The sequence below is a fragment of the Caldanaerobius polysaccharolyticus DSM 13641 genome, from assembly GCF_000427425.1.
Taxonomy (GTDB): Bacteria; Bacillota; Thermoanaerobacteria; order Thermoanaerobacterales; family Caldanaerobiaceae; genus Caldanaerobius; species Caldanaerobius polysaccharolyticus.
Genome location: NZ_KE386494.1, coordinates 120200 through 177870 on the forward strand (window position 1 = coordinate 120200; position 57671 = coordinate 177870).

Annotated in this window: 47 protein-coding genes, 1 other RNA gene and 1 pseudogene (2 of these 49 running past the window's edge); 11 read left to right on the forward strand and 38 right to left on the reverse strand. The window is 41.2% G+C overall.

Annotated features, from left to right (window positions below; translation table 11 throughout):
* From CALPO_RS0101580 to galU, 17 genes are all read right to left on the reverse strand, one after another.
* Window positions 1–426, reverse strand: partial view of an efflux RND transporter periplasmic adaptor subunit gene (locus CALPO_RS0101580; RefSeq protein ID WP_026485759.1) — the 5' portion only. Its footprint begins 804 nt before the window's first position; only the first 426 of its 1230 coding nucleotides appear in the window; its start codon is at window positions 424–426; the stop codon falls past the left edge of the window.
* Window positions 423–3500: an efflux RND transporter permease subunit gene (locus tag CALPO_RS0101585; RefSeq protein ID WP_026485760.1), complete on the reverse strand. Its 3078-nt coding sequence runs from the start codon at window positions 3498–3500 to the stop codon at window positions 423–425. The genes CALPO_RS0101580 and CALPO_RS0101585 overlap by 4 nt, the downstream gene beginning before the upstream one ends.
* Window positions 3501–3611: 111 nt before the next feature.
* Window positions 3612–4634, reverse strand: a complete 1023-nt coding sequence (locus tag CALPO_RS0101590; protein ID WP_026485761.1) for a DUF1646 family protein — start codon at window positions 4632–4634, stop codon at window positions 3612–3614.
* Window positions 4635–4788: 154 nt separating this feature from the next.
* A complete protein-coding gene (locus tag CALPO_RS0101595) occupies window positions 4789–5619 on the reverse strand; it encodes a carbohydrate ABC transporter permease (RefSeq protein ID WP_026485762.1) in 831 nt (276 codons plus the stop codon).
* Entirely contained in the window at window positions 5616–6473 is an 858-nt protein-coding gene (locus CALPO_RS0101600; protein ID WP_035172240.1) for a carbohydrate ABC transporter permease, read from the reverse strand. Before CALPO_RS0101600 ends, CALPO_RS0101595 begins: the two co-directional genes overlap by 4 nt.
* A 72-nt stretch (window positions 6474–6545) precedes the next feature.
* Window positions 6546–7880: an ABC transporter substrate-binding protein gene (locus CALPO_RS0101605; protein ID WP_026485764.1), complete on the reverse strand. Its 1335-nt coding sequence runs from the start codon at window positions 7878–7880 to the stop codon at window positions 6546–6548.
* Window positions 7881–8000: 120 nt separating this feature from the next.
* Window positions 8001–9530 carry a response regulator transcription factor gene (locus CALPO_RS0101610; protein WP_026485765.1) on the reverse strand — a complete coding sequence of 510 codons (1530 nt, stop codon included), beginning with the start codon at window positions 9528–9530 and terminating at the stop codon, window positions 8001–8003.
* The gene (locus CALPO_RS0101615; protein ID WP_026485766.1) at window positions 9523–11343 is read right to left on the reverse strand and encodes a sensor histidine kinase; all 1821 of its coding nucleotides are present in this window, start codon (window positions 11341–11343) and stop codon (window positions 9523–9525) included. Before CALPO_RS0101615 ends, CALPO_RS0101610 begins: the two co-directional genes overlap by 8 nt.
* Window positions 11344–11427: 84 nt before the next feature.
* Window positions 11428–14088, reverse strand: coding sequence for a family 78 glycoside hydrolase catalytic domain (locus CALPO_RS0101620; RefSeq protein ID WP_026485767.1), 2661 nt, complete (start codon window positions 14086–14088; stop codon window positions 11428–11430).
* Window positions 14089–14297: 209 nt separating this feature from the next.
* Window positions 14298–16544, reverse strand: coding sequence for a glycoside hydrolase family 3 C-terminal domain-containing protein (locus tag CALPO_RS0101625; RefSeq protein WP_026485768.1), 2247 nt, complete (start codon window positions 16542–16544; stop codon window positions 14298–14300).
* 183 nt (window positions 16545–16727) lie between these two features.
* Window positions 16728–17600, reverse strand: coding sequence for a type 2 periplasmic-binding domain-containing protein (locus CALPO_RS0101630; RefSeq protein WP_026485769.1), 873 nt, complete (start codon window positions 17598–17600; stop codon window positions 16728–16730).
* Between the two features lie 284 nt (window positions 17601–17884).
* Window positions 17885–20116 carry an ABC transporter permease gene (locus tag CALPO_RS0101635; protein ID WP_026485770.1) on the reverse strand — a complete coding sequence of 744 codons (2232 nt, stop codon included), beginning with the start codon at window positions 20114–20116 and terminating at the stop codon, window positions 17885–17887.
* Complete coding sequence (locus CALPO_RS0101640; protein ID WP_026485771.1) at window positions 20116–20814, reverse strand: ABC transporter ATP-binding protein; 699 nt, start codon at window positions 20812–20814, stop codon at window positions 20116–20118. Before CALPO_RS0101640 ends, CALPO_RS0101635 begins: the two co-directional genes overlap by 1 nt.
* Window positions 20815–20844: 30 nt before the next feature.
* Entirely contained in the window at window positions 20845–21969 is a 1125-nt protein-coding gene (locus CALPO_RS14565) for an ABC transporter permease (RefSeq protein ID WP_026485772.1), read from the reverse strand.
* Window positions 21970–21975: 6 nt separating this feature from the next.
* Window positions 21976–22698, reverse strand: a complete 723-nt coding sequence (locus tag CALPO_RS14570) for an ABC transporter ATP-binding protein (protein ID WP_026485773.1) — start codon at window positions 22696–22698, stop codon at window positions 21976–21978.
* A 13-nt stretch (window positions 22699–22711) separates the two neighbouring features.
* Window positions 22712–23452 (reverse strand): efflux RND transporter periplasmic adaptor subunit, encoded by a 741-nt coding sequence (locus tag CALPO_RS0101655; RefSeq protein ID WP_026485774.1) that lies wholly within the window; start codon window positions 23450–23452, stop codon window positions 22712–22714.
* A gap of 3 nt (window positions 23453–23455) precedes the next feature.
* Entirely contained in the window at window positions 23456–24346 is an 891-nt protein-coding gene (gene galU / locus CALPO_RS0101660; protein WP_026485775.1) for a UTP--glucose-1-phosphate uridylyltransferase GalU, read from the reverse strand.
* Window positions 24347–24525: 179 nt separating this feature from the next.
* On the opposite strand from galU, the gene cysK reads away from it, so the two are divergent.
* Window positions 24526–25455, forward strand: coding sequence for a cysteine synthase A (gene cysK / locus CALPO_RS0101665; RefSeq protein WP_035171965.1), 930 nt, complete (start codon window positions 24526–24528; stop codon window positions 25453–25455).
* A gap of 75 nt (window positions 25456–25530) precedes the next feature.
* Window positions 25531–26118 carry an HDIG domain-containing metalloprotein gene (locus CALPO_RS0101670; protein WP_026485777.1) on the forward strand — a complete coding sequence of 196 codons (588 nt, stop codon included), beginning with the start codon at window positions 25531–25533 and terminating at the stop codon, window positions 26116–26118.
* A 5-nt stretch (window positions 26119–26123) separates the two neighbouring features.
* Here CALPO_RS0101670 and CALPO_RS0101675 read toward each other — a convergent pair whose 3' ends face one another.
* The 3 genes from CALPO_RS0101675 to CALPO_RS0101685 are packed head-to-tail and all read right to left on the reverse strand — an operon-like array spanning window position 26124 to window position 29831.
* Window positions 26124–26852, reverse strand: a complete 729-nt coding sequence (locus CALPO_RS0101675; RefSeq protein ID WP_026485778.1) for a carbon-nitrogen hydrolase family protein — start codon at window positions 26850–26852, stop codon at window positions 26124–26126.
* A 28-nt stretch (window positions 26853–26880) separates the two neighbouring features.
* A complete protein-coding gene (locus CALPO_RS0101680) occupies window positions 26881–28563 on the reverse strand; it encodes an acyl-CoA dehydratase activase (protein WP_026485779.1) in 1683 nt (560 codons plus the stop codon).
* Window positions 28560–29831: a 2-hydroxyacyl-CoA dehydratase subunit D gene (locus tag CALPO_RS0101685; RefSeq protein ID WP_026485780.1), complete on the reverse strand. Its 1272-nt coding sequence runs from the start codon at window positions 29829–29831 to the stop codon at window positions 28560–28562. Before CALPO_RS0101685 ends, CALPO_RS0101680 begins: the two co-directional genes overlap by 4 nt.
* Before the next feature lie 99 nt (window positions 29832–29930).
* Here CALPO_RS0101685 and CALPO_RS0101690 point away from each other — a divergent pair, with 99 nt between their 5' ends.
* Window positions 29931–31196: an MFS transporter gene (locus CALPO_RS0101690; RefSeq protein WP_026485781.1), complete on the forward strand. Its 1266-nt coding sequence runs from the start codon at window positions 29931–29933 to the stop codon at window positions 31194–31196.
* Window positions 31197–31228: 32 nt separating this feature from the next.
* Here CALPO_RS0101690 and CALPO_RS0101695 read toward each other — a convergent pair whose 3' ends face one another.
* The 4 genes and pseudogenes from CALPO_RS0101695 to CALPO_RS13015 all read right to left on the reverse strand — a co-directional run bounded on the left by CALPO_RS0101695 (window position 31229) and on the right by CALPO_RS13015 (window position 36581).
* Window positions 31229–31681 (reverse strand): VOC family protein, encoded by a 453-nt coding sequence (locus CALPO_RS0101695; protein ID WP_026485782.1) that lies wholly within the window; start codon window positions 31679–31681, stop codon window positions 31229–31231.
* Between the two features lie 73 nt (window positions 31682–31754).
* On the reverse strand, window positions 31755–33035 hold the full coding sequence (locus CALPO_RS14090; RefSeq protein WP_051585773.1) for a stalk domain-containing protein: 1281 nt from the start codon (window positions 33033–33035) through the stop codon (window positions 31755–31757).
* 960 nt (window positions 33036–33995) lie between these two features.
* A complete protein-coding gene (locus tag CALPO_RS15195; protein WP_084295123.1) occupies window positions 33996–34118 on the reverse strand; it encodes a transposase in 123 nt (40 codons plus the stop codon).
* 1186 nt (window positions 34119–35304) lie between these two features.
* Window positions 35305–36581, reverse strand: a pseudogene (locus CALPO_RS13015) (IS110 family RNA-guided transposase).
* Between the two features lie 115 nt (window positions 36582–36696).
* Here CALPO_RS13015 and CALPO_RS0101720 point away from each other — a divergent pair.
* Both CALPO_RS0101720 and CALPO_RS0101725 read left to right on the forward strand, forming a co-directional pair.
* Complete coding sequence (locus tag CALPO_RS0101720; protein ID WP_026485785.1) at window positions 36697–37740, forward strand: IS30 family transposase; 1044 nt, start codon at window positions 36697–36699, stop codon at window positions 37738–37740.
* Between the two features lie 139 nt (window positions 37741–37879).
* Entirely contained in the window at window positions 37880–38212 is a 333-nt protein-coding gene (locus CALPO_RS0101725) for a hypothetical protein (protein WP_051585774.1), read from the forward strand.
* Window positions 38213–38223: 11 nt separating this feature from the next.
* On the opposite strand, the gene CALPO_RS0101730 is transcribed toward CALPO_RS0101725, so the two are convergent.
* Window positions 38224–38715 carry a GNAT family N-acetyltransferase gene (locus CALPO_RS0101730; protein ID WP_026485787.1) on the reverse strand — a complete coding sequence of 164 codons (492 nt, stop codon included), beginning with the start codon at window positions 38713–38715 and terminating at the stop codon, window positions 38224–38226.
* A gap of 97 nt (window positions 38716–38812) precedes the next feature.
* Between CALPO_RS0101730 and CALPO_RS0101735 the strand changes: the two genes are divergently transcribed.
* Complete coding sequence (locus CALPO_RS0101735; RefSeq protein WP_026485788.1) at window positions 38813–39742, forward strand: glycosyl hydrolase family 18 protein; 930 nt, start codon at window positions 38813–38815, stop codon at window positions 39740–39742.
* Here the strand turns inward: CALPO_RS0101735 and CALPO_RS0101740 are convergent.
* From CALPO_RS0101740 to CALPO_RS0101760, 6 genes are all read right to left on the reverse strand, one after another.
* Window positions 39722–40495 (reverse strand): prolipoprotein diacylglyceryl transferase, encoded by a 774-nt coding sequence (locus tag CALPO_RS0101740; RefSeq protein WP_026485789.1) that lies wholly within the window; start codon window positions 40493–40495, stop codon window positions 39722–39724. The two genes, CALPO_RS0101735 and CALPO_RS0101740, sit on opposite strands and share 21 nt — an antisense overlap.
* A gap of 22 nt (window positions 40496–40517) precedes the next feature.
* Window positions 40518–40870, reverse strand: a transfer-messenger RNA (tmRNA) gene (ssrA, locus tag CALPO_RS14365).
* Between the two features lie 11 nt (window positions 40871–40881).
* On the reverse strand, window positions 40882–41352 hold the full coding sequence (smpB, locus tag CALPO_RS0101745; RefSeq protein WP_026485790.1) for an SsrA-binding protein SmpB: 471 nt from the start codon (window positions 41350–41352) through the stop codon (window positions 40882–40884).
* Window positions 41353–41427: 75 nt separating this feature from the next.
* Complete coding sequence (locus tag CALPO_RS0101750; protein ID WP_026485791.1) at window positions 41428–43032, reverse strand: hydantoinase/oxoprolinase family protein; 1605 nt, start codon at window positions 43030–43032, stop codon at window positions 41428–41430.
* Window positions 43029–44339 carry a histone deacetylase family protein gene (locus CALPO_RS0101755; protein ID WP_035171969.1) on the reverse strand — a complete coding sequence of 437 codons (1311 nt, stop codon included), beginning with the start codon at window positions 44337–44339 and terminating at the stop codon, window positions 43029–43031. Before CALPO_RS0101755 ends, CALPO_RS0101750 begins: the two co-directional genes overlap by 4 nt.
* The gene (locus tag CALPO_RS0101760) at window positions 44339–44824 is read right to left on the reverse strand and encodes a methylated-DNA--[protein]-cysteine S-methyltransferase (protein ID WP_026485793.1); all 486 of its coding nucleotides are present in this window, start codon (window positions 44822–44824) and stop codon (window positions 44339–44341) included. The genes CALPO_RS0101755 and CALPO_RS0101760 overlap by 1 nt, the downstream gene beginning before the upstream one ends.
* Before the next feature lie 149 nt (window positions 44825–44973).
* Between CALPO_RS0101760 and CALPO_RS0101765 the strand changes: the two genes are divergently transcribed.
* Genes CALPO_RS0101765 through CALPO_RS0101780 form a run of 4 tightly spaced genes read left to right on the forward strand, consistent with a single transcriptional unit; the run spans window position 44974 to window position 47842 of the window.
* Window positions 44974–45408, forward strand: coding sequence for a Fur family transcriptional regulator (locus CALPO_RS0101765; RefSeq protein ID WP_026485794.1), 435 nt, complete (start codon window positions 44974–44976; stop codon window positions 45406–45408).
* On the forward strand, window positions 45405–46283 hold the full coding sequence (locus tag CALPO_RS0101770; protein ID WP_026485795.1) for a metal ABC transporter solute-binding protein, Zn/Mn family: 879 nt from the start codon (window positions 45405–45407) through the stop codon (window positions 46281–46283). The genes CALPO_RS0101765 and CALPO_RS0101770 overlap by 4 nt, the downstream gene beginning before the upstream one ends.
* A 6-nt stretch (window positions 46284–46289) precedes the next feature.
* On the forward strand, window positions 46290–47048 hold the full coding sequence (locus CALPO_RS0101775; protein ID WP_026485796.1) for a metal ABC transporter ATP-binding protein: 759 nt from the start codon (window positions 46290–46292) through the stop codon (window positions 47046–47048).
* On the forward strand, window positions 47045–47842 hold the full coding sequence (locus CALPO_RS0101780; protein ID WP_026485797.1) for a metal ABC transporter permease: 798 nt from the start codon (window positions 47045–47047) through the stop codon (window positions 47840–47842). Before CALPO_RS0101775 ends, CALPO_RS0101780 begins: the two co-directional genes overlap by 4 nt.
* Window positions 47843–47871: 29 nt before the next feature.
* Here the strand turns inward: CALPO_RS0101780 and CALPO_RS0101785 are convergent, their stop codons facing one another.
* From CALPO_RS0101785 to CALPO_RS0101805, 5 genes are all read right to left on the reverse strand, one after another.
* Window positions 47872–49026 carry an amidohydrolase gene (locus CALPO_RS0101785; RefSeq protein WP_026485798.1) on the reverse strand — a complete coding sequence of 385 codons (1155 nt, stop codon included), beginning with the start codon at window positions 49024–49026 and terminating at the stop codon, window positions 47872–47874.
* A gap of 20 nt (window positions 49027–49046) precedes the next feature.
* Window positions 49047–51194, reverse strand: coding sequence for a Tex family protein (locus CALPO_RS0101790; RefSeq protein ID WP_026485799.1), 2148 nt, complete (start codon window positions 51192–51194; stop codon window positions 49047–49049).
* Window positions 51195–51207: 13 nt separating this feature from the next.
* Entirely contained in the window at window positions 51208–52281 is a 1074-nt protein-coding gene (locus tag CALPO_RS0101795) for a tartrate dehydrogenase (protein WP_026485800.1), read from the reverse strand.
* Window positions 52282–52429: 148 nt separating this feature from the next.
* Window positions 52430–52636, reverse strand: a complete 207-nt coding sequence (sspI, locus tag CALPO_RS0101800) for a small acid-soluble spore protein SspI (protein WP_026485801.1) — start codon at window positions 52634–52636, stop codon at window positions 52430–52432.
* A 75-nt stretch (window positions 52637–52711) separates the two neighbouring features.
* Entirely contained in the window at window positions 52712–53215 is a 504-nt protein-coding gene (locus tag CALPO_RS0101805) for a hypothetical protein (RefSeq protein WP_026485802.1), read from the reverse strand.
* Between the two features lie 603 nt (window positions 53216–53818).
* Here CALPO_RS0101805 and CALPO_RS0101815 point away from each other — a divergent pair.
* Complete coding sequence (locus CALPO_RS0101815) at window positions 53819–55054, forward strand: IS110 family RNA-guided transposase (protein ID WP_026485803.1); 1236 nt, start codon at window positions 53819–53821, stop codon at window positions 55052–55054.
* 253 nt (window positions 55055–55307) lie between these two features.
* Here the strand turns inward: CALPO_RS0101815 and CALPO_RS0101820 are convergent, their stop codons facing one another.
* Both CALPO_RS0101820 and CALPO_RS0101825 read right to left on the reverse strand, forming a co-directional pair.
* Complete coding sequence (locus CALPO_RS0101820) at window positions 55308–55592, reverse strand: ArsR/SmtB family transcription factor (RefSeq protein ID WP_026485804.1); 285 nt, start codon at window positions 55590–55592, stop codon at window positions 55308–55310.
* 13 nt (window positions 55593–55605) lie between these two features.
* Window positions 55606–57671, reverse strand: partial view of a CoA-disulfide reductase gene (locus CALPO_RS0101825; RefSeq protein WP_026485805.1) — the 3' portion only. 436 nt of this gene lie beyond the right edge of the window; 2066 of the gene's 2502 nt are visible here — the last part of the coding sequence; its start codon lies beyond the right edge, outside the window; the stop codon is at window positions 55606–55608.

Here is a 57671-nt window from a genome sequence, read left to right on the forward strand (position 1 = left end):
GTACTGAAGCTGTGCCGCCTTTTTGCCATACTGAGCCTGGGATAGCTGCTGGGCAAAAAGGGAATTCTTTGTCCTCTTAAGATTGGATTCGCTAAGGTCCACGTTGACCTTGGCCTGATTTAATTGGGCATCTATGTCCTTTGTATCAAGGGCAAAAAGTACGTCGCCCGCATTGACTTTATCGCCCACATCGGCATTAACCCGTGCTACCTTGCCGGGAGTTTTGGCAAACACCATAACCTGCCTGTATGGCGTCAGTACGGCGGGATAATCCGCCGTCAGCTCCAGGGAACCTTTTTTAGCAACAGCCGTTTTTACTGTCTTTATCTCATTTTTCACCGTCGCCTTTTTGGCACTGCAGCCAGAGACAATTAGCGTTAACACCGTCAAAGATGTGATTACAAACAAAAGTGCGCCTCTTTTCATTGCTCCACCCCCTGATTCAATGACCTATGGCCTCTTACCTTTTTCTTTAGGTCATCAAGCATGGCGTAAACAACAGGTATAAGCACTGGTGTCAAAACGGTGGACGTTATAAGCCCTCCTATCAAAACCACCGCCATACCCGACTTCACCTCGCTGCCCTCATTTAAAGCCAGCGCAGCTGGCAACATGCCCGCTATCATGGTTATAGACGTCATAAGTATAGGCCTCAGTCTCGTTGTACCAGCCTCTATTAATGCGTCCTTAAATGCCAGTCCTCTTTTCATAAGGGTGTTGGTGTAATCAATCAGTAATGTACCGTTTTTTGATGCCAGTCCGTCCAGCATGATAATACCTATAAGCGACACGATATTCAACGACTTGCCTGTTATCGCAAGGGCGACCAAAGCACCTATGGCGCCGCAGGGCAGAGACAACATCCTGAGAAAAGGCGTAAGGAAAGATTCATACAATACCACAAGAATCATGTATACCAAGATCACTGAGATAATAAGGGCTTTTATAAGAGAATCAAAAGAAGTAGCCATATTCTGCTGGTCACCACCCAACGTTATCTCATACCCCGGAGGAATTTGAAGCTTATCTATTTTCTCCTTTATGTCCTGCGTAATGCTTCCCAAAGGCCTGCCCGATACATTGGCCGACACGGTTACCAGTTCCCTTTTATTTAACCTTAACTTCTGAGGAGGCGAATCCGACGTATAAATCCTGGCCACCTGGTTAAGCCTTACCTGCTGACCTGTAGAATTTGAAATCTTTATTGTCCCGATGTCGTAAGGCGTCATGCTGCCGCTATACTTTACAGTTATTTCGTACTCATCGCCGTTTGCCCTGTAGATACCCGCACTGGCCCCTTCATTCGATGCCGCCTTAACAGAAGTGTAAATATCCCCAGGCCTTATGTTGTAAAATGCTGATGCAGCGGGGTCAATCTTGATATTTACTTCACTTTGATTGAGCATGGCGGTGCTATCCACATCTCGGGTTCCAGGCGTGGTTCTGACAATGTCCTCCACCTTTTTTGCAATCTGCCGTACCACATCAATATTGTCACCAGTGACATTCACCGCAACGGGTTTATCGCTGTCCTCAGAAGTGCGTCCTACCAAGCTGTTTTCTGTCACCGATGCGTCAATACCTGGTATAGATGCAAGATACTCCCTGACTTTTTCTGCTACCTCACTTTGAGATAGCTTTCTGTTCCTTTTATCTACAAGGTTCACCGTTATAGAAGCAGTTGATGGATCACCCTGAATTCCCACCTGGGATATAAAATCCTTCACCTCGGGCAAGCTCTTCAAGTAGCGTTCTACCGCTTTTACTTTTGTATCTGTCCTATTTATACTAGAATTCGGATCTGTCCTCAAATTTATTGTAAAGGCGCTTTGATCGGTATTAGGCAGAAATTCCGCGGTTATATAATTTAGGGGTATAAGAAGTATGCTCGCGATAAAAGCAATCAATACCAAGCTGACTATTTTCCATCTGTTATCTATCGACCAGATTAAAAATCTTCTATATCTTTCTGTTAGCGCTTTGAGTTTGTTTTGAAAATAGCCTTCTCTATCCGGCGCTTTTCTATTAGGTACTGATTTTAATACCCTTGATGCTAGCATGGGTGTTAGAGTAAAGGATACAGCAAGCGAAAAACTAGTAGCAAAAACCACTGTGAGGCCAAACTCCCTAAAAAATTTTCCTACCATGTCCGACATAAAGGCCACAGGTCCAAACACGACGATGTCACATAAAGTTATAGCTATAGCAGCCATTGCTATTTCCCTTCTGCCGTTTATTGCCGCGTGTATAGGATCTTCTCCCCGCTTTATGTGCCTTTCTATATTCTCTATGATCACAATAGAATCGTCTACCAGTATACCTATTGACACTGACAAAGCCAACAAAGACAAAAGGTTCAGCGTAAAATGAAACACGTACATCATAAAAAACGTAGCGATAAGCGAAGTGGGAATTGCTACCAATACTATAAATGACGACCTTAACTGCCCTAAAAAAAGCAACATGACTACAGCAGTAGTTATTACCCCTTCAATGAGGTTTCTCTTTATCTCCTTTAGAGTGGCATTTATAAATTTTGAGGAGTCGCTCGCTATGTTTACCTTTACTCCTTTTGGCAGTTCTTTTTGTATTGCTTCTAGGTCTTTTTTTACCCTATCTGTTGTTTCAACTATATTGGCATCGCTTTGCTTTTTAATAAATATGCCTATAGCTGTTTTGCCATTATCTCGAACATAACTTTGAGCAGGAGGATATTTTAGCGATACGTCTGCAATCTCGGATAAAGGTATAGAGTCTCCTGTAAGAAGGGGAATTCTTAAGTTTTTTACATCGTTTATGTCTTTAAATTCTCCCGCTATTTTAATTGTTTCGCTCCTATCGCCGTTATCTAATTTGCCTGTTGGAATGTCTACATTACTGGATTGTATAACGTTTGCTACCATAGATGGAGTAATACCGTAATAATCCATTTTTGTCCTGTCAAGAGCTATTAGGAGCTGTTTTTTGTATGCCCCTTCAATGGATACTTCTCCTACACCATCGACCTTTTCGATTTTCTGTTTTACTTCATTAGCCGCGTTGTAAAGTTCATCGTACGGTACTGAACCCGATATAGTAAGTATAAGTACAGGCATAGCATCTTTATTGTATTTCATGACCACAGGCCTTGAAGCATCCTTGGGCAAATCACCGGATATACTCGCTATAGCCTGTTGAACATCGTTAAAGGCGTTGTTTAAATTGGTACTCATGGAGAATTTGAGTATGTTGTAGCAATAGCCGTCATTTGAGACCGATCTTACCGTTTCAATGCCGCTTACACCTGATACGGCGTCTTCAATAGGCTTTGCCACTTCCTTTTCTATTTCATCTGCGCTGGCCCCAGGATATGTAGTGAATATGGTTATGTACGGAGTGTCTATCGACGGCAATAAATCGGCACCTAGATGGTTATAACCGTAAACCCCTAATCCCATTACGAATAAAACAACCATCAATACCCCAAGAGGTTTTTTAACAGATAATTCTGTGACCCCCATTTAATCTCTCCTTTAATTTTAATTATGTTCTATAACAGTTATATTATATAACCATTAAGTGCAGAAGTCAATTTGATAACTAAAGAATGCCTGGCTGTACACCAGGCATTCTTAAATTATAAACAGTACAGCAAAATACACTAATAAAAGTGTTATACCTATAGGAACGCCGATTTGCGCCCATTCCGTACTTTTTATTTTTAATTTGCCTGCACAAATAATGTTCGGAATGTTGCCGGGAATTAACATACCACCGCTAATTATTAGGCCCATTAATATAGCCCTTACCTGTTCCTGGGTCATTAGAGGAGAAAACTCCGCTGCTGCCAGCGTAGCATTATCAACAATCGCTGAAATTGTATTTACCCAATATAATAGTTCGCTTTTCATCTTAACAATGTACACGTCAACGATGGGTTTAAACCCTGTTCCCAAAAGTTCTAACGCAACTACAAATACAAACACTTTGAACGCTCTGATAAGCACATCTCTTACATTTTCACTATCTTCGATCTCTCCTGTAAGATCCACGTCATTATTATTCTTTCTCGCAAAAAACATACCAATCAGTCCCATGGCCAATATGGCGAGTATAACATCTATCCCTATTAGTCTAATCAAATAAAAGAAGTCGGTATTTAATTTTGAAACGACGATTGTAGACAGTGGCTCTCCAATAGGCGTCAAAACAGCACCAAGGCCGATGGAAAAACATGCAGCAACAATTATATTTATCTTTGCTTTCCTTGCAAGAGGCAAACAACTGACGATCTCCACAAGTATCAATGAGGCGATTATCGCTGTAATAACGCTTGATATAAGGCCAAGAAAAACCACTATAATAAAAACAAAAAATCTTAACGATATTCTATTCACAAGTTTTTCAATACCGGCCTTTAATTTCTCTCTAAATAGCGTAAAAATTAGCCCCGCGATTAAAACTGCTAAAGTAATGTAATACATCAAGGGGTTTTTAAAGACGCGTAAAAACAAATCTGTACTGACCTGTTTTGACACAACAACCGACACAATACCCATGGCAAAGAGAAAATACTCCAAGTTGTGTTCAATTACTTTTACCATAAATGGGAGCACAAAGATAAGAATGAGAATAACAGCCAATGCTATAAGCACTTAGAAGCCTCCTTCGCTTTTTCTTATATCATTTACCATCACATATAATATATTATATTATAACATAAAATCCGGTTTTGTAGAAAAAAAGAAGAAATACTGCATAAATAATGCCTGGCTGCATACCAGGCATTACTTAAATAAATCAAAAATATTAACCTTTTACAGCTCCCGCCACCATTCCAGCTACAATTTTTTTGTTAAAGAAAATAAATAGTATTAGCGGTGGAATTGATATCAATACGACGTCAGCAAAAAGCAAGTTCCAAGACGTAATATATCGACCCATAAAATAGTAAAGAGAAAGTTGCACTGTTACATTATCTGCTCCCGGAAGAAAGTATAGCGGGTTAACGAAATCATTGAAAATAGTTAAACCTGAAAGAACAATTATTGTGGATGTAACCGGTTTTAGGAGCGGAAATATGATCTGGAAAAACAACCTTAGACCTCCACATCCATCAATAACAGCGGCTTCATCGATTTCACGGGGTATAGTGGCTATAAAACTCCTATACAGTATAGCTGCAAAGGGGAATGACAACGCTACTTCCACAAGGATCATTCCCGATAGTGTTTTAAACAAGCCAATCGCCCGTAAAACCCATATAGTTGGCACTATTGAAGGTGGTATCATAAGCCCTGAAAGGACAAGGAAATTTATATACGGAGACGCTTTGCCGTTCCTGCGCTGCATTACAAATCCTGCCATTGAGCCCACAATTATTAAAACGATAATTGAAAAAACGGTAATAACCGTGCTGTTAAAGAACGCCCGAATAACCATTCCGTCTTCAGCGGTCAGAACGGCCCTGTAGTTTTCAATAATCTGAAATGTTTTCGGCCAAGCTATACTCATATCTGCTGCCTCTGTTGGGGTTTTAAATGAGTTTATAGTTACAAAGTAAAGGGGAACTCCAAAAATTAATAATGCCAAAAAGACAGCAAAAGATTCTACCGCAAAATTTTTAATCCTATTAGTCATAACTCCACCTCGCTTTTTGTAAGAAATCTGTACAATGGGAAAGCCAAAACCGCTATAAATATAAAAAGAATAACGTTACCCGCTGTAGAAAGTCCATAGAAACCAGCAGCATACTGTTTATAAATTATCGAGGAAATAAGATCTGTACTAAAGCCCGGCCCGCCTTTTGTCATAACCCATATAAGGTCAAAAGTACGTAGACCGCCTATAAATGAAAGGATTATTACGGTGTTCATAGCAGGACGACAAAGCGGCAGGGTGATATTCCAGAACTTATCAAAGGAGTTTCCGCCGTCAACTACGACGGCCTCGTAATACTCCTTGGGAATTGACATGATACCCGCAATGTAAATAACTGTAGCTATGCCAACACCTTTCCACACATCTACAAATATGACCGACAAAAGTGCAATTTTGGTATTGCCCAACCAATCAGGTCCTGTAATGCCAATTGTAGCAAGTGCCTTATTGATAACACCTAGAGTGGGATGCATCATACTGGTGAAAGCAACGCCAACCGCCACTGTGCTTAAAATAGCCGGGAAAAAAACCATTGCACGCAGGAAATCTTTAGTCTTGATATTCGTACAAAGAAATGTAGCAAGTAAAAGGCCAAATACGACCTTCAGCCCACTTGTCAATACAGCGTAAATGATGGTGTTTTTAAAACCTATATTTAACGAGGGTTCTGAGAAAAATTCAATAAAGTTCTCCAAACCATTAAACCGCCAATCTGTAAGGGTCCACCATGTCATGCTAAAAAAGAACGACATTGCCATCGGTAACAAGAACAATCCACCATAAACAATACCTGCAGGTAAAAGGAAGTTATAGGAATATAGCTTTTTTGACATTTTGCCCACTTTTATCTCTCCTCCTCAAAAGATTGGTCCTACCTGAAAACAGTAGGACCATTATATACATATTTACCATCCCTGGAGTCCAAGTTGCTTGGCTTGCTTTTCCACATCCTTATCATATTCTGCAGCAGCTTCTTTTGGCGACTTAGCGCCGCTACCGTTCTCCACGCAAATCTGCGGAAGATTTGGCCCTTTTAAAGGCGTAAGGAACTCAAGGGCAGGAGCAATCTTGCCTTCCTTAAAATACGGGAGCAGATCCTTGACAGCTGCAAACGTATCCTCTGGAAGATTTACACCCTTTATGGGGAAGGGACCCTGTGCTTTTTCCTTTGACAGAAAAGCATCAATACCCTCTTTTGAAACGAAAAATTCTACCCATTTCTTTGCAGCATCGATATTCTTACTGTTCTTGTATATATATATCCCAGCAGGCATCCACACGGTAAGACCGTTTTTGTCAGCGCTATCCCCAGGCTGCGCAAATGCACCTATATCGTCGATTTTGTCAGGAAAATTCCTGTAGATATTGGGAAGAGCGACGGTAAGCATAGGATAATGTGCTCCGGTACCTTCAGCAAGCATTTTTAAAGCTCTATCGTAAGTTGTAGCGAGAAAATCTTTATTCATATAGCCTTTTTTAAATATTTCCTGTTGCTTCTCAAAACTTCTAAGGGCTGCAGGAGTTGTGGCAAACTTTGCTTTATTAGCAGTAAAATCTGTCGCAAAATTAGGATCCTTAACTTGTACATTGTAATAATCTGCCAGTACAATAAGTTGAGAGGTCCAGTCATCTTTGTACGATCCAATCACAGGCGTTTTACCAGCTGCCTTAATCTTTTCAAGGTTAGCCAAAAGCTCATCCCAGGTTTTTGGAACTTTAAGTCCAAGTTCATTGTATACTTTTTTATTATAAAGCCAGACGCCTGCAGCCGTGGTACCCCCTGGTATTCCATATACCTTCCCTTTGTAGCTTACGGTAGCTTTAAAAGCATCGTCGAAATTGGCTACATAAGGTTCGTCTGTAAGGTCCACAAAGTTAGCTTCAGGGTTAAGGGCCTGAAATAGCGAACCTGAGTTATAATAGCACAGATCATCCATCTCTCCTGTAGCCAGACGGGTCTTTACAATGTTATCACCCTCTGAACCACCCGGGCGAAGGTCGATTTTGGTTTTGATCCCGGTCTTTTTCTCAAAAGCCTCTATTACAGCTTTAATACCATCGAGTGAGCTTTGATTGTCGACTAGGAGTGTAAGCGTAGTTCCTTTCTCCGACGTTTTACTTTGTTCGCCGGACTTTGATGTCTCCTTTGAGGTTGTCTTTGAACCACAGCCTGTAAGCAACGTAAAAAGAATTGCTACAGCAGTCATCAGTGAAATAATTTTCCTTGTGCTTATACTCATATTCTTTCCCCCTCGTTAATTATTTTAAAATCACGAGTTTATTTTATATTAACTATCAACTGCAATACATAGATTAAACAGAACATCTCTATGTAAAATCCAAAACTTATTTTTAGGCTTTTATCCTGTTGCTATTTTTGCTGCATATTCTGATGGGGGCATACCTGTTATGGATCGAAAAACGCGACTAAAATAGAATTGGTCGCTATAGCCTACGATTGAAGCTACATCCTTCAATGGCATATTTGGGTTTTCCTCAATAAGCCGCTTTGCCTTATCAATCCTTCTCATCGTCAGATATTCGTTAAAGGACATGTTTTCGTATTTGCGGAATAACCTGCTTAAATAAGTTTGAGATATTCCAAATACAGAGCATACAGATTGGAGAGAAAGTTGTTCCGATATATTTTGCTCCAAATACTCCTCTATAGATCTAAAAAAGGCTAGTGTATCCACTTTATAGTGTCTTTTTTCATCGTGTTGTACAATTTTTTTCACAATCTCCCATATATTAGCCATAAGTTCGCCAAAAGTAGTTGAATAGTATAGCGCCTCATCCAACATAAATTCAATATCGCAGTTCTGATCCTCACTAAACGTTGTAGAATATTTTTTGATATGATAAAGTATTTGCCGCAAATTGCTCTCAACCCACAATTGAGTGCGTTTTTCCCTCTCCCATGTATTAAAAAGCTTTATAAATTCTTGCTTTAGCTCATCGTACATTCTATTTGTAACAAGAAAGCCTATCTTGTTTACCAATACCCCGTCTAAAACCGGATGAATCTCCAGATTACAACGGGTTTGAGGTGAGTCAAAAATTACCTGGGAAAGGCCGATGACTATGTTGTTATCCAATGTGCGGTACAGGTTCGCAATGGTCTTTTTGCAGTCAGATAATTCAAATAATTTTGAAGTGAAAGCTATAGTGTAATAGCCGTCGGACAGTTTGGGGCCAATCTGACCAACCATCTCTTTAAAACGATTTTGCTGAGCATGGCTTTCTGGAGCATGGAAAAAAATCAATTCCCTTTCGTCTCTACCAGGTAAAATCCATGTGTTTTTAAAGCGCGTAACATTAGACAATATGCCAATTCCATCATCAATATTATATCCCGCCGCATGCTTTGAGGCGAATCGTGAGGGTAAACCGTTTTGGCGTAAAATCGCCGCCGAATAGTACTTATATGGAAGATATCTTTCTGCCTGCCAGCTCTCCACCGCCTTTCCGTTCAAAATTTGCTTGAGCAGCAGTACGCATCTTTCATAGCGCTCCTTTTCGATTCTTTCCTTGATGGTGTCCAGCAGACTTTTTAATTGTTTAGGATTTACCGGCTTTAGCAAATAATCAACGACGCCAGATTTTATCGCACCTTTAGCGTATTCAAAATCCTGATATCCGCTCACTATCACCGAATAGATAAACGGAAACTCTTCCCTAACTCTGGCCACAAGCTCTATCCCATCCATACCTGCCATCTTTATATCAGTTATGACTACATCAGGTTTTAATGATCGAATTTTTTCTAGCCCATCAATACCGTTTTCTGCTGTGCCAATAATCTCAAAACCATTGCACCGCAATTCTATAATAGCCTTAAGATAACGCATTGCTGAAGGCTCGTCTTCTACAATGACAACCTTAACCATTATTATCACACTCCTTTTTTAACCCTGTAGGTCCGCCTATTGTAACCTGTGCACCGCCTGTGGGGATATTTCCCAGATGGAATACAAATTTGTTGTTATAAAACAGTGCTAATCTTCCAAAGGTGTTAACAAGTCCCATACCACCAATTGCAAAACTGGTTTTTGTTTTCCCTTCGCCAAGTTCCGCTTTCATGTTTTTTATCTTTTTTTCCAGATCATTTAGCACATCCGGGTCAAAACCCTGCCCATTGTCAGTGATTTTAATATACCACCATCCATTTGATAGATAACCCTCAATTTTTATTTTCATAATTGTTCGTTCTTTTGTAAAACCGTGGTTTATCGAGTTTTCAACAATAGGTTGCAGTACTATTTTGGGTATTTCCTCCCGGCAAATAGCATCGTCAACATCAATGCTAAATTCAAGCATGTGCTCAAACCTTTTCTTCATAAGTAACAGGTAGTTGCGAACATGGTCCAATTCTTCACCTATTGTGGCTGAGCGCTTTTTTGTGGAAGTTGAGTAGCGCAGCATAGATGCAATGCTATCGCATATCTCACAAATTTCATCATCGCCATTCTCAATGCCCTTATTTGAAAGGACGTTGAGGATATTATAGATGAAATGCGGGTTAACCTGCGACTGAAGGGAATCAAAGCTCGCTTGCATTTGAAGCCAGTGGGATTTGATTTCCTGCTGCACCGCATCGTTAAGCCTTTCTCGTAAGCGTTGAAAGGCCTTGTTAAGAGCCGCGATTTCATCACTTGAGCTTTCAATATTTATCTGTTCTGGCAGGTTTTGCAGCTCGATATGCTCCATTTTTTCTTTTAACTCTTTTATGGGCCTGGTTAACTGCCTGGAAAAAATATACATATAGACAAATGAAATGATGATTATTACAATGCCGCTTGTTATAGTCATATTGCGTGTAAACAAAAAGGGTTTTAGCAGTGCAGCCCTGTCCTGTACAATGATAACTTTTATTCCCGTATAATCGGAGTTGGTGCCTATCACGACTTCGTTTTTACCAGTGATTGTATTTTTCTTTACAAATGGAAAATCTGTTACTTTGGTAGCTAGGTGCGAGTAGTAGTTCAGCAACGCGCTGTCAGTTATACCGCTGTCGTAAAATATTTCACCGCTACCTGTGACGGCAATTACTCTTGTACTGCTCTCGTCAGGTACGGCAAACAATTTTTTCAACTCAGAATACGGTTGTTGTACCTCGATATACCCCATACCGCTTCTGGGCCATTGAACCGCACGCACTAATCCGTATACTTTGATAGGATTGTATTTTGCCCACGGATCCACATAAGGTGTAAGGATTAACGCTTTGCCTTTCATTCTATCAACACGACTCTTCCATTTAAACCTATTGATTAGATCTAGCAAATTTTCACTAACATTGTTTGTTCTGAAATTACTGGTTAAAAAATCGCCCTTGTTGTTAAAAACGCTTACGCGGTAAAAATTCCTATCTATAGAATAAGTTGTTAAAAGGATGGAAATGGTCCGTCTAGCTTCATCAATATAGGCAGAATTTTTAGGATTATTCCTATCCACCGTAATAAGACAGGCCATAGAAGATATAAAATTTTGGTTAGAGAGAAGGTTAGTGGTTATAAACTCCATAGAGCGAATACGGTTGTCAAGCTGCTGCGACATTTTCTGGGAAATAACCGCAAGATTAGAATAAGCGTTTTTTTCAAATGACGTAATGCTGTGTTTATAGAAACTCGCTTCGAGGACGATAACAAGAAATACAGTAAATAGGTAATAAGTCAATAACAGCCTTTTCTGAAAGCTCATGCATTATCCCACCATTTTAAGCAAAATATAATCTTAAAAATGCAGAAACAGAGTAATAAACTCTGTTTCTGCTTCAGAACTATTTTATTTCTTATACGGGTAAACAAACCTGTAATTTCCCGATCCAATTTCAGCTTCAGCACCGCCTGGACAATTAATGAATGATATATCATCAGCGTTAACCGTTTCGGCCAGTGCCCTAGGGAGAGTAACATGGGCTGTTGTATTAGGAGGCACAGTAACGTCAACTATCATGTTATCCCCTTCAATACTCCATTTGACGGCTATCTTACCGTAGACGCTTGTAAATTGGGCTTCTGCGTATGTCAATCCACCACCGGGTTGTGGTCTTATGAGAATGCGCTTGTAGCCAGGCATATCGGGGTCTGTATCCAGTCCGGCAACCACACGGTAAAGCCAGTCGCCAATAGCGCCGTACGCGTAGTGGTTGAAGGAATTCATATCAGCGCTCCACATGGAACCGTCAGGCTTTATTCCATCCCAGTGTTCCCAAACGGTGGTAGCACCCTTTTTTACCTGATATAACCAGGATGGATAGTCGTCTTTGAGCAGCAAGCTGTAGGCCGCATCGAGCTTGCCATTTTGGCTCAGCACATGGCAAAAGTACGGTGTGCCGAGAAAACCGGTGGTGAGGTGACCTCCATTTTCGTTAAGTAGGGCTATCAATGTATCAATAGTTCTGGCACGATGTTGATCCGGTACAAGATTAAACATAAGTGCAAGTATATGTGCCGTTTGCGTTCGCACAGCCAATCTCCCTGAAGGAGTAAAAAACTCATCTTGGAAAGCCTTTACAATATTGGCGTGAAGCCTGGAATATTCTTCAGCATCCTTTTCCTTGCCAAGGATTTTTGCGGCCCTTACAAGGAGTTCGGTGGAATAAGCATAAAAAGCAGTGGCAACTAAATCATTTGGTGTGGCTCCAAAGTAACTTCCTTCTTTTGCGTCAAGGGCAAGCCAATCTCCAAAGTGAAAACCGGTATTCCAAAGAACCCCATTCTGAGCGTGGGCGCGTATATATTCAACCCACCCTTTCATGCTTTCGTATTGCTCTTTTAAGATGCGTTTATCACCGTAACACAGGTATATTGTCCACGGACATATTACAGCCGCATCTCCCCACCCCGCGGAAGAATGATCTTGCTGTATCAATTTGTCATTTCCCATGGAGCCTCCTAAAACATCAGGAATAACATATGGAACGCCTCCATCTTCAAGCTGATCTGCTTTTAAATCTCGCAACCACTTTTTAAAAAATGGAGCGGTATTCATAAGAAAGCAGGCTGTACGTATGAACACCTGTGCATCACCTGTCCATCCGAGGCGTTCATCGCGCTGGGGACAGTCAGTTGGCACATCAATAAAATTGCCTTTCAATCCCCATAAAATGTTGTGTTGTAGCTGATTTATGAGCTCGTTGGAGCATGAAAAGCTTCCAGTAGGTTCCATGTCCGAATGAATCACTACAGCTGTGAAGGCATCTAATGATGGCTCACCTGGGTATTCTTCTATCATAACATACCTAAAACCTTGAAAAGTGAAATGAGGTTCAAAAGTCTCTGTTTCACCGCCTTTCAGGATATATTCAATACGCTGTTTCGCACTGCGAAGATTTTCCGTATAGAAATTGCCAGCAGCGTCAAGCACTTCGGCGTGCTTCAAAACCACTTTGTCACCAGGATTACCTTTCACAGTAAATTTTACCCAACCGGCTATGTTTTGTCCAAAATCAATAACCCTTTCTCCCTTTGGAGTCATAAACATCGATATAGGTTTAATCATTTCTTGCCTTCTTACCGGCAATCCATCCTGAGGGGTAAGTGTGGACATATCGTATTCAACAACTTCCACTGAATGCCAGTTGGAATCATCAAAACCCGGCATATTCCATCCCGGTTGCTCAAGACGAGCATCATAAATCTCGCCATGGTATATTTCGGAATATAAAATGGGGCTGTCAGAAGCTTTCCACGTTTCGTCCGTTACAACAATCTGTTCTCTTCCATCGACATAGCGGACAAGCATCTGCAGAAGCAACGCTGTTTGGCTGCCGTAGACATTACGCCTACCAAGCCAGCCGGCAAGATCTCCTTTATACCAGCCACAGCCGACCACGGCTCCCACCGCGTTGACACCATTTTTCAGTAAATTCGTCACATCATAGGTCTGATATTGCAGTCTTTTTTTGTAACTCGTCCAGCCTGGAGTAAATAAGTCGTCTCCTACGCGTTTGCCGTTGATATAAAGTTCATACATGCCAAGAGCTGTAACGTAAACCCTTGCAAAAGTTATTTCCCCATCCAGCGTAAACTCATGCCTAAGAAACTTACCTTTAGATGATTTACCTGCGCTGCTATCCTCAGGTGATATAAAGCGAGCTTTCCACTGAGACACATCCAGCAATGCGGTCTCAAAAAACCCTGTATCACTCCACGGGCTTTCCTGTCCATGGTTATCTGTTATCTTTACCCTGTAAAAATACCTTGTGGATGGCATTAGCGGAGGCCCATCATATTCTATATGGGCCGATTCAGACGAATTTACCACACCTGTATCCCATAATGGAGCAACAAAGCTATCATCTGTGGCAACTTGTAATCGAAAGGTCTTTTGCATTACATTTTTTATATCTGATTCGATTATCCATCCAAAGCGTGGCCTGATTTCACCAATGCCAATGGGGTTTTCTAAATATTCACACTTTAGTTTCGCCACTTTCAACACATCTACCCCTCCCAATCTCTATACAATTATCCACTTTTATTTTATCATTACATTTTGGGATATTACATAGATTAACCAAAACTCTGGAATGTATTTTTAAGTACTTACAGGCAAGAAAATGGTTAACTCTATGTACATGCCTATTATTATAAGAGCTTGGCAATAAAAAAAACAGCTGCTTTGCAAACGGCAAAACAGCTACTTCAAACTTATTCATTTAGCTGCTTTAACCATTCATCAATCATATCCTCATTGACCAGTCCTTGACTAAAAGAAATCGCATTCCTTAATGGGCTTTGGCTCAAAAACATCCTTATCAATTCATTGTTTTCACAGCCTAAAACCGACTTTTTAGCTACCAATTCCATTATTTTATTATAAATCTCTTCACCTTTGGGATCATCTTTCAAATCTTGTAGTATAGTGTTCCTATCAAAACTCTTTCTTAATTTTTGCGATGATTTAATATTTACAGTCTCCTTTAACAATATCTCTCTTGACGATTTACCCACTAAAATCTCGTATTCCCCTTCTTCCACATACCAGTCTTTGATTTCACATTCATAATATGCAAAGGCTCTTTTATTAAGTACAAATGAAATTTCTCTCTCTTCGCCTGGTCCTAAATATATCTTATCAAAAGCTTTTAATTCTTTTTCAGGCCTAATTACCAAACTGTTTTTCTTTCTCACATATAGCTGTATAATCTCTTTACCTGCTCTATTACCTGTGTTCTTCACCTTTACAAAAACCTTTAATGTATCATTATCATTTAATTCTTTTTTCTCAACTTTTATCCCAGTGTAATCAAATGTTGTATAACTTAAGCCATAACCAAATGGGAAAAGTACTTCCATATCTTTTTTGTCATAATACCTATACCCCACAAATATACCTTCCCTATATTCTACCCTATCTTTCTCTCCAGGGAAGTTTAAATACGAGGGATTGTCACTTAGCTTCTTGGGAAACGTCTCTGCCAGTTTACCACACGGATTCCCTTTGCCAAATAGTAGTTCTGCTATGGCCTTTCCTACTCCTTGTCCTGCTAAATAACATTCAAAAACACCTTTTACCTTGTCTATCCAGGGCATCTCGATAGCTGAACCATTCATTAAAACTACTATAACATTTTTATTAACCTTAGATACTTCTTCAATAACCAAATTATGTCCATCCGGTAATCTCATATGTTGCCTGTCATATCCTTCAGACTCATAACTTTCTGGAAGTCCTGCAAATATAATAACTACATCAGATTTTTGTGCAACCTCTTTTGCTTCACCTACTAACTGCGAAGTCGTCTCACCAATTATTAAGTCATAACCATCTGCGTATAAAACTTCTGCTCTATCCTGTACAATTCTTTTGATCTCTTCCAATGGAATGTCAATACTGGTAGGTGTTAGATGAGAACTCCCTCCACCTTGATAACGTGGCTCCTTTGCAAAACACCCTATTACACCTATGATTCCTTCTTCTCTTAGTGGCAACACCTGGTCTTCATTCTTTAATAGTATTATACTTTCCTTTGCGACTTCTTCTGCTAATATATGGTGTGCTTCCTTATCATAAACAGCATTTTCTTTTCTTTTTTCCACCGCTCTGAACACTATTGTTAATATTCTCTCAACAGCTTTGTCCAAAACTTTTTCTGAAAGTTGCCCACTTCTCACTGCTTCTACTATCTTTTTGTCATTTAAGCCTCCATTTCCTGGCATCTCTAAATCAAGCCCTGCTTCTAAAGCTTTAACCCTATCATCAACAGCTCCCCAATCAGATAGTACAATTCCATCAATTTCCCATTCTTCTCTGAGAATTTTTGTAAGTAGATACTTGTTTTGTGAACAGTATTCCCCATTTAACTTGTTATATGCAGCCATAATAGTCCATGGCTTTGCTTCCTTGATTGCTTTTTCAAAACTTGCAAGATAAATCTCTCTTAATGTTCTTTCATCAACTCTCGCATCTACAACAAGCCTTCTATATTCTTGATTATTTGCTGCAAAATGTTTTATAGATGTACCAACACCTTGACTCTGTACCCCTTTTATAAATGACGCAGCCAATTCAGATGACAAAAGCGGATCCTCAGAATAATACTCAAAGTTTCTCCCACAAAGTGGTGAACGTTTGATATTAACACCTGGCCCTAACAAAATCGAAACCCCTTCTGCTTGACATTCTTCTCCTATTGCAGCCCCAACTTTTTCAAGCAGAGCTCTATCCCACGAACTTGCCATACATGCCGCAGTTGGAAAACAAGTCGCAGGAACACTTTCACCAAAACCTCCATCCTTTGCTTTTCTTAATCCATGCGGGCCATCTGTCATCATTATTGAGGGTATCCCCAACCTCTCAATTGCCTTTGTATGCCATGCATCAAAGCCCGAACACAAACTTGCTTTTTCTTCTAATGTCATTTGCGAAACGAGATTTTTGATCTGCTGTTCCACTTATTTTGTCCCCCCTTGTTAAAATATTCTTGTTCAATTTGTGTTTACTTTGTTAATATTATATACATAAAGTAATGTGGACTACAATATAGATAACCAAAAACTCTGGAATGTACTTTTAAACACTTAACGGGAATGCTTTAAAAAAAGCATCCCCGTTAACATTTCATTTCATCAATCTTTTTACTTCTTTAGCCATGAGTCATAAGCACCCTGATATATTTTCAAAACTTTGTCGATACCCATGCTCTTAACATGCTGTACATAGTTATCCCATTCAGATAAAGGTTTTTCACCAAGGATAAATTTGGTTATATTTTCATCTACATATGTCTGGACATCAGCCATTATTTGATGCACTGTTTCATCATCTTGTTGATTAAAGCTTAATGCTGGTAAAGATCCGACTGCATACGGAACCATTTTCTTTAACGCCTCTATATTATAAGGTGGATTAAACTCTAAATGAGTATCATAGTTAAATAAACAAGGCCATGCACTTTGTATGGGCGAGAAAGTGCCTACTGCTTGTTTAGCGGATAAACCGTTAGGATTCTTTTGAACGAAGTCAGTATAGTGGTAATGGCCATCACTACTTTTAGTATAAGTTTTACCTTCGTAAGGGCCAAATGCAATAAAGGCAGATCCCTCTTCACTATAGAAATAATCTAGCCAGCGTATTGTAGCTTCAGGGCATTTATTATTTTTAGTGATTACAGTGTAAGCACCTAAATCCACACCACTCATAGGTTCTCTTTGATCGCCATAAGGTCCTTTTATTGGAGCAGCACCAACTACTTTAAAACCAGGAATGGTTTTTGGTAATGTCTCATTAAATGCCCTCAAATTTCCACCTAATAATCCGCGATAAGAACCGACAAGATTTTGAGCAACTTTAGCTTCAAATGCCTTCTCATCATTTGTCGCTATTTCTTTATCAATTAATCCTTCTTTATACATTTGTGCTATCCAAGTAATAGCTTCTTTATACCTAGATTCTATAGGACCATAGTGTATTTCCTTGCTATTTTTTGGCAAATAAAAACCATCTTCCACTCCCCAAGCTCTAACTAAAGAACGCGCAACACCTATTCCATTACCACTAAATGGTACTTCATCAGACTGTCATATTAATTTTATATTGAGATTATGCTTGTTCTTGTGTATTAGTGTTAATTTAATTATAATTTCCTGCAAAAACACTTTCAAAGTCCAAATTTACTCAAATTAACCGAATTTTAGTTATTTCTTTTTAACATTACTCACGCTTTCTCATTCTCTCTCCACTTTTCTCTAGTACGTGCTAAAAACGTCTTGATTCCCATACCAAGCAACATTACTTAATCAACCTGTTCTTTGAGAATCTCTGCAGGGGTTATTTTACCAATGCTTCTTCCAGCAAGGTATTTTGTGAGCAAGAAAGTCGCAAAAAGCACCACAAATCCAGTTAAAATAGCAGTGGGTTTTACATCAATCGAAAGCGCAAAGTCAATCTCTTTAGTGGCAGAAAGCATTAGCGAGTTTATGACAAGCTTGGAAAAAGGCACGCCCAAAACAAAACCTACCAAAAACGAAAGATTATTAAATCCCAGGAGCATGTACGATACATCTTTGTCTCTATAGCCGAGAATTTTTAGTATTCCAATCGGCTTTTTATTCTCAGCAACAGCCAGGCTTGAAAGGACGTAAATAATCAAAAGCGCCAACACCGACGCAATCAATACAACCGTGCTGATGGATTTTTCCAGAGCTTTCGCCGAATCTTTAAAGCTCTTCATAATATACTCTTTGTTTTGTACATCGAATAAAAGACTCTCAGGAATGTCAAGGTACCTGTTTGAAAACAATCCCATATAACTTCCCTTTTCAAAACCAAACGCGTTATTAAACTCATCCAAGCCCATATACCCATAATTCCCAACATAAACATTTGCTATTTTCTTAATTTCTAAGACATACTTTTTGCCATTGAATTTGTTAATTAATTCTATGCTATCCCCTTCTTTTGCATTCAGCTTTTGTGCCAAAGACTTTGTCAAAACAAGCCCGTCAAACGTAAGTTTTTGCCCTTTCTCATCGGTTATATTCAAAAACTTACTGTCCTTTTTAACGCCATATATCATCACGCTGAATTTTTGGCCTTTTACTTCAAAAACCTGAAAGTTAAAAGCTTCGGCTGGCAAAGCTTTAAGGTTTATTTCAGGATGAGGGGAGCTGGAATTTAAAATAAACGCGTATTTGTACCTGAAATTCTCTTCGTATGCCTTATTAATGGTATTCATAACAGCGTCCTTCGCGCTCAGGCCGTACAAAAGCAAGGTTGTAGAAAACATAACCCCTAGAGCCAATATAAGCTCGCGGCCAATGTGTAAAAGCCCTGTCTTTAACATTATTCGGTTTTTAAATTCAAAGTTATCAAAAAAATTAATCCGCGGTAACCTATTGTATTTAATCTTCTCGATTCCGTGAAGCATCTCAACGATGCTAAGCTTAAAGAACCTGTTTATTGCCAAATACCCCGATGTCAATATGAAGACAGCAGGTAAAATCACAGCAATGCCCATCTCGTAAACAGGGTATACCGTCTTTACAATGGGCAGGGTAAAATATTCCCTAAAAAAATTGGTAAGCGGAATTGCCTCCAAAAATCCCACGCTTGCGCCTAGGACGCTTCCGACTAACCATATGTAAACCGGAAATCTCATAAACACGCTCAAAATTTCTCTTTTTGTATACCCCAGCGAATAAAGCGTGCCTATCTCGGCGTGCATGGCGTTGATAAGCCTTCTGATGACTATAAAAAGAATTATAGACGAAATAATTACAATAAACAGGCTGAGCGGCAATATAAACTTTTGCACTCCTGATACCTTTAAGTCAGTATATACAATTCTGGGATTTTCATCTCTTAAAACAAAGCCCAAAACATTCCACCTGCTATTTATATCTCTTTTAAAGGCATCCACGTCTGCAGGAAGTTTTTTGACCATGTAATAATGATAAGAAGGCTTTGGAATAAACTCCTTTAAGTCATCCAGATTCATCACGGCGATTCCAAAATGCTCGGGATCATTTAAAAAATCCTGTTCGTTCTTGATTATGTAGGTATAGTCTGGAAGATAGAAAAAGCCGCTTATCCTAAAAACCCTGCCTCCGATTAAGATTTTATCCCCTACCTTATAGCCCTGTTTCCCGGCAAAATTGGGATCAATCAATATTTCGCCTTTTGATGGCAGCCTCCCTTTTTCCACAAAGGGAATATTGATGTGCTTTGACGGCGAGAATATCCTCAATGTCTTGCCATCTTCTTCCCAATCATACGACAATCTCTCCTCCATCTCGACGCCGTATTTACTTTTCAAATAATCTCTATCCACCTGTTGCAATGTTATAAAATGCCCATCTTCCTGGTTGTAATGCTTAATGTAATAATCGTAGTTTTCCCTTATATTTCTCATAGAAACGGCGAAGAGCGCGTATGTCATTGAAGCTATTGCGACGAGGATTATAATGCCCAAGAACTGCGATTTATTTCTCAATATAGTCCTTTTGGGAATTCTGTTTAAAACCATCACCATACCACCTCTTTTGCCGAGATCTTTCCTGGATTTTGAGCAAATTCAACCAATTTGCCACTTCTAAGCCTCAGGGTGGCGTGGGCCATGCGGGAAATCGCGAGATTGTGGGTGATGATCAGAATGGTGGTATTAAACTCTTCATTGATCTTCTCCAAAAGACTTAATACCAGTTTAGCACTATCATAATCAAGGGCACCTGTAGGCTCGTCACAAAGTATCACAGAGGGTTTTTTAACAATAGCCCTCGCTATGGCAACCCTCTGCTGCTGCCCACCTGAAAGCTCAAAAGGAAATTTGTTTTTTTCTGATTCCACGTCCACCATCTTTAAGATCTGGTCAACATCCAAAGGATTCGAACTTAAGACAGCACTGGCAAGGACATTTTCGTACACAGTAAGGCCATTTACGAGGTTGTAAAACTGGAATACAAAGCCCACCTTCTGGCGGCGGTATTGGGTGAGCTCCTTTTGACTCATCCTTGTAACCTCTTTTCCATCCACAAACACGCTTCCCTCTTGAGCTACATCAATCCCACCGAGTATGTTAAAAAGCGTCGTCTTGCCAGAACCAGATGGACCGATAACTGTATAAATTTTGCCCTTCTCAAGCTCAAAACTCACTCCATCTAAGGCTCGTATCTCATTTCCTCCTGCCTTGTAGACTTTAGTGAGGTTTTCCACCTTTATAAACATGCTCACCATCTCCTAAAATTTGAATATATATTAATCCAGTCTCTTTCTGAACCTCAGTACCGCAGCAGTTAAAAGGATTATTCCCATGGCAACAATTGCATAAATCTGCGGCATAAGTATGGAAGCATGTACCCCTTTTATGATTATTCCCCTTAATATCACCAGAAAATATGTCAATGGGAATATATCACTTATAGCTCTTACTACCATAGGCATCTGCTCGCGGGGAAATATAAAACCCGACAATATAATGGTAGGCAGCAAAGTCAAGAAAGCTCCTTGCATAGCCTGGGTTTGGGTTTTTGCAACCGTGGATATCAATATGCCTATTGCCAGGGAACAGATCACAAAGGCAAATCCTAAAGTGAGAAGCAGATACACATTGCCATTAATAGGGACATGAAACCAGTACACGCTCAACGCCAGCACCATTAAAAAATCTGTATACCCTATGACCACATAAGGTATAAGTTTCCCTATCATCAACTCAGCGGATTTCACAGGTGTGAAGATAAGCTGTTCCATGGTCCCCCTCTCTTTTTCCCTGACCAGAGCAAAAGCTGTAAAGATAACTGTTATATTTTGAATAACCAGGCCCAGCAAACCAGGTATTGTAAAGTTCAAGGTGTTCAATTCAGGATTGTACTCCACTTTGGTCCTCAAATCTATACCAGATGATACAAAATGCAGTCCTCTTTTAAACAGGTCTCCCCTTACCTTATTATTGAAAAAGGATTGAGCCACCATAACCCCGCTGGATAAAGCCGTCCGCGCTGTGGTAGGATCCGAGCCATCTATTTTCAAAAGCACGGGTATTGTTTTTTCTTTGTACATTGAAAAATCAGGAGGTATGACCAAAGCAGCGCGAACTTTTCCTCTGTCAAGTAGGAGGTTTAGTTCTTCCATGCTGTCCACGAAATAATCAGGGTCAAAGTAAAGGGAATTTTTGTACGCCTTTATGAAATCCCTGCTCTGTTGCGTTTTGCTCTGGTCTAAAACAGCCATAGGTATGTGTTCCACCTCTGTCGCTACAGCGTACGCAAAAAGCAGCAACATGACCAGAGGCATAACCAGCGATATGATGAGGCTGGGTCTATCTCTTTTTATCTGGATAAACTCTTTCTTCATAATAGCGTAAAGCCTATGCACGTCCATACCACATCATCCCTTCACAAATTTCACAAAAACATCTTCAAGGCTATTTAATTTATTTGAACTCTTTATTTCAGCAGGGGTACCAAAAGCCATAAGCCTTCCATCAAGCATGAATGCCACGTAGTCGCATATCTCAGCTTCATCCATGTAATGGGTCGTAACCAAAACCGATAACCCTTTCAAGGACAAGTTTTTGATAATATTCCAGAACATCCTCCGGGAAAGGGGATCCACTCCTGATGTGGGCTCATCCAGTATAAGAAGTTTTGGGCTATGGAGCAGGGCGCACCCCAGAGCGAGGCGTTGTTTCCACCCTCCAGATAGCGTTGATACCAACTGCTTCTCTCTGCCTTTTAAGTCCGCCATCTCAATAATTTCCTTTTCCTTTTCAGCCATTTCTCTTTTGCCAAGCCCATAAATACTGGAATAAAAATCCAAATTTTCTTTTACAGTAAGATCTTCGTAAAGGCTGAACTTTTGAGACATGTACCCAATGGATTTTTTTATTTTTTCCGCATCTTTTTCAATATCGTAGCCTATTACGGATCCACCTCCTGACGTGGGCCTTATAATGCCACATATCATTCTTATGGTAGTGGATTTTCCAGAACCGTTAGGCCCTAAAAGTCCAAAAATTTTGCCCGTCGGTACTTTTATAGAGAGGTTATCCACGGCCACGATATTGCCAAAACGCTTTGTGAGATTTTCCAGCTCGATTACGTACTCCACTTTAACACCTCTCTCAAATCCTGACATCAGCGAGCATACCCGGCTTTAGATCTTTGATGTGATCCATAATCTGTACCTTTACCTCGTGGACCACATCTTCTTTTGATGATCGTGTAACGGCATTTTTAGGGGTAAATTCCCCTTCAGGAGAAATAAAAATAACTTTGCCTGTCACATAGCCTTTCAAGAAGTCCACTTTCACGTAAACCTTTTCATTTAGCGAAACTTTATAAAGTTCCTTTTCAGGCACGTATATTTTGACCCATAGATCCCCGAGGTCCGACAGCTGCGCTACGATTCCTCCCGACGCAACTACTTCTCCTCTATTTAAATATACGCCTGTTATAGTGCCGTCCATCGGAGCCGTTATAATGCCCTTTTCCACCGCTAAATTTGCAAGAGAGTACGCTGCCTGAGCCTGTTCCAAATTGAGTTTTGCTGCATCTAACTCTGCTCCATTTGTATTTTTTACCCTATCATACTTCAATTGCGCTATGTCCAATGCCGCCTTTGCAGCCTTTGCCTGCTCTTGATACTGCTTCACATCCAGTTGAGCAATTTTCTCGCCTTTTTTCACCTCATCGCCTTCTTTGACGTAAACATCCGTTATACGCCCGGCAATTTCAGACTGTATATTTACTTCAGTGGCCTCAATTGTCCCCGTGTAAATACGATTGCTCTGTTTTTCACCAGAACATGCGGAAAAAATTAATACGCTAAATATTAAAAGCAGGCCCAAATAAAAACGCTTCAAACCTCAATCTCCTCCCTTTCTTTTCTTAGCAATAGACTCTGCTATTTGAAGGATATAGTCCTCAAACTGATCTTTTAAATCCCCCCTCTTAAGGGCGAATTCTACTGTAGCCTTTAAAAAGCCTAATTTATCGCCTATATCGTACCTTTTTCCCTCAAAGTTGTACGCGTAAATACTCTCGTACCTCAACAATTCTTTCAGCGCATCTGTAAGCTGTATTTCCCCTCCAGCGCCTGGCTTTAAATTCTCCAGTATATCAAATATCCTCGGCGTTATTATGTATCTGCCCAATATGGCCATGCGGGAAGGGGCTGTTTCTTTTTTAGGCTTTTCCACCAGGTCTTTAACCTTAAAAAGGTTTTTTTCTACACGCTGGCAATCCACTATGCCGTATTTGCTCACATCTTCATAAGGCACCTCCTGGACTCCGATAATAGAACAGCGGTATTTTTCATACTGTTCTATCATCTGCTTTAAAACAGGCTTTTTAGAATCGACCACATCATCTCCTAACAGCACAGCAAAAGGCTCGTTGCCCACAAAAGCTCGGGCGCAGTATACAGCATGGCCTAAACCCTTGGCTTCTTTTTGCCTTATGTAATGTATATTCACCATGTTGGTTATATCTTCTATGAGGTTTAAAAGTTCCTCCTGCCCCTTCTTTTTAAGCTCCAATTCTAGCTCCACTGATTTATCAAAATGGTCTTCAATGGATCTCTTGTTTCTACCTGTGATTATAAGGATGTCTTCAACTCCAGAACTAATCGCTTCCTCCACGATGTACTGTATAGTGGGTTTGTCTACTATGGGCAACATTTCTTTGGGTTGCGCCTTTGTAGCTGGCAGAAATCTGGTTCCCAATCCTGCCGCAGGTATTATCGCCTTTTTAATCAACGCCTTCTCCTCCTTTACCCTTTTTGCTTTAGTTTTCTCATATATTATACCATACACACAGGTGTCCCACTGGCAAATAGCATCAAAAAACTATTGACAAATCTTTTTTATAAGTTTAAAATGTGTATAAACATACTGATTTACTTGGATTTAAAAATATATACTTGGAGGTAATTACAATGAATATTGCGAAAAACCTAACGGATCTTATAGGAAATACACCCCTTTTGGAGCTCTCTAATTATAACAGGGCAAATCAACTGGAAGCAAGGCTTATAGCCAAGCTGGAGTACTTTAATCCTTTGTCCAGCGTAAAAGATAGGATTGGATACGCTATGATCAAGGACGCAGAGGAAAAAGGGCTTATAAACAAAGACACTGTTATAATCGAACCCACCAGCGGTAATACGGGAATAGCGCTGGCATTTGTGGCAGCCGCAAAAGGCTACAGGCTTATACTCACAATGCCTGATACCATGAGCATTGAAAGAAGGAATCTGCTCAAAGCTCTGGGAGCCGAGCTGGTCTTAACCCCTGGCATTGAGGGAATGAAAGGAGCTGTAAAAAAGGCAGAAGAACTGGCAGCACAGACGCCTAACTCATTTATCCCTCAGCAATTTAAAAATCCCGCAAACCCCGAAATACACAGAAAAACCACCGCAGAAGAGATCTGGCGGGATACCGACGGACAGGTAGATATATTCGTAGCTGGCGTTGGTACAGGTGGAACTATAACAGGGGTAGGAGAAGTGTTAAAGCAAAAAAAACCTGATGTCAAAATCGTAGCTGTAGAGCCTTTTGATTCGCCGGTTTTGTCGGGCGGCAAGCCCGGGCCTCATAAAATACAGGGCATAGGGGCCGGATTTGTCCCCGATGTGTTAAACAGGAGTGTCATTGATGAGGTCTTTAAAGTCAAGAACGAAGAGGCCTTTGAGACCTCCAGAAAATTGGCAAAACTGGAGGGCCTTATTGTTGGCATTTCCTCAGGAGCAGCGGCTTTTGCCGCAACGCAAATAGCAAAGAGGCCAGAAAACAAAGGGAAGACGATCGTTGCCCTGTTGCCAGATACAGGTGAAAGATACCTGTCCACACCTCTGTTCCAAGAGTAAATAAGGTTTGGGAATATAAGCGCAAGCTTATTTCCCCAAACCTCTTTTTAAAATAACAGCAAGGGTGATGAAAGAATGAGTAATGGAGAAATAACCAGAGAATCAGCATTTGCGCTATTAAAAGAGTACACAAAAAGCGAAAGCCTTATCAAACACGCTCTGGCGGTGGAAGCTGTTATGAAACACTTCGCGCGGCTGTTCAACCTCGACGAAAACGACGTAACAAAATGGGGTATAATCGGCCTATTGCACGATATCGACTATGAGATGTACCCACAACAGCATTGCAAAAAAGTAAGAGAAATATTGACGCGCTATGGATACCCCGAGGAGTATATAAGGGCTATAGAAAGCCATGGCTACAATATCGTCAACGATGTAAAACCTATACACAAAATGGAAAAAGTGCTTTACACGGTAGACGAATTGACAGGATTTATCACAGCCGTGGCCATCTTAAGGCCAAGCAAAAGTCTATCTGATCTCAGTGTAAAATCTGTAAAAAAGAAATGGAAGCAAAAAAGCTTCGCCAGTGGCGTAAACCGCAACGTGATAGAAGAAGGCGCAAAAATGCTGGAAATGGAATTAGATTACATAATCGAGCAGACCATCATAGGAATGCAGCAAGTGGCAGACGAAATCGGCCTAAGTGGAAAAGCGTAGCGATATTAATACGCTTCTCCTACCGGAGTAGTCAAAAGGCATTCTTCGATTTCCCCTGCCGATACCACCACACACCCCTCAGGATCCACTATAAGGCTGTTGCCCAAGCTCACCATCCCTATGTGGCTGCCCACCGCATTAGCCAGAAAAACATAGATTTTATTCTCTACTGCCCTGGCAATGGGTATAGCGCGATTTTTATCTACCTTCCACCTGGCTTCTTGCAGCTTATAATAGTGGGCCGATATTATATACAGTATATCCACCCCTTGTTCTCTAAGGTGCCTTATTAACATAGGGTCATTCTGATCCCTGCATATGATCACCCCTATCCTGTGGCCCGCAAATTCAAAGTACAAACTCTCGGAACCCGGTACAAAGTACTTCTCTTCAACCTCGGTGAGATGGATTTTATCGTAGCTAAACTTACGGCCATCAGGTAAAATCACCGAGGCCCTATTTATAAACTTGCCGCCGTGGCGATATCCATGCCCAACGATGGCGCCCACTCCAAGCTCTTTGCTTTTCATCCCGATGCCACCTAGTGCTTCATCTACTTTAGCGTTTAAATCCCCATTTCCCACGTACGATGGATTGTAACCTGTAAGAAACATCTCAGGAAAACCTAAAAGACAGATGCCTTCTCCTGCGGCTCTTTCCATGTACCTATAGACCTTTGCCAAATTATACTCTATTTTATCTCCTATGGACAGCTGAGCTACCCCGAATTTCAACTCGCTTTCTCTCTCCTTTCTTTAAAAATTATTCCTGTAATGCTAAAATAGCTGCACCCAATGCCCCTACTATTTGCGGCTCCTCAGGGACATACACTTTTTCCCCTATTTTCTGCTCTATAGCCTCTACCACCCCTCTATTTTTTGCCACTCCACCTGTCATCATGTAAGCGCCTTTACGGCCTACTCTGTCAAGCAGGCCAATAGCTTTGGCGGCTACTGAATTGTGCAGCCCCTTTACTATATCCGCTCTCTTTTTATTCTGCGCAATAAGGGACACAACCTCTGACTCCGCGAAAACCGTGCATATGCTTGTGATGTTTATCTCCTCTGTCGCCTTCTGGGCTTCCTCTCCCATCCTTTCCAGCGGGATTTCCAGGGCCCTCGCCATCACTTCTAAAAAACGCCCTGTTCCCGCCGAGCACCTGTCATTCATCACAAAATCCACCACATTGCCGTCGTCATCCAATCTTATTACCTTGCTGTCCTGTCCGCCTATATCTATAATAGTTCTTACGCCGTTGTTTAAAAAATAGGCCCCCTTGCCGTGGCAGGTTATCTCGGTCACCTGCTTATCGGCAAATGGGATGTTTATGCGCCCATAGCCGGTAGATACGACAAATGAAACATCATTCCGCCTAATTCCGGCCTTTTCAATAGCCTGTGAAAAAGCCCTGTCGGCGCTTTCCACTATGGATGCACCAGTGGGTACAACGCTATATGACAGGATGTTATAATCCTCATCCAGTATAACCACGTCGGTGGATAAGGACCCGCTGTCTACACCAGCTACTATTTTCTTTTCAGACTTACGCATATGCTTTCTGGTTCCGTTTTTTTCCTTTAATGATTCAACAAAAGCGCTCACCCTGGTCATCAACTGTCCCTCACTGTCTCTGGTAAAATCGGTCTCTATTTTCAGTATAGGAAAATGACAATTGTCTTTTATATAAGAATACTCATATGAATAAAACTCGCAGAACTTTATAGTGTGGTACACAATGCCGTCTACATTTGCCATTATATCCTCCAACATGTCCCGCCTTGTATCAATATCCGCCATGCGCATACATGGAATAGAGCGCATAAGGCATTTCGCGTACCATTCTATCATCTCCTGCTCTCCTGCCGATCTATCAAAAAGCGGCACATATTCTAGCAAATCCCCAGTACACGTATAATTTAACACCTCATCTGCCCCTGCCTTTTTAATCAAATCGATGAGGTAAGAACTGCATCTGGCACCCATTATAGCCAGGCTTGTACCTTTGCGCGCTTTAGGTTTATTGGCCTGTGTGGCAATCTGCTCTGTCCACATATATTTTTTAAAATCCTGGACGTTAAACTCTTTGCCATAGAAACCTGCAAAAGCCTGTACCAATTTTTTTATTTCACCGGCATACACATCCACAGCCTGTTCCCCGCCTTTTCTGGGCAAATCCAGCATGTACACCATCATGTCTTTTTTCGCATTTTTCAGGACATCGTACAACCGCCTCGCGCTGTCACAGCAGTTTACAAGGATTATGCCATCGTATCCGCCCCTGAATACCTCTGAAAGCACCCCTTTCACATATGTACACATATTTGGGTGCATAAGGGCTTCCGCCACTTCATTATCAACACGCACCGGTTCTATGCGCCTACAATCAACGCCCATGTTTTCCAAAAGCTTCACAGGCGTATATTTACATATGTATCCTACGGTCATAAGCACCCCTCCCGCTTACCTATCATCTCTAAAAATGCTTCTAGTCTGGTGTTTACTTGCCCTTCATGATGGTTGCGCCGATCTGCCCCATCTCCATCCAGGGCGAGAAACGGTATGCCCCTTTCATCCAGCACCTGCTTTAACAGCATCATTCCCCCCACCGACTGCTTGCATCCCCACTGACAGAAGTGTATTACACCGTCGGGTTGTAACCTGTCGATTATATTCATTATGCTGTCTATCTTCCTCTGATAAGGCCCATTGCCGTGGTTGAGGATCATTTTTCTGGCCAGCGCCCTGTACGGGTTATCGCAGTCCATCTCCTCCAGATAATCAAAGTTCAAGTCAAGGCCTAAGATTTCGTATTCTCGGCTGTAATTAAAATACCGCTTTAACCCATAGGGGTAAAAAGGCACAATGTGCACCCAAAATACCCTCTTAGCCTTACTATCGGGAAAGCTTTGCATCTCATCCGTCAGCATCTCGTAAAATCTCAAGGTTTGCTGGGTTCCCATAAACGTATGGGTCACAAATAACATATACATCTCCAGCGTCAGAGTGGTAGGATGACATTTATACCTTAGGGCATCTATATACCTATTCATATAGGCGTGAGTCTTATTTTCCCTCTTTATCACCTCTTTTAGCTTATCCTCATCCATCTTTTTGCCCGTGGCCTGCTCCAGCATCTTCACCATCTCCCTGAGCTGCCCTTCTAAATAACTGACGCTCTGGGAGCTGTACTCAAACGGCACATCGATAGAGTACATGGGCACATGGTGATACCACGAAAGGTACCTGAACGTGCTTATATTGGCATCACACAACATGGACGACGTAATCATAAACTTAGGCTTGGGCAAGAGGTCGGTTAAAGCCGCTCCTATAAATCCCTTATGGTAGCTACAAAGGGTATCAGATATTCCAGACCGTTGGGCATAGTCTATGTAGATATCTTCGCATTGAAAACCCACGAGAAAAGACGAAAAGGCCTCTATACACAGAGGATATATATCCATGGCATGAAGTATTTCGGTAGGGGCAAACAGGTTGACCCATGCCGACTGATCACTATGTACCAGCGGATTTAATATAAACTCCACGCCTATTTTATTCAGGTAATTTAAGGATTTGGGCACATGTTTGTCCCCAAATAGGGAAAAAAAGATCTGTTCTGCCCTCAGTCCCAATACCATGAGCTTTCTGATCTTCTCGGGATTATTTGTGCTTTTCTTTATCCACCTCATATAAGTATCTACTAAATTCATTACGACGTCACTCCTACATGCTAAAATCATTTTCTATTGACTTACAAGTGGCGTAATAATATACTATTGCTCAGTGTAATTGTTATGAGGAGGTAACTTATGTTTAAAGATATATACTCTCGCTTTAAATCTATAAACAGCAACGCAAGGATAACCATCGCAGTGGGCCCTCTCATCAACATACCCATTAGTATGTTTACAACATACGCCACTATATATATGTCTAGACTTGGTTTAACCGCCGAACAAATAGGGATTATATCTTCTATAAACCTTCTGGCCCAGCTCATAAACTCCTTTTACGCTGGTATACTGACAAACAAGCTGGGTAGAAAAATCACCATAACCATATTTGACACCATTGCATGGGCCTTAGCGTGCCTGGCATGGGCTTTTTCCCGAAGTTTTGTTACATTTCTACTGGCGGCGCTACTGAATTCCTTTGTAAAGGTAGCTGAGATAGCGTGGAGATGCATATTGGTTGACGATTCCAGTCCTCAAGAGAGAATTACCATATGGTCTTTTCAAAACATCGTCTTCGCCATAGGAGGTTTGTTTGTGCCATTGGGAGGAATCCTCGTATCTCGCTACGGAGTGGTATCCGCTACCAGGGCGTTGTACATTATGAGCTTTGTGGTGATATTCACCGCTATCTTAATAAGATATGCATACCTTACCGAAACCTCCATAGGTGTAATGATGATGCAAAATAGCAAAAACAGCAGCCATAAAGAGGTCTTAAAGGACGTATACGATGCGATAAAATACATACTTACCCATCCGGAAAACCTCATGCTGCTTTCCATCGTGGTGCTAAACAACTTTCAGTTTATCCTAAAAAATACATATAACAACCTCTACCTAATTTCACAACTTAAGATAAGCGATAGGATGGTATCCATATTTCCAGCTATAGGCACGATAATGACCATGACCGCCTTGTTCGCAATTATACCTAAAATGAGAATAGGCGGTGAAAAAGGAGCACTGCTTATCGGGCTGGTGCTTACGTCCTTAAGCAATCTTTTATTGGTGCTATCTCCCCCTAGGCATATTGGCATGTTGACGTTGACCACACTTATAAGCGCTATAGGCTTTGCGATAATGGGCCCTAACTTAGAGACGTGCTGGGCTAACTCCATCGACGATAAAAAGCGAGCAAATGTAATATCCTATTCGTCTATATTCATCACTGCCATAAGTATACCTGCTGGCGCCATAGGTGGCTATATCTATACGTTAGAGCCGATAATGCTTTTTATACTGATATTCGCGCTCTCCTTGCTTGCCTGTGCAATCGGATGGGTGATCATGCGAGCAGACAAAAAAGCGGCAGGTAATCGCCTTCGCAGGCTTTCCACGTAATAGGTGCGCCAAAGCGGCGCACCTATTACTTATCAGTCGTTTTCCAGTAGCTCTACTATAACCTTGAGCTTATCCTCGGCATCTATGTAGGCATATCGCCCTCCGGTGTACTCACCCTTTTGGACCAGTGGCATGCCGTTAGCCTCCAACGCCGCCACAGTGTCCTTCATACCCTTTATCTGAAATGCGATGTGATGTACTCCTTCCCCATGTTTATCTAAAAATTCCCTCCATGTACTGGGTTCGCTGTCGGGCTCTATAAGTTCTATGTCTAAAGATCCCATCTTGAAGAATATAAGCTTCGCCCTGGCCTTTGTGGAGCTGCCTTTATACTCAGTCTTTGCAACATCCACCGTGTCGGTTATCACCGTTGAAGTAGGCTTTATCCCAAATACCTTTTCGTACATCTTAGCCGTCTTTTCCGCATCGTGTACAACTATGCCTATCTGGGTCACAACATTACTGCCTATCATTTTTTCTTCCATATACATTCTCCTCTCATTTAAATATTTTATAATTTCGCCAAAGGCCATCTTGTTGATATAATGCTTAAGAGCACTAATATATGAAAACAGTGGATCCTTTTTTTACATAATCATAAAACCATTTACTTTCTTGTAAAGGCAATCTTATACAGCCATGGGAAGCTCTTTTTAATAATGTAGGATCAATAATTCTATCGTTTTTATCTAAAAGAACCGAATGAAAAAGATACAATGATCCATAAAAGCTTACCCAATACTTTACTTTACTTTTATACTGAGGAAAGTACATCTCCTTGCCCCTGTTGCCAATTTTGAACGTTCCCCTTATAGTGGGAGAGGAATTTTTGCCCGTAGCACAGGGAATGGATTTGTAAAGCCGCCATTTGCCTTTTGTCCCCATGAAAACATATGTATACTGCCTGCTTATATCAACCCACACAAAATAAGGCGTCTCGCTAGTAAACCCCTTGATATTTACGTATCTTTCTAACTCATCTTTTGTTAACAGGTTTTTGTTGGTGGGGGGATCAGGAGGTATAATCAAGTTGACTCCATAAGTCCAACCGACTATTGACGACGAAAGAGATTTCACATTATACCAGACACCAGATCTGTCCTGAATAACCTCCACTTTTTCCCCTTTTTTTAAAGCACCTATCCGGTAACGGGTGTTGTTATATTTATACAGAGGGGCATCTCTTTTTAGTGTCGCTATGACATACGATGGCTTTACAAGAGCGTCAAGATCCCTAACCGGCGGTTTAGGTGGGTTAACTGGTGGCTTGGGTTGATTCTCTGGAGTTTCCGAAAATAATTTATTTAGTGTTTCAATAAAATTATTGTCTTTACCTTCAAAAATATTTTCATCTCCAATAGCTATTAGACCCTTTTCATTCCAGGAGACCTTTTTACCCAGTGCTTCTGCAACAGCCCTTACCGGTACCATTGTAATACCTTGAAATATCTCTGGCGGTATATACAATTGCACCTTATTGTCATTTACTATCATAGTGCTATCGTTGGCTTTCATAATGACCTTGCAATTACCAAACTCCAGTGTTATGGTCCCTGTCATGTTATCATAAATTACCTTAGCGCCTAGGTTCTCTGCAATAAATCTCAATGGAAGCATGACCCTGTTATTTTTTATGAAAGGTTTTATAACGCCCTTTGAATCTATCTTGGTCTTTGTGCCTTTAACAAAAGCATCGGGACTATCAATATGCAATAATATAACACCTTGTATAGCAGATTTTATATTGTCAGGGACCGTTGTTGCCGAAAACGCCGGGTGAACAATTGTTGACAACATTGCTACAACCGTTAAAATAACTAAAGCAACTTTAAACCTCAACTAAATTCCCCCTTGCATTATTATGAATGGTAGTACACTTATTCTTCATTAGGTATCTCCAAAGACCGCATCTTTTGGTTTACATCCCAATCTCCTATTTTATTAATTTCAAATACGTTCAACTATTTCCGCATAACCCAACCCTCTAAAATAACCGCCTATTGATACATATTATACCATAATTTACGTTCATGATGATACACGTTTACGCCTTTTTATTCAGTAGAGCATCAGTTTTATATGGATTGTTTTTCCTGTATATATCATATTAAAAACGGTTAATATAATAGCAGACGGGTACGTAACGGTTGAGCCAAGACTTACAGTCATTCTGTATGGTCGGATAGACCATCATTATAGGTAATAAGTTATCTATAATGGTATCAAGGTAAACCGTTACGTGCTCGTCTTTTATTTTATAATCTATATTCCGGGCGCATCTTTTAGCAAACTTCTCCATCTACCATGTACAGTAACAACCTGTACTATATTCATGACTATTCAGCAACTGATCACCAAACTCCAATATCTTAGGCTGAGTATCCGTCATAAGTATGAATTTAGTACCATAATATTCTGATATTTTTTGCAAAGTAGCACTAACAAGAGGCATATACTTTTCTGGTACTGCCTGCACTTCATCCAATATTACGATACTACCTGCTAGCTTTTTAAATTTTTTAAAGCACTGTTTCTGTCTGTGAATATCGATTGAAATAGCTGTACAAATGTGGTTAAGATCACATCTCCTTCCCATGCCTCCATCTCAAGTAGGGCTTTGCTTACCGACATAATTTCGTCAACTTTGATGACTGCTGCCCGTATCCGCAAACACTTTGTTATAATTAATACCAGTAATTTGAAACAGCAAAACCAAAGTGATGCAGATACGAAAAGGTGTACATGTTCGAATTGAATGGATAGATTCAGTATTTCTACCTCCATGCGTCCACGCTTTTCTTAAAACAACCGTTCAAGCTCCTTTGCAATATCATCTTTCAGTGTTTTCATTCTGTATTTTGGTATCCACACAAAATGATAATTGATATTGTAATAAGAGTATCTCGTCTTAATCCTATCCATAGCTTAATTGTAGCAAAAATAAAAAAACGCTGCTTTTATGCCATATCCTAAAGAAGATGGGTCTTCCCGCAGCAATTATATAATTTTCGGTTAAATACATATATATTAAAAATATAGAAATTAATCCCTTCCAATTTTACATCGTCTTCATTTTACTAAATCAGTAAACACGTCACCAAAACCGTATACGTCTATCTTTCCGTCATTATTTGTATCTCTTCTGCCTCTCTTAAAATTTACATTGACAAAGTGAAGTCATTATAATATCCTAACGACGAAAACATATGTTATTTTTGGAACATAAAAATTTTATGAAGCCAAAGAAAGGAAGCGGTAAAAATTAACTCAAGTAAGACTTTTTATTTAATAGTCATATTTTTTATAAGCGTATTTGTATATTTTTTAATCCATAAATTCTTCCCTAATTTCTCTTTGTTATATACTTTTATTATCATTTTAGTACTAAATGTATTAATATGGACTGTAAAAAACAAGTAAAAAACATGAGTTATAAACGAAAGGTTAATTGTAAAATTAAATGCGACACCAAAAAATAGTTGAACCATAGCATGAAACCCGATATGATGTTGGTTGGTAAAAAAACTAACACATATGGAGGGTTTCAGCTATGGTTCTTACTCAAGAGTATACCACATCACCTCCCTCTATTATCTTTCATTTTCTCACGATATCTTCGTTTTTCTTCGATTTTCTCATTGCAATAATAGCACCTCATGGTTGGTGTTGTTATTTTTTACTTATATTACCTTTATAACTATGACTTTAATAAACTTATGTAAGTTAATTCCATATTATGGCAGGATAGCTCCACTTCTCTCATGGGGTTTACCCTCCCATCTCTCACAGGATCTTTGTCCTTAATTCCTTCGTTCTACCTTCCATGAGGTGGATGTCAGTTATGCTCGTACACAGGGTCTCTGCCCTTATGGAGAAATCTTACCTGACAACTCCCGCTCTTGTTCTCAATGTTAAATTCTACTTAGTTCATAATCGCCTTACGAAACCCAATTTCACTATTATCCTTTGCACCGCTTAATTGTCCTAACCATCGCAGAACGCGAGGCTGTCAAGGGTCGGCTTGCGAAGTGAGCAAAGCAAAACCGAGATGTTAATCCTTGCCCAAGACTTCGAGCGGATGCGATGCATAATCGCAAATGCGGTGCTTTTATGCAACTTCCTGTAATGATGGCCTTTTTATGTCTTTTAACATTTTTTCAGGATCGTACTTTATTCCTTTTTTTAATATCGCAAAGAATATCCTTATTAACTTGCAGCATAACACTATCAATGACTGTTTCTTTTTTAGAGGGTTTCCTTTTCTTGTCGTATAATATTCATGTAGTATCCGAAATTCCTGATTCTTAGCTACTATTGGCACTATTACCTTATATAATATGCTCCTTAAGCGCCTACGCCCCCTCTTACTTATTGTTGTTTCCCCTTCATGCTCTCCGGAACTGTTCTCTACCAGATTTAATCCCCCTAATTTCTGTATCTGTCTTGGATGTTCATAATTTTTTATGTCGCCTACTTCAGAAATAAACGCCGCTACTGTATTTATTCCTACACCTTTAATCTCCAATATCTCCCGGGCCCCAGGTACTTTCATTGCAAGCTCTTCCATTTTCTCCTCAATTTCTTCTTTTTGTTTCGTAATTATATCATATCGCTCAAGTAGATACCTTATTTCATATTCTGCTATCTTTATGCCTTGCCTTTTGCCTATACTCTCTTCTGCAGCTTTTACAAGACTTATTGCCTTTTTCTTACCAACTGCACTATATACTTCACTTCTCCAGCAAGATACTATGCCTTCAACGCCTTTTTCAATTATCTTTTCTGGTGTTGGAAATTCTTTATTAATGCTGCTTTCCCTTCCCAGTCTGCAAATACTGTATTAAATTCTGGAAAGTATATATCAAGCCATCTTATAACTTGGTTTTTTATCATGATTAAATCTTTATTTAATCTTTCATGTATATCTACTGCAATTCTTAATTCTGCGTATATGCCTTCGGGTATATTAGGTTCTACATATCTTCCATCTTTGACGAGCATTGCTATTGTTTTTGGATCTTTTCGGTCATTTTTTGTAGGCGAATTATCATCCAGTTCTTTGCTCTTTTTTACATGGTATGGATTTACCAATACCAATTTTATACCATTGTCTTTAAGATATTGAGCAAAGCATAACCAATAATGGCCTGTGGGCTCCATACCGACCATCAATTGGTCTTTCTCATTTGCTTCTTTCAAATTTGTAGCCCATTCAAGGAATTTTTCCATTCCTCTCCTGTCGTTTTCGAATTCTATATGCTTGCCATATTCTACACCTCTAAAATCAAATGCCCTGGCATGGTGTGTTTTCTTTGCGATATCAACACCTATTATTAAAGTTTTTTCATTCACTTGTAATATCTTTTCATTTTGTGTATACTTCATTTTAGATACCTCCTGTAGTTAGGTGTCATTTTTATCAGTGTTCGAACACTTGACACCTAAAATTATATCAGGGGGTATTTATTTTTTCAAAGTTCGGTTTAGCCCATTTTAGCTCATTTTAAATCATTACAGGAATGCTCGTACTTTTAAACACCTTACACCTTATGAAAGAGGTAAAATTTGTGCTCTTTTAAAAGAAGGGTTCTCACCATCTCAAATCGCTAAAAAACTTGGCCGCCATCGCAGCACCATTTACCGCGAAATAAAACGTGGCACCACAACTCAACGCCGCACAGATCTAACTACATATGAAGCATACTTCCCTGAAACCGGCCAGGCGGTATATGAGAAGAACCGCTCTTTCTGTGGCCGAAAAAGTAAGATCCTCCAAGTTGAATCCTTCCTCCAATATGCTGAGCAAAAGATACTTCAAGACAAATGGTCCCCTGATGCTGTTGTAGGAGCTGCTCGCCGAGAAAAACTCTTTGACCCTTCGTCCATGGTTTGCACCAAAACCCTATACAACTACATCGACCGCTGCTTGCTTAAAGTCCGCAATATAGACCTTTTCATAAAAACCAGACGTAAACCGAAGAAGAATTCTTTGAGAAAACACAAGCGCCTTTTCGGCAAGAGTATTAGCGAGCGGCCTGATAGCATTGAAAAGCGTGAGGAGTTCGGCCATTGGGAAATCGACACTGTTCTTGGAAGACTCTCTAATGACCATGTTCTGCTGACCCTAACAGAAAGGAAAACTCGTTATCATCTGCTCCTCCCATTGGCAAGCAAAACTGTTGAGGCAGTGGATGAAGCGTTAAAGCGGCTAAAAAGCCAGTATGGTCTTATGTTTTCTCGGGTGTTTAAGAGCATCACTGCGGATAACGGTAGTGAGTTTGCCAATTTAAACGTCCATGGGATTGATATTTACTATGCTCACCCCTATTCCGCCTGGGAACGAGCCACTAATGAGCGGCACAATGGTCTAGTCAGGCGGTTGATTCCTAAGGGAACAGCTATCAGTGAATTGTCGCTTTCACAAATTGAGCGGGCGCAGAATTGGTGTAATACCTTGCCAAGAAAAATCCTTGGTTACCGCCAGCCAGCAGAGCTCTTTTTCAGGGAAATAGAACTGCTAACTTCTGAGTTTCAAAATTCATGATTTCGAAATCCAACATCATTCGGGTTTCCAAAAAATGTGTCGCATTTAATATTGCAATTTAAGAGTTCATTTAATTCACACAATTCCTTTGATTGAATACAAATATATTGCATATATAAATACAGGCCAGGTGATATATATGGCCCGCAATACCTCAAAGGCAAAAGGCGCAAATTGCGGAGATAAAAAAAGCATCTTTAAAAAAATCGCAGAGTTTATCGGATTAAGACATACCCAGCAAGACGTAATCAATTTGAACCTTTACGGCCTTAATATCACGATTTCTAGAAAACTGGATATAGACGTTCCCCATGAAGTTACAGTGGTTGTACCTAGGGTGGAAATAAGGGAAAAAATCGCAGATAAAAACAACCCTCAACGAGAAAGAGAAATAATTTTTAATAGTATCACCGTAGTACATGCTCCCAGGCATTCTTCAGCGCAAAATTCCCCATCTGACATACATCGATAGCCAAATTACAATCACAGCATTATCTGCATGTAGACCACATCTATCCACTGATCAAACTTATAACCAACTTCTTTGCACACACCTACAACTTTAAACCCGAATTTTTTGTGAAGGTTGATGCTTTCCACATTCTGCGATGAGATAACGCTCACAATAGTATGATAACCTAACTCTTTTGACGCATCGATAAGCGCCTTCATCAACTTGCTCCCTATACCCATCCCCCTATAATTATCTCTGACGTATATAGAGTTTTCCACCGTGTACCTGTACGCATACCTATCTCTAAACCGGCTTATGCTCGCCCACCCCACCACATATCCATCCATTTCGGCTACGTAAATAGGGTACTTATCGTCATGGGATAAAAACCACTCTACCCTATCTTCAAAAGTCTTGGGTTCCACGTCAAATGTGGCCACAGAGGATAATATGGATTCATTGTAAATTTCCATTATAGCAGGAACGTCATCCAATACCGCCCTTCTAATTACTACGTCCATCTACTACCTTCTCCTTTAAAGATACTTCACACACATTATTATAACATAAGCATAATATATGGTATATAATTTTTCTCGGTGGTGTTCGCATATGGATATAGACAATATCTGGTTTTATGTAAGCTCTCCTGATGCCAAGCAGGATTTATCAGAACACGGGAACTTAATCGATAAACTAGTTCCTTATTGGTATGGGGTAAAAGCAGACGGGACATTGGATGATCAAGCAGAAAAAGACGTAAAAGAAACAGAAGCGCAAAAAAATATCCAGGTCTACCCCATAATTCACAATTACTCTAGCCCGCAAATGCGAGATAGAATACACAACCTTCTTTCAAACCCTCAACTTAGAAGCACTTTAGTTACGAACATCGTCAATATGGCCGTTGGAGAAAAGTATCCCGGCGTAAATATAGACTTTGAGTTTGTGCCGCCAGAAGACAGGCAAAACCTTACAACCTTTATGCAAATGCTGTACACCGAACTCTCCGGGAAAGGCATCAAAACTACCATTTCAGTGCCTGCTGAATTAAAAGATAATCCTGATCATCCTTTTTCGGGGGCTTTCAATTACTCCGCTATACAAAGATTTTGTGACGAAATGTATATACTGGCTTACGATGAACATTTTGCAACACCCGGCCCCATTGCTTCTATAGGTTTTGTAAGAAACGTGTTGAATTACGCTGTAACTGTAATACCACCAAATAAAATAAGGCTGGGAATGGCTGTCTACGGTTATGACTGGACAGAAAATGTAACTATTCCCCGCACCCTATCCTACAACCAGGCAATAGAACTAGCACGCAATTTAGGTGCAAATATAACGTACGATGAAACAGCACAAGAATCCACTTTTACTTATACCATGAATACAACCTCACATACGGTATGGTTTGAAGACGTGAGAAGTTTCACAGCAAAGCTGGAACTTTTAATGGAGTACAACATTCCCGGCATAGCTGTATGGAGACTAGGTCAAGAAGATCAAAGGATATGGAACATACTAGCTATTCGAAATTTCTAAATTTTTATCCTTTTTTACTCTCTGCATCATCCAGAAGGTAAACAAAAGCACAAACGGCGTTGCCACCTGAGTGGTAGTCAAAAGCCCTATACCTAGGGCTTTATTATAATATACAGGCAAAAGCAAAGGAGTGTCTTTAAACGTTTCCTCTACCACGCCTCGTATTAGTTGGTAATAAAATATATAAGACCAGAACTGATACCCTTCTGCAATATCCTTTTTCTGCAAATAAAAATACCTTATTAACAGTATAATACCGATGGCCACTCCCACCAGTTGGTCAGGCCATCTACCAAAGGTGAACTGAGTAGTCCTGCCCAATACTTCATGATTAAATATATTTCCAATCCTTACCAATATATTGCCCACAGCAAGGCCCACTACAGCATAATCCTCTAACGGGTTAATCCTTTTCCCTTTTTTTCTACAATACCACAAGCCCGCCAAAAAACCGCCTAGCACTGCCCCATGCCAGGACAGCCCACCTTCATACACTTTCAATATCTGAATGGGATCGCTTACAAACCACCCCGGCGTATTCGTAATGACAAACATCAACCTCGCACCTATAATCCCGAAAATAACAACCAAAAGCAATAGGTTGGTTAGAAAATCATCATCATAACCCTTTTCCACGGCTTTTTTATAAAGATAATACATACCCACGCCAATGGATATGGCCATAAATATGCCATACCAATGAACAGATATAGGCCCTATCCGAAAAGCTACAGAATTTAAAGGCAATTCCATAAAACAATCCTCCTATACAAATAAGTGGAGGCGCGGGGAATCGAACCCCGGTCCGAAGGCATCGAAACAAGAGCATCTCCGGGTGCAGTTGCTGTTTTAAAATTCGCCTCGAGCGTCTCCCAGCAACAGGATACGCTCTCAGCTAGCTTCATAAGTGCCGATTCTCCTCAAAGCTTTGGAGAACCCGTTCCCCGCTAAGTCGACGCCCAATCCACCAACGCGGGAATTGGTGGTTGGACGGCTACCTTATATAATTAGGCAGCTAAAGCTAAATTTCTGTTGCCGTTTATTTTTTCTCCAGGTTTTAACGTGGTCCCGGACCCCACGACCCGCTTCTCTTCTTCCGATTACCCCCGTCGAAACCAATACGCCCCCAATTTTAATAGTCAAATGGTCACATTGCGGGCTTTAAATTCTTTTTCCATTTCCCTTTGCGCTGTCTTTTTCGCTATCGCATCTCGCTTGTCGTAAATCTTTTTGCCCTTGGCTACCGCCAATTCAATTTTCACAAGACCGCGCTTTAAATATATCTTGAGAGGCACAAGGGTATAACCTCCCCTTTGTACATAGCCTCCCAATTTATTTATCTCATGCCTGTTCAGGAGGAGCTTTCTAGTGCGCAACGGATCCTTATTATATATATTGCCCTTCTCATACGGGCTTATATGCATGTTGTATAACCACACCTCATTATCCTCTACCCTGGCAAAGCTGTCTTTTAAATTGACCTTACCTGCCCTTATAGACTTAACCTCCGTCCCAGCCAGTACAATTCCTGCTTCATATCGCTCTTCAATGAAGTAATCATGATACGCCTTTCTGTTTTCCGCTATAACCTTTATGCCATCGTTGGGCATACTACAACACCTACACACCCTTTGGTACTATTATTATATCAAAACCGCACAACAGTGTCAAACACTATTCAAACGCTATATAATAAGACCGGGCTTCACAGCTGCCTTAACCCTTATGTTTTTACCCACAGTGTAAAATCCTCTGACCATGTTGAAGCACTGCTCCTCCACCACCTCAGCCTCGCCTATATCCTTTAATAAATTAAGCGCCACATCTCTGGCTTCAGACAAGTCGAACCCTTTTTGTATCCTCTCCCTTATTCCCATTTCAGGTATGACCATGTAACCTTTATCAGTATCAGCCAGCAGCGTTACCTCCTTAGTTACACGGCTTAAAGCCGCACCCACAGAATTGGCCACCTGATACATATCAGGTACCACAGGCTTTACGTTTAAAATCGCAGCGATTTTATCGGCCAGTGCCCTTGCAGGCCCTCCTACCGCGATTAACAACTGAGGCTGTATTTTTCTACCATACAGCAATTCTCTTATGGTATATACCGGCCTCTCATTTAACTGAGCCAGAGACCTTTTTATTTCCGACGCTATAGTTTCACATACCATATCGTACACCCTGTGAGCTACTTTCTTCGCATCCTCACCCATCCTTTGAGCTAATTGCATCATACCCTGGTAAGACTTCGCTGTATCGCCGTAATTGCATAATCCCAGAACGTTAAAAGCATCTGTTGGCGTAGGGTATGCTCCTCCCAAGGCCATGGCTTTGTCCATCCGCTGTGGTCCAATAACCAGCTTATTCCCTTTGACCTGTATAGCGCTATCGCCGCCTAAAGCTATAGATCTGGAATAAAGGGCTTTTACATGGGTCTTGTAACCGCTAATTTCTATACCATGAGGTTCATAAGCGGGAAGTCCATCCACGTAAAACGATATATCCGTAGTGGTCCCCCCTATATCTATAGAAACAGCGTCCACATTTACATCGCTCAATGCCAGCACGCCCATTATGCTGGCAGAAGGCCCTGACAGTATAGTGTTAATTGGAAACTTTGTGGAAGACTGAATTTCCATCGTCCCCCCATCTGCTTTCAATACATACACAGGGCATGAAATGTCCATATCTTCTAACGCCTTTTTTAAAGAACTAACAAAACGGCTATATACTCTGTGAACGCAGCTATTTAAATACACAGAATTAACCCGCCTAGGGTAATTTAAAGCCCCTGACAGCTCATGCCCCACAGTTATGTGCTTAAAACCTTTACCTAGCTTTTCCCTTATGTAGTTCTCATGATTAGGATTTCTCACTGAAAACTTACCCGCAATTCCTACGTATTCATAATCCTTGGCGTACGCAATCGCTCTTTTTATATCATCTGCCGACACCGGCGCGATCTCTGTGCCCCTGTGGTCGATGTAACCTGATACCTTTACGTAGCCCTCACCAAAGTACGCCGAAGGATCTATGCCAGGGCCAGGTTCAAGGATCATAGCAACAGGCTCTGTCTTTCCCTCCACAATGGCGTTAGTACAATGAGTAGTGCTCAACGTTATGCGCTCTATAGCCCTGTTCCCACCGATCACCTCCTTAAGCGCTGACAAAATGCTTTCTGATAAATCGTCTCTATCTACAGGCACCTTTACGCTGTTTACCACCTGTCCGCTTTCTATAGCCACCGCATCCACATTAGTTCCGCCTACATCTACACCCACTATCATGCTATCGCCTTCCTGAACACGTCGTTTCTTTTATCTTGTAAATACACAGCTCCATATACCTTTCTAGCCTTTTCCCATTCTTGGATGCCTGCCTCGTAGCATCTATCACAGGCATCTCTAGGAATAATTACAGCATATACCTTATCGCCTTCCGCATGGGACTCGATACACGTAAGCCCAGAGCAGCTACATACCCACGTTTTTTCTCTCTGATATTCCATGATGTTGTCCGTATCGTAGTATATCCTCCTCTGGCGCTCCACGACTTTTTTACCTTGCAGATACCGTTCCCTTAAAACATCTCTCTGAGACCATTTTTTGTAGACCTCGTCGCAAACTCTCTTTATATAGTCCATCTCAAGGCGCGATTGCCTGGACATTTCCTCTGAGTAATCAGGCTCCCTGATGCCGCTAAAATCAAGCCCTGCCATAGCCAACATTATCCCTACGTTTACGTAAGGAAGCGCACCCTCTATAGAATACCCTCCTTCCAATACGGCTATGTCCGGGTTTATCCGTCGGTTTAGTTCAGCATAGCCCTGAGCGGATATAGCCATGTTGGTTATGGGGTCCGTGTAGTGGTTATCCTGTCCCGCCGAGTTAATGACGATGTCTGGTTTAAACTCTGATAAAACAGGCAATACCACGTTATCTACTACATATAGATAGCCCTCATCGGTAGTTCCAGGCGGCAATGGTATATTCAGGGTATAACCATATGCATTGGGGCCACCCAATTCATCGGTAAAGCCGCTACCAGGATACAAAGTCCTACCATCCTGGTGTAAGGATATAAAAAGGGTATCTCTGTCATGCCAGAATATGTCCTGGCTGCCATCGCCATGGTGACAATCGGTATCCACAATCGCTATCCTCATTTTGCCGTATTTTTTCCTTATATGCTCGATCATAATAGCTTCGTTATTTATAATGCAGAAGCCCCTATCGCCCCACACCACCCTGTGGGCATGGTGTCCCGGCGGCCTCACCACTGCAAAGGCCTTATCTACCTCCTTATCCATAACAGCTTCGGCTGCCCTTATAGCCCCACCTGCTGACACCATATGGGAGTGGGTAACCCTAGTGCTTACATCAGGAACGCATATATGCACTCGATTTACGTCTGCTTCTTCTGCGACTTTTGGTACCAGCTCTTTGATGCCATCAATATCAAAGACGCCTTCTTCCATCACCTGGTCGTGAGTATAAAGCAGGCGCTCCTCCCGTTCAGGGTGACTGGGTGATATCGCCCAATCGTAAGCCGGGAAAAAAACTATGCCCAGCGCGTTTTTGGCCTTGAGCGCCATTATAAAATCACCCCTTCTATCCTTAAAAGCTTTCTCTTAATCTCTATATCGTAAGCAAAGCCCCCAATGGTTCCGTCGCTGCATATAACCCTGTGACATGGAACAATCACAGGCAACGGATTGCGGTGAACAGCTCCTCCCACTGCTCTAAAAGCGCCCGGTTTGTTTACTTTTAACGCAATATCCTTATAAGAAACTACATGTCCATAAGGCACCTCCATAAGTGCCTTATACACCGACATTTGAAAATCCGTAGCATCTAAATCCAGCTTAAGGTCAAATTCCCTTAACCGCCCTTTGAAATAATCGGTTAATTGACTTATTGCAGGTTCATTCTTTGAATCATTCCACATATATTCTTCACCACAGCTTTTCAACCAATTGTGGAATTCTCCTGTGTCCAGACTTACTTTAACTAAACCTTTGCTGCTGGATGCAATATAGACATTCCCAATTTCAACACTGATCACAGATAAATAAAACATAAAGCCATTACCACCATAACAGATTTTCTTACATAATTAATATACACTTATATAAACAATTCTTCAACAGAATTTCAACCCTTGACACATAAACCAATCAGTATTACTATACTAAATAGTAATTCATTCTTATTTGCGGAGTGACTGTCATGACCAAGCAAGAAGTCATAAATCGTTTGAAAAACCACCGTTACAAGCTAACACCTCAAAGGGAAATATTAATTGACATCTTTTTAAATACCGAAGGCTATGTTTCTGCCAAAGACATATACGAAAAGGTTAAAACTATATTCCCCCAAATAAGCCTGGATACTATATACCGCAATTTGCAGTTGTTATGTGACATTCATGTACTAAATTCCACTAGTATTGGCAATAATACCCTTTATGAGATGAGAAAACATCTCCATACCCACGCATTAAAATGCATAAAATGTGGTCATTCTTTTGAGCTGGATATTTGTCCATTAGACTATTGCCTGAATCACATAGGTGAGTTTAAGGTATTGGATCATAAATTAGAAATCTACGGCATATGCAAAAGCTGTCAAAATTGTAGAGAAAGCAGAGGTATAAACGGATGAAAAAAATAACTTTTGTTCTACTGTTAATTACTATAACGATATTTTCATCAGCATGCAATAAAAACCCAGTGAAAGACAATGAAGCCAAAAATGTCTACACAACCGTATATCCCATATATGACTTTACCAAAAAAATAGCAGGAAATAAGTTAAATGTAAAAAACATCATCCCACCTGGAGTTGAACCTCACCAGTGGGAACCCGCCACCAGAGACATAGCGGAAATATCCACCTCAGACTTGGTGCTGTACCTTGGTTTGAATTTAGATTCATGGGTCACAGATATCATTAGCGGTTCAAATACCAAAATAGCACAAGTATCTAAAGGAATTCCCGTGATACGGTACGGCAGCGCAGTAAACCCTCACCTGTGGCTTTCGCCTAAAAGAGCTATAGCCATAGCTACCAATATAAAAGAAGCTCTTGTATCCGTAGATAGCAAAAATAAACCCTATTATGAGAAAAATTATATAAAATTGAAAAATCAATTACAGAAATTAGATGAAGATTATACAAATGCGCTTAAAAGCACGTCAAACAAAGCTTTCGTAGTATACCATTCAGCCTTTGACTATCTGGCTCAAGACTACGGTTTAAAGCAGATTTCATTGACAGGCGCAAATGATGAACAGGAGCCTTCACCCTCTAAAATAGCCTATATAATAAATTACATAAAAGAAAACCACATAAAATACGTATTCACAGAAACCCTAACATCCCCAAAAGCAATCAAGACCATAGCAGCAGACGCTCATGTTAAAGTATTACCGTTGAATACCGTAGAGGGGTTGACTGCAGAAGAGATAAAACAAGGCAAAGACTACTTCTCCCTTATGCGAGAAAACTTAAACAACCTTAAAAAAGCTCTGGAGTGATTTTTTATGGAAAATGCTGTTGAAGTAAAAAATGTCAGTTTTTCCTACGGGCGAAACCAGGTGCTAAACAATGTATCTTTTACGGTCAAAAACGGCGAATTCATCGCCGTCATAGGGCCTAATGGTTCGGGTAAAAGCACCCTTATGAACCTCATAATAGGCAAACTTAAACCATCCACAGGTCAGATATACATATTAGGCAAAAACGCGCAGTCCTTTAGTCAAAAACACCTCATAGGATATGTACCACAAAGGTCTTTTTCGTTTAATATATCTTTTCCAGCCAGCGTGAGCGAAGTGGTGGAGATGGGCCTGTACGCCAGTATCGGCCTATTTAAAAAGCTAAACCCTCAGCATCGCAAAAGAGTAGAAGACGCTTTAAAGCTGGTGGATATGTACGATTACAAAGACGCACTTATAGGGAATCTGTCTGGTGGACAGATGCAAAGGGTGTTTATAGCTCGATGCATAGTATCAGATCCGCAAATCCTCATACTGGATGAGCCTACAGTAGGAATTGACGCCAGATCTGAGAGGAACTTATTTGAGCTCTTAGAAAGGCTCAACAAATCCGGTATTACCATTATCATGGTTACCCACGACATCATGGCAATTACGGACAAAGTAAACAGAATCGTATGCCTGTCAGGTGGAAAGGTAAACGATCACTGCACGGCAATAGACCTGCTGCAAACGGGAATCTCCGATCTATACGGATATCCCGTAAAAGTGGAAAAACATCAACATGGAGGCAAAAGGCCATGAGCGTGTTCTCTTACGACTTTATGATAAGGGCTTTTGTAGCAGGTGCGATAATATCCGTAATCGCCCCTGTTGTAGGCAATTACCTGGTCTTGAGGCGATTATCCCAGATGGGAGATACCCTCTCTCACGTGGCGCTGGCAGGTGTAGCCGGAGGCATGCTCCTAGGACTAAATCCCACTGCAAGCTCTGTAGCCTTCGTGCTGCTCTCCTCTTTTGGAATAGAAAAGCTCAGAAGATCCTACTTCAGATATTCTGAGGTATCCATAGCCGTAGTAATGTCAGGAGGTATGGCGCTGGCAGTGCTCCTTTTAAGCATAGCAGGAAACAAAGCTGCTAATATCTTGGGCTATCTTTTTGGCAGCATCGTATCAATAACCCGCTCAGACATCGGGATTATAGCAATGCTTGGAATAGCCGTCGTAGTCACTATAACCCTTTTATACAAAGAACTCCTTTACATAGCCTTTGACGAAGAAGCCGCAGGGGTATCCGGCATACCCGTAAGCGCTATAAACACGATTTTCACGCTTCTCATCGCCATAACCGTAGCCATATCCATGAAAATAGTAGGCGCACTGCTGGTATCAGCGCTCATGGTAATACCACCTGCTGCCAGCCTTAAAATCGCCAAAAACTTTAAGCAGACATTATTTTACTCTATACTGTTTTCATTTATATCGGTATTCGTTGGTATAATAGCATCTTACTATTTAAATCTATCACCAGGCGGTACTATTGTTGCAATCGCCCTTTTGATTTTAGGTTTTATAAACATACTAAAACCCCGTCTTTGAAAAAACGGGGTTTTGTTTTATATATAAACCTATCGCTCGTATACTATCTTACCGTTTATAATAGAATAAACGCACCTGGTTTTTATTTCTAGAGGATCTCCGTCAAATATAACAATATCGGCATCCTTGCCCTCTTGAATGCTACCCACCCGATCATCTATTCCAATTATCCTGGCAGGATTTATGGTGATGGCCTTTAGTGCCTCGTAATAGTCCATACCTTCTCTCACCGCCAGACCAGCGCACAAAGGCAGATACTGGATGGGTATAACCGGGTGATCCGTCATAAGGGCCACCGTGACACCGGCTTTTGAAAGGATACCCGGTGTCTTAAACGTAAGGTTTCTCAGCTCCACTTTTGACCTTTCGGAAAGGGATGGACCTACTATAGCCGGATACCCTTCCTTTTTCAGGTCTTCTGCTATAAGATGTCCTTCAGTGCAGTGATCCAGCGTCAGCTTCACGTTAAACTCTTTTGCTATCCTTATAGCAGTGAATATATCGTCAGCCCTGTGGGCATGGGCTTTTAACGGGATTTCTCTTTTCAACACCTTTACAAGCGCCTCTAATCCCAGGTCCCGCTCAGGCTTTTTATCAGGATCTTCTTTGCCGTGTTCTAGCTTTTCCATATACTCCTGCGCCTCTACAAGCTGCTGCCTAAGCAGCGCCGCAATAGCCATTCTGGTAGTGGGCATTTTCTTGTGGTCGTTGTAAACAGATTTTGGGTTTTCCCCAAAAGCCACCTTAACAGCTACAGGTTCTTTGATGATCATATCGTCGACCCTGTGTCCATAGGTCTTCATGGCGACAAATTGCCCTCCGATGACATTGGCACTGCCAGGTCCTGTTACCACAGAGGTTATACCAGCTTCCCTGGCCTCCTGAAAATTGCGATCCATGGGGTTTATACCGTCAATGGCCCTGAGCTCAGGAGTAACCGGTTCTGTAGCCTCATTTCCATCAGCCCCTTCAAACCCCACGGCGTCCTCCCACATGCCTATGTGGCAGTGAGCATCGATGATGCCCGGCATAACGATCATCCCATCGGCATTAATAACTTTAGCACCAGGCGCCGACAGTTCTTTACCGACTTTTGCGATCTTCTGGCCATCAATCAGTACGTCGCCGCACTCATAGTCCTCGCCTGCCATGGTGTAAATTCTTCCATTTTTGATAAGAATCATTTTTCTCCTCCTCCAATCCCTTATATTCCTCTCATAGACAGAGAAATCCTGTTGCGCTTTAAATCCACATCCAGCACCCTCACCTTCACGATATCCCCTACAGAAAGGACATCCAGCGGATGCCTTACAAATTTATCGCTTATCTCTGATATGTGAACAAGGCCATCCTGATGAACCCCGATGTCTACAAAAGCTCCAAAATCCACCACATTTCTTACCGTACCTGTCAGCACCATACCTGGTCTCAACTGTTCAATAGTCATGACCTCCTTATGGAATATAGGGGGCGGCAGCTCATCTCTGGGGTCTCTACCGGGCTTAGCCATCTCGTTCAATATATCGCTTAAAGTGGGAACGCCTATACCCAACTTCTGGGCCAGATCCTCTATGTTCTGTCTTTTAGCTCCATTAGCGATCTCCTGTAATTTCTTCTCATCTAAATCGACCATCTTATAGCCATACAGCGCCACGAGGTTTTCTACCACCCCATAGGACTCCGGGTGGACCGCTGTATTGTCTAAAATATTCTCACCTCCGGGTATCCTCAAAAACCCTGCACATTGCTCAAAGGTCTTATCTCCCAGCCTTTTTACCGATTTCAGCTGTTCTCTGGAAGTAAAAGCCCCTATTTCAGATCGATATTCCACAATGGCCTTTGCCAGCGCAGGTGTTATCCCCGACACATATCTTAAAAGAGAATAGGACGCTGTATTCAGGTCAACTCCCACGCTGTTCACACAATCTTCGACTACCCCATTTAAAGCTTCTTCCAGCTTTTTTTGATTTACATCGTGCTGGTATTGCCCCACCCCTATGGACTTAGGATCTATCTTCACCAATTCTGCCAGCGGATCCTGAAGCCTTCTAGCTATAGATATAGCTCCTCTCAATGAAACATTGACATCTGGAAATTCTTCTGCACCTAATTTTGACGCTGAATAAACCGACGCTCCGGCTTCACTTACAACACAGTATTTTACATCTCTATCCAGTTCTGATATCAATTCAGATATAAAAAGTTCACTTTCTCTGGACGCCGTCCCATTTCCCAAAGATATAATATCAACGCTGTATTTATATATCAATTCTTTTAAGGTCTGCTTTGCGCTTTGGATTTCGTTTTGCGGAGGCGTGGGATAAACCGTAGCGGTATCCAAAAGCTTTCCCGTCTCGTCCACCACTGCTATCTTGCACCCGGTCCTGTAAGCGGGATCAAAGCCCATGACTACCTTTCCTTTTACAGGTGGCTGCAGTAGAAGTCTTCTCAGGTTTTCTTTAAACACCTTTATAGCCTGCTCCTCCGCCTTTTCCGTCAGCTGGGACCTTATATCCCTCTCCACCGACGGAGCTATAAGCCTTTTATAGGCATCTTCGCAGGCATTCTCTAAATAGCTTCGAGATATACTGTCCTCTTTTACGATGCGCTTTTTTATCATGTCAATGAGCTTCTCTTCGTCCACCTGGATTTTTACAGACAGGTAACCTTCTTTTTCCCCGCGGTTTATAGCCAAAACCCTGTGAGATACAATGCTGGATACTTTCTCGCTGTAATCGTAGTACATGTCATAAGGAGACCCTTCTTCCTTTTGTCCTTTTGTAACTATTATGCCTTCATTATATGTAACCGACCTTATAAGCCTTACGATATCAGCATCGTCGGATATATTTTCCGCTATTATGTCCATAGCGCCGGCTAAGGCTTCTTCCGCCGTATTTACACCTTTTTCAGGGTCTATATACCTCCCGGCTTCTCCTATAACATCTCCAGAATCCCTCTGCTCCATCAAAAACGCAGCCAAAGGCTCTAAACCTTTTTCTTTGGCAACAGTAGCCCTGGTCCTGCGCTTGGGCCTGTAAGGTTTATAGAGGTCCTCTACCTCCTGAAGAGTGGTGCATGACAATATTTTTCCCTTGAGTTCATCGGTGAGTTTACCCTGTTCATCGATGAGCCTTATGACGTCCTGTTTTCTCTGCTGCAAATTTCTCAGATAAATAAGCCTATCGTAAAAATCCCTCAATACCTCATCGCTGAGGTTACCCGTCATCTCTTTTCTGTACCTGGCTATAAAGGGAATGGTATTCCCCTCGTCTATGAGCCTTATGGTATTAACAACCTGAAACTCTTTTAACTTAAACTCGTCGCACAACAGCTGTACAATCAAGTCCATAGCCAATACCCCATCATACCAGTCGTTTCATTTTATTCCTAACCGCTTCTCCTACCTGCTGTGTGGTAGCTTTTCCACCTAGATCGGCTGTGAGATAAATTCCTTCTTTGGTGACGGCTTCCATGGCCCTAAACACCAGCCTGGCAGCCTCGCTTTCGCCTAAGAAATCCAACATCATAGATGCGGTCCATATGGCCCCTATAGGATTTGCTATACCTTTGCCCGCTATATCTGGGGCAGAGCCGTGCACAGGCTCAAACATCGAGGGATATTTCTTTTCAGGGTTTATATTAGCGCTGGGAGCAATACCTATGCTTCCCTGCATAGCAGAACCCAGGTCTGTAAGAATATCGCCAAACAAATTGGACGCCACCACCACATCTATCTGCTCGGGTTTTAATATAAAGTAACCCGCCAAGGCATCGACATGCATAAGCCTTGCAGTCACATCCGGATAATCTTTTGCCACTTCGTTAAAAACCTTATCCCAAAATACCATGCTGTAATTCAGGGCATTAGATTTAGTAGCTGATATAAGGTTCTTTTTTCTATTCCTTTTTCTGGCTAGCTCAAAGGCATACCTTATTACCCTTTCAGTTCCGACACGAGTAAATACAGAGGTTTGAATAGCAGTCTCAGATGAGGTTCCCTGATGTACTATACCACCAGCGCCAGAATACTCCCCTTCTACGTTCTCCCTTACCACCACAAAATCTATGTCCTCAGGTCCTTTTCTCAAAGGGCCTTGAATGCCTTTCAAAAGCTTGATCGGCCTTAGATTTATGTACTCGTCAAATTCCTTTCTGATGGGCAAAAGCAGTCCCCAGAGAGATATGTGATCAGGTACTCCCGGAAAACCCACGGCTCCCAGGTATATGGCCTCGTGGTCTTTGAGTATATCAAGGCCGTCCTCTGGCATCATCCTACCCGTCTTCAGGTAATATTCACAGCTCCAGGGCAGGTGAGTGTACTCCATATCGAAACTACCCGTCAACTCCTTTGCAGCCTCTATAACCTTCAGCCCTTCGTTTATCACGTCAACGCCTATACCATCACCAGGTATCACCGCTATCTTATATTTATTCATTGCAGATTACTCCTTCCCCCATTTATTAAAAACCATACGGATACGCGGTTAATAATTTTGCATTAAAACCACAATCATAATTATATAATAAAAAAATAAAACTGGCAAAGAACTCTGGTCTATGCCAGTTTAAACAATTTCTATTTGATTATGTAGCCTTTAATCCCCTATCCACATAATCCATTACCTGATTTTTTTCCACTTCACTCATGTGTTTCCACGTGGCACTAAATACCACGCCGAGGCCTGGTATTGTGCTCTCATCTTTGCTAGATACGGCATCGTCGATTATGTTTCTCAATTCATCCTTGGTTTTTCCTTTCAAATTATTCATCACAGCCTCTACTATATCCACCTAATACACCTCCTCGCCAATTCATTATATATAGTTCCCGGGTAAAAGCGATAATATTATAAAGCGATAATATTATTAGGTAGCAGAAGAAGTACCGCTGCCGCTGTTTCTGTGATTTACCTGATACATGTAATACGCAATGACAAAAAGCGTAGATGCCACAATAGGCTCCACCTCTTCCACTAAAGCGTTAACGTCCATCCCAATGACATCTCCGCCCAACCTTCCCGAAACCCTATCGCCATTAAAGCTCAAATCCACATTAAACCCCAATACATCTCCTCCGCACCGCCCTTTTATGCAGCCATTCTCTATACTAAGCCTTATATCGTTACCATCAAATATTCCCCCGATTCTCGCTTCAAGACTATTTGAACTTATGCGCCCTTCTATGTTTCTACCTATGAATACTCCTCCAACGCGGCCTTTTATATATCCGCCTTCCAGAGAGTAACCTATATTTAAATCATCACCTACAAAAACCCCACCTATTCTACCTGTTATTTTGCCATTTTGAACCGTGGCTCTGACATCATATCCCCCAATTGCCCCTCCTATCCTTCCCTCAACTCTACCCATTCCAATCTCTCCTCGTATAATATGATTTGTAATCAACCAAAAAGGTCGACCTTTAACAAGATTAATAAAGAACCTTGATATTTAAATATTGTTTCATTAAATTTCACTATGATTAAATCTATCAAGTGCCACTTGATACTTATGCATACATCGCATAGCCACTATCTATGTTTGGGAAGATGGGTTGTCAAGCCCGAACGCAGTGAGTTCATTTTAGGCTTGACTACACATCGACCAAACATATAATCCTCTCTGCGATGTATGCTCGATTGCTGCATTTTGTATTGTACTACACGTATTCCCTCTTTCTTCTTCAGGTTGTCTCTGTTAAACTATCTCTAGGATTTGGTTTCAGGGTCGCTCTGGATCTCTCCCGAAGACCCTTCTTTAGGGTACTTCTCGTCAAAGACTGCACCCCTGGGATTACTCGTTTGGTTCTTACTCGCTTGCTGTCCATGTCTTACTCTTCCGTATGTCTCAGCAGCCATACGGTGTATCCTATGAGTATTGACATAGCTCTGATATCGCGAGGCTGTTTCTCGGTAATCTGTCAGGGATTAACCTGGTACTGGTCTCAAATTTTTAATGAAAGGAGGAATTTACGTGCCCAGTACTTTATTCGTCGGTATCGACGTCAGCAGTCAATCTAATTCTGTTTTCTTTATTGATCAAGATGGCAATAACCTCATTAAGAAGCCTTTTTCGGTTTCTAATGATATCCCAGGTGCTGATTCTATCATCTCTGAGGTGATCTCCCATGCTAACGCTATTGATGCTTCCTGTGTCAAAATTGGTATGGAAGCTACTTCTCATTATGCATGGCACCTCCATCTTCACCTGGCTTCTTCTCCTGACCTGGCACCTTTTAACCCTAAATTCTTTGTCATGAATCCAGCTGTCGTCAGTGGTTTTAAAAAGGCCTATACCCATTTGCCTAAAACTGACGATTTTGATGCCAGAGTCATTGCTGATTGTGTCAGATTCGGTAGGGTAAACCCTACTCCCATGCCTGACTTTAAATATGCTGCACTACAGCGCCTTACTCGCTTTAGATACCATTTGGTACAGACTATATCCAGTGAAAAGAGCAGAGCTTTGAACCTGCTTTATCTCAAGTTCTCTTCATACAAGGAAGACTGTCCTTTTAGCGACGTCTTTGGCTCAGCATCTACTTCTGTTTTTGATTCTTTTACTCCTGATGAGATCGCTGTTATGCCTATGGAGGATCTTGTTGATTTTGTCTTGAGTCATGGCAACAATAGATTGAGCAATCCCGAGGAAATTGCTAAAACACTTAAATCCGCTGCTAACAGGGCATATCGACTTAATCCTGATATGTGCGATACTGTTAGCATGACTTTGACCATGACTCTTGAAAATATCAGATTTCTTGAATCTCAACTTAAAAAACTGGATAAAGAAATCTCTAAACAGCTTAATGCTTTTCGCCAAACTCTGACTACTATTCCAGGCATCGGCGATGTATTAGCCGCAGGCCTTGTGGCTGAGATTGGCGATGTTAAGCGGTTTAAAAGCGAATGCGCTGTAGCCAAATTTGCAGGCCTCGTGTGGAATAAATACCAATCTGGCAACTTTAGTGCTGAAGACACCTCTTTAGCTAAGTGCGGCAACCAATATTTGAGGTACTATCTTGTAGAAGCAGCCAATTGCGTAAGGATACACGCAAAAGAGTATGCTGATTTTTACTGCAAGAAGTACAATGAGGTTACCAAGCATCAGCATAAGAGAGCCCTCGTCTTAACGGCACGTAAGCTTGTAAGACTGGTCTTTGCCTTGCTGAGCAAAGGCCAAATCTACCAACCGGGAGGTAATGGATAGATTTAGCAAATACATTTAACTGAATATCAGCTAAGTTTCCTTCCATTATTATCCAATATATGGTGGGCTTATTAAGTGTTGCCTTTTTTAGAGTTTTTGAGGTCTTTATTTTTCAAGGTTCCAAAAAATACTACTTGACATTACACCGCTTGTCTTTTTTCTTTTATTATATCATACAAAAATCCTCGTCTTGAACACGACAAAAAGCCGCGAATATCTTCTTTACATAGGATATTCACGGCCATGCTTATAATCAATCAAATAAAACCTCAATTATTTTTTTGATGTCTTCATCAACTACCTTATAGCATATCTCAAGCCCTTGGCGTTCACCCTCTACAATCCCCGCTGCCTTTAATTTAGCCAGATGCTGCGAAACCGTTGATTGGGGTAACTTTAAACATTCCTGCATCGTGGATACATTACATTCGCCTTCCACAATCAGACCTCTGACAATACACAACCTATAAGGATGAGCTACGGCCTTTAGCTTTTGGGCAATGACCTGGTATTTTTCTAAATTTGCAATTTCTTCCATGTTCTCACCTTTCTCAAATAAATAGTGTAGTATCTGAATGCTCGGCAGCACCGATGAAGGAGGCCACGCCACCTATTTCTACGCCATCGATCAACTCCTCTTTTTTTATCCCCATGATATCCATGGACATATTGCATGCCACAATCCTCACGCCGTTCCTTAATGCTTGCTGTATCAAGTCCTCCAGGGATGTCACGTTCTTTTTTCTCATGATATAGCGTATAAGCCTGGGACCTATCCCGCCCATGTTCATCTTAGAGAGCTTTAATTTCTTTGACCCCCTGGGCATCATCACGCCGAACATCCTGCTTATAAAATCCTTGGATAACGATACCTTTTCAGGTTTTCTCAATACATTAAGTCCCCAGAAAGTAAAGAACATGGTTACCTTGCGCCCCATTGACGCAGCGCCGTTGGCTATTATAAATGAGGCTATGGCCTTGTCCAGATCACCGCTAAACACAATTATCGCCTTGTCATGATCGTTGGATTCAGCATCCACAGGCCTTTTTTCTTCCGCGCCTTTTTTAATAAGAGCTACTATGGTCTTATCCTTCCACTTTAAATCCAGAAGCTGATTTCCCGTTCTCTCGCACCATGCCTTTATGTCATTTTCAAAACCGGGATCTGATGCCTTAATTTCAAGGACCTCACCTGGTCTCATAGACTTTATAGCATTATACGTCTGCATTATAGGCCCAGGGCACTGAAGGCCACACGCATCTATCGATAGCGAAACCTGTACTTCGCCATCAGGCCTTTCGCCATCGACTTGAGTACCTCTTTCTTCTAAACCTCTTAATTTTGATTCATCGACCTTTTCGGGGTTCATCTGGTCATCATACTGGACCACGTCATCATTGACGATCTTCTTAGTTGCGGCCTCATAGGTCTTATAGCCGCCGCTCAAGTTTTTCACGTATTCAAATCCGTGCTGCTTCAATATCCTGCAGGCAATATACCCCCTCAAACCTACCTGGCAGAATATGATTATCTCTTTATCCTTCGGAATCTCATCCAGCCTGTTCCTTAAATCATCCACAGGTATGTTTACAGCGCCCTGGATAGTGCCAAGACTGTACTCAATAGGCGTACGCACATCGACGAGGAAAGTTTTATCTTTGTCCCTCTTTTCCAACGCATCCCAATGGATGACATCGCAATCGCCTCTCAGTATATTAGCTGCCACAAAACCCGCCATATTCACAGGATCTTTAGCTGACGAATATGGAGGAGCATACGCCAGTTCCAATTCCTCAAGATCGTATACCGTCATGCCACCGCGAATGGCAGTAGCGATAACATCTATACGTTTATCCACGCCCTCATAACCCACTATCTGGGCCCCCAGTATCTTGCCGTCATCTTGTGAAAAGAGAAGCTTTATAGACATGGGCAACGCCCCCGGGTAATAACTGGCGTGGGAAAAGGGGTGTATGATACACTTTTGAAACCTTATACCGTAATTGTTCAAAAGCCGCTCATTATTGCCGGTAAATGCCACGGTAAGGTCAAAAACCTTTAAGACAGATGTGCCCTGGGTCCCTTTGTACTCCGACTTTCGACCTGCTATATTATCAGCAGCTATTCTACCCTGTTTGTTAGCAGGACCTGCCAAGGGTATCAGCGTATCGTTTTGGTTTATAAAGTCTTTTACTTCAATGGCATCTCCAACGGCGTATATATCAGGGTCTGATGTTTGCATATACTGGTTTACCTTTATGCCACCTCTGCTTCCAATGGCAAGGCCAGCCTCCCGCGCTAGCTTCACCTCTGGCTTTACGCCTATTGCCAGTACAATCATATCGGTTTTTATTCTTTTACCGCTGTTTAACTCCACTTCTGAGTATTCATTGTAATGATACAAGGCCTTTACCCCGTCGTTTAAATACAGCCCCACGTTTTTGGACTTAAGGTGGTGATGAACTATCGCCGCCATATCGTAATCCATGGGGCCTATGACGTGATCGCTCAGCTCCACTATGCTCACATTAACTCCTAAATTATGGAGGTTTTCAGCTATTTCCAGCCCAATAAATCCAGCACCTACAATAACCGCATTTTTAGGCTTTTGGCTAT

Excerpts from the sequence above, each read along its gene's own strand:
- CALPO_RS0101755 (WP_035171969.1), bottom strand. The coding sequence starts at position 44,339 with ATGGCGCTCAAGGCCAAAAACGCGCTGGGCATAGTTTTTTTCCCGGCT.
- CALPO_RS0101595 (WP_026485762.1), bottom strand. The coding sequence starts at position 5,619 with ATGACTAATAGGATTAAAAATTTTGCGGTAGAATCTTTTGCTGTCTTT.
- CALPO_RS0101690 (WP_026485781.1), top strand. The coding sequence starts at position 29,931 with ATGTTTAAAGATATATACTCTCGCTTTAAATCTATAAACAGCAACGCA.
- CALPO_RS0101820 (WP_026485804.1), bottom strand. The coding sequence starts at position 55,592 with ATGGAAGAAATTGCAAATTTAGAAAAATACCAGGTCATTGCCCAAAAG.
- CALPO_RS0101775 (WP_026485796.1), top strand. The coding sequence starts at position 46,290 with ATGGAAAATGCTGTTGAAGTAAAAAATGTCAGTTTTTCCTACGGGCGA.
- CALPO_RS0101730 (WP_026485787.1), bottom strand. The coding sequence starts at position 38,715 with ATGGACGTAGTAATTAGAAGGGCGGTATTGGATGACGTTCCTGCTATA.
- CALPO_RS0101670 (WP_026485777.1), top strand. The coding sequence starts at position 25,531 with ATGAGTAATGGAGAAATAACCAGAGAATCAGCATTTGCGCTATTAAAA.
- CALPO_RS0101760 (WP_026485793.1), bottom strand. The coding sequence starts at position 44,824 with ATGTTTTATTTATCTGTGATCAGTGTTGAAATTGGGAATGTCTATATT.
- CALPO_RS0101680 (WP_026485779.1), bottom strand. The coding sequence starts at position 28,563 with ATGACCGTAGGATACATATGTAAATATACGCCTGTGAAGCTTTTGGAA.
- CALPO_RS0101770 (WP_026485795.1), top strand. The coding sequence starts at position 45,405 with ATGAAAAAAATAACTTTTGTTCTACTGTTAATTACTATAACGATATTT.
- CALPO_RS15195 (WP_084295123.1), bottom strand. The coding sequence starts at position 34,118 with ATGGATAGGATTAAGACGAGATACTCTTATTACAATATCAATTATCAT.
- CALPO_RS0101725 (WP_051585774.1), top strand. The coding sequence starts at position 37,880 with ATGGCCCGCAATACCTCAAAGGCAAAAGGCGCAAATTGCGGAGATAAA.
- CALPO_RS0101785 (WP_026485798.1), bottom strand. The coding sequence starts at position 49,026 with ATGATTCTTATCAAAAATGGAAGAATTTACACCATGGCAGGCGAGGAC.
- CALPO_RS0101600 (WP_035172240.1), bottom strand. The coding sequence starts at position 6,473 with ATGTCAAAAAAGCTATATTCCTATAACTTCCTTTTACCTGCAGGTATT.
- CALPO_RS0101790 (WP_026485799.1), bottom strand. The coding sequence starts at position 51,194 with ATGGACTTGATTGTACAGCTGTTGTGCGACGAGTTTAAGTTAAAAGAG.
- CALPO_RS0101795 (WP_026485800.1), bottom strand. The coding sequence starts at position 52,281 with ATGAATAAATATAAGATAGCGGTGATACCTGGTGATGGTATAGGCGTT.
- CALPO_RS0101615 (WP_026485766.1), bottom strand. The coding sequence starts at position 11,343 with ATGAGCTTTCAGAAAAGGCTGTTATTGACTTATTACCTATTTACTGTA.
- CALPO_RS0101605 (WP_026485764.1), bottom strand. The coding sequence starts at position 7,880 with ATGAGTATAAGCACAAGGAAAATTATTTCACTGATGACTGCTGTAGCA.
- CALPO_RS0101780 (WP_026485797.1), top strand. The coding sequence starts at position 47,045 with ATGAGCGTGTTCTCTTACGACTTTATGATAAGGGCTTTTGTAGCAGGT.
- CALPO_RS0101750 (WP_026485791.1), bottom strand. The coding sequence starts at position 43,032 with ATGATAGTGGGTGTAGATGTAGGCGGAACTAATGTGGATGCGGTGGCT.
- smpB (WP_026485790.1), bottom strand. The coding sequence starts at position 41,352 with ATGCCCAACGATGGCATAAAGGTTATAGCGGAAAACAGAAAGGCGTAT.
- CALPO_RS14565 (WP_026485772.1), bottom strand. The coding sequence starts at position 21,969 with ATGGACGTGCATAGGCTTTACGCTATTATGAAGAAAGAGTTTATCCAG.
- CALPO_RS0101635 (WP_026485770.1), bottom strand. The coding sequence starts at position 20,116 with ATGGTTTTAAACAGAATTCCCAAAAGGACTATATTGAGAAATAAATCG.
- CALPO_RS0101610 (WP_026485765.1), bottom strand. The coding sequence starts at position 9,530 with ATGGTTAAGGTTGTCATTGTAGAAGACGAGCCTTCAGCAATGCGTTAT.
- CALPO_RS0101740 (WP_026485789.1), bottom strand. The coding sequence starts at position 40,495 with ATGGAATTGCCTTTAAATTCTGTAGCTTTTCGGATAGGGCCTATATCT.
- CALPO_RS0101765 (WP_026485794.1), top strand. The coding sequence starts at position 44,974 with ATGACCAAGCAAGAAGTCATAAATCGTTTGAAAAACCACCGTTACAAG.
- CALPO_RS0101695 (WP_026485782.1), bottom strand. The coding sequence starts at position 31,681 with ATGGAAGAAAAAATGATAGGCAGTAATGTTGTGACCCAGATAGGCATA.
- cysK (WP_035171965.1), top strand. The coding sequence starts at position 24,526 with ATGAATATTGCGAAAAACCTAACGGATCTTATAGGAAATACACCCCTT.
- CALPO_RS0101585 (WP_026485760.1), bottom strand. The coding sequence starts at position 3,500 with ATGGGGGTCACAGAATTATCTGTTAAAAAACCTCTTGGGGTATTGATG.
- CALPO_RS0101685 (WP_026485780.1), bottom strand. The coding sequence starts at position 29,831 with ATGAATTTAGTAGATACTTATATGAGGTGGATAAAGAAAAGCACAAAT.
- CALPO_RS0101640 (WP_026485771.1), bottom strand. The coding sequence starts at position 20,814 with ATGTTTATAAAGGTGGAAAACCTCACTAAAGTCTACAAGGCAGGAGGA.
- CALPO_RS0101805 (WP_026485802.1), bottom strand. The coding sequence starts at position 53,215 with ATGGGTAGAGTTGAGGGAAGGATAGGAGGGGCAATTGGGGGATATGAT.